This is a genomic window from Citrobacter sp. Marseille-Q5395 (assembly GCF_947057495.1).
Classification (GTDB): Bacteria; Pseudomonadota; Gammaproteobacteria; order Enterobacterales; family Enterobacteriaceae; genus Citrobacter; species Citrobacter murliniae.
In genome coordinates, this window is the sequence record NZ_CAMSEL010000011.1 from 57,672 (window position 1) to 115,342 (window position 57,671).

General features: G+C 52.7%; 57 protein-coding genes (2 of these 57 cut by a window edge). 16 read left to right on the top strand and 41 right to left on the bottom strand.

Going from position 1 to position 57,671, the window contains the following annotated elements:
- From OH663_RS14110 to OH663_RS14120, 3 genes are all read right to left on the bottom strand, one after another.
- Positions 1-741 carry the 5' portion of a nucleoside permease gene (locus tag OH663_RS14110; protein ID WP_200010273.1) on the bottom strand. The gene continues 516 nt to the left of window position 1, outside the view, so 741 of the gene's 1,257 nt are visible here — the first part of the coding sequence; its start codon is at positions 739-741; its stop codon lies beyond the left edge, outside the window.
- A gap of 60 nt (positions 742-801) precedes the next feature.
- Positions 802-1,635, bottom strand: coding sequence for a xanthosine phosphorylase (xapA, locus tag OH663_RS14115; RefSeq protein WP_045445882.1), 834 nt, complete (start codon positions 1,633-1,635; stop codon positions 802-804).
- Between the two features lie 219 nt (positions 1,636-1,854).
- Positions 1,855-2,781 carry a LysR family transcriptional regulator gene (locus OH663_RS14120; RefSeq protein WP_045445885.1) on the bottom strand — a complete coding sequence of 309 codons (927 nt, stop codon included), beginning with the start codon at positions 2,779-2,781 and terminating at the stop codon, positions 1,855-1,857.
- Between the two features lie 89 nt (positions 2,782-2,870).
- On the opposite strand from OH663_RS14120, the gene OH663_RS14125 reads away from it, so the two are divergent.
- Positions 2,871-3,869, top strand: a complete 999-nt coding sequence (locus tag OH663_RS14125; RefSeq protein ID WP_045445888.1) for a bile acid:sodium symporter family protein — start codon at positions 2,871-2,873, stop codon at positions 3,867-3,869.
- On the opposite strand, the gene OH663_RS14130 is transcribed toward OH663_RS14125, so the two are convergent.
- The 3 genes from OH663_RS14130 to zipA form a co-directional block, all read right to left on the bottom strand.
- Positions 3,866-4,084 carry a DUF3820 family protein gene (locus tag OH663_RS14130; RefSeq protein ID WP_045445890.1) on the bottom strand — a complete coding sequence of 73 codons (219 nt, stop codon included), beginning with the start codon at positions 4,082-4,084 and terminating at the stop codon, positions 3,866-3,868. The genes OH663_RS14125 and OH663_RS14130 overlap by 4 nt on opposite strands.
- 1 nt (position 4,085) lies before the next feature.
- A complete protein-coding gene (ligA, locus tag OH663_RS14135) occupies positions 4,086-6,101 on the bottom strand; it encodes an NAD-dependent DNA ligase LigA (protein ID WP_048220859.1) in 2,016 nt (671 codons plus the stop codon).
- Positions 6,102-6,172: 71 nt separating this feature from the next.
- On the bottom strand, positions 6,173-7,159 hold the full coding sequence (gene zipA, locus OH663_RS14140) for a cell division protein ZipA (RefSeq protein ID WP_045445895.1): 987 nt from the start codon (positions 7,157-7,159) through the stop codon (positions 6,173-6,175).
- A 231-nt stretch (positions 7,160-7,390) separates the two neighbouring features.
- Here zipA and cysZ point away from each other — a divergent pair, with 231 nt between their 5' ends.
- The 5 genes from cysZ to crr all read left to right on the top strand — a co-directional run bounded on the left by cysZ (position 7,391) and on the right by crr (position 12,251).
- Positions 7,391-8,152: a sulfate transporter CysZ gene (gene cysZ / locus OH663_RS14145; protein WP_045445898.1), complete on the top strand. Its 762-nt coding sequence runs from the start codon at positions 7,391-7,393 to the stop codon at positions 8,150-8,152.
- Between the two features lie 163 nt (positions 8,153-8,315).
- Positions 8,316-9,287: a cysteine synthase A gene (cysK, locus tag OH663_RS14150; protein WP_045445901.1), complete on the top strand. Its 972-nt coding sequence runs from the start codon at positions 8,316-8,318 to the stop codon at positions 9,285-9,287.
- Positions 9,288-9,670: 383 nt separating this feature from the next.
- Positions 9,671-9,928 carry a phosphocarrier protein Hpr gene (ptsH, locus tag OH663_RS14155; protein ID WP_002913505.1) on the top strand — a complete coding sequence of 86 codons (258 nt, stop codon included), beginning with the start codon at positions 9,671-9,673 and terminating at the stop codon, positions 9,926-9,928.
- A gap of 45 nt (positions 9,929-9,973) precedes the next feature.
- Positions 9,974-11,701: a phosphoenolpyruvate-protein phosphotransferase PtsI gene (ptsI, locus tag OH663_RS14160; RefSeq protein ID WP_045445911.1), complete on the top strand. Its 1,728-nt coding sequence runs from the start codon at positions 9,974-9,976 to the stop codon at positions 11,699-11,701.
- Between the two features lie 40 nt (positions 11,702-11,741).
- Complete coding sequence (gene crr / locus OH663_RS14165; RefSeq protein ID WP_000522253.1) at positions 11,742-12,251, top strand: PTS glucose transporter subunit IIA; 510 nt, start codon at positions 11,742-11,744, stop codon at positions 12,249-12,251.
- A 61-nt stretch (positions 12,252-12,312) separates the two neighbouring features.
- On the opposite strand, the gene OH663_RS14170 is transcribed toward crr, so the two are convergent.
- The gene (locus OH663_RS14170; RefSeq protein ID WP_048220856.1) at positions 12,313-12,552 is read right to left on the bottom strand and encodes a hypothetical protein; all 240 of its coding nucleotides are present in this window, start codon (positions 12,550-12,552) and stop codon (positions 12,313-12,315) included.
- Positions 12,549-13,415 carry a pyridoxine/pyridoxal/pyridoxamine kinase gene (gene pdxK, locus OH663_RS14175; RefSeq protein ID WP_200010275.1) on the bottom strand — a complete coding sequence of 289 codons (867 nt, stop codon included), beginning with the start codon at positions 13,413-13,415 and terminating at the stop codon, positions 12,549-12,551. The genes OH663_RS14170 and pdxK overlap by 4 nt, the downstream gene beginning before the upstream one ends.
- Positions 13,416-13,497: 82 nt before the next feature.
- On the opposite strand from pdxK, the gene ptsJ reads away from it, so the two are divergent.
- A complete protein-coding gene (ptsJ, locus tag OH663_RS14180) occupies positions 13,498-14,790 on the top strand; it encodes a MocR-like B6 salvage transcription factor PtsJ (protein WP_045445924.1) in 1,293 nt (430 codons plus the stop codon).
- Positions 14,791-14,803: 13 nt separating this feature from the next.
- Positions 14,804-15,520 carry a type 1 glutamine amidotransferase gene (locus OH663_RS14185; RefSeq protein ID WP_200010277.1) on the top strand — a complete coding sequence of 239 codons (717 nt, stop codon included), beginning with the start codon at positions 14,804-14,806 and terminating at the stop codon, positions 15,518-15,520.
- 71 nt (positions 15,521-15,591) lie between these two features.
- Here the strand turns inward: OH663_RS14185 and cysM are convergent, their stop codons facing one another.
- The 10 genes from cysM to OH663_RS14235 form a co-directional block, all read right to left on the bottom strand.
- Complete coding sequence (gene cysM / locus OH663_RS14190) at positions 15,592-16,503, bottom strand: cysteine synthase CysM (protein WP_200010279.1); 912 nt, start codon at positions 16,501-16,503, stop codon at positions 15,592-15,594.
- Between the two features lie 119 nt (positions 16,504-16,622).
- Positions 16,623-17,720 (bottom strand): sulfate/thiosulfate ABC transporter ATP-binding protein CysA, encoded by a 1,098-nt coding sequence (gene cysA, locus OH663_RS14195; RefSeq protein ID WP_045445930.1) that lies wholly within the window; start codon positions 17,718-17,720, stop codon positions 16,623-16,625.
- Positions 17,710-18,585, bottom strand: a complete 876-nt coding sequence (gene cysW / locus OH663_RS14200) for a sulfate/thiosulfate ABC transporter permease CysW (protein WP_200010281.1) — start codon at positions 18,583-18,585, stop codon at positions 17,710-17,712. Before cysW ends, cysA begins: the two co-directional genes overlap by 11 nt.
- A complete protein-coding gene (gene cysT, locus OH663_RS14205; protein WP_045445935.1) occupies positions 18,585-19,418 on the bottom strand; it encodes a sulfate/thiosulfate ABC transporter permease CysT in 834 nt (277 codons plus the stop codon). The genes cysW and cysT overlap by 1 nt, the downstream gene beginning before the upstream one ends.
- Entirely contained in the window at positions 19,419-20,435 is a 1,017-nt protein-coding gene (cysP, locus tag OH663_RS14210; protein ID WP_200010283.1) for a thiosulfate/sulfate ABC transporter substrate-binding protein CysP, read from the bottom strand.
- A 157-nt stretch (positions 20,436-20,592) separates the two neighbouring features.
- Positions 20,593-21,384, bottom strand: coding sequence for an SDR family oxidoreductase UcpA (ucpA, locus tag OH663_RS14215; RefSeq protein ID WP_200010285.1), 792 nt, complete (start codon positions 21,382-21,384; stop codon positions 20,593-20,595).
- Between the two features lie 225 nt (positions 21,385-21,609).
- Complete coding sequence (gene yfeX, locus OH663_RS14220; protein WP_045445941.1) at positions 21,610-22,509, bottom strand: porphyrinogen peroxidase; 900 nt, start codon at positions 22,507-22,509, stop codon at positions 21,610-21,612.
- A 93-nt stretch (positions 22,510-22,602) separates the two neighbouring features.
- Positions 22,603-23,178, bottom strand: coding sequence for an RpoE-regulated lipoprotein (locus tag OH663_RS14225; RefSeq protein ID WP_045445945.1), 576 nt, complete (start codon positions 23,176-23,178; stop codon positions 22,603-22,605).
- 59 nt (positions 23,179-23,237) lie between these two features.
- On the bottom strand, positions 23,238-23,687 hold the full coding sequence (locus OH663_RS14230; protein WP_045445948.1) for a DUF2919 domain-containing protein: 450 nt from the start codon (positions 23,685-23,687) through the stop codon (positions 23,238-23,240).
- The gene (locus OH663_RS14235; protein WP_045445951.1) at positions 23,674-24,099 is read right to left on the bottom strand and encodes a GNAT family acetyltransferase; all 426 of its coding nucleotides are present in this window, start codon (positions 24,097-24,099) and stop codon (positions 23,674-23,676) included. The genes OH663_RS14230 and OH663_RS14235 overlap by 14 nt, the downstream gene beginning before the upstream one ends.
- A gap of 211 nt (positions 24,100-24,310) precedes the next feature.
- On the opposite strand from OH663_RS14235, the gene amiA reads away from it, so the two are divergent.
- Positions 24,311-25,180 carry an N-acetylmuramoyl-L-alanine amidase AmiA gene (amiA, locus tag OH663_RS14240; protein ID WP_045445954.1) on the top strand — a complete coding sequence of 290 codons (870 nt, stop codon included), beginning with the start codon at positions 24,311-24,313 and terminating at the stop codon, positions 25,178-25,180.
- 2 nt (positions 25,181-25,182) lie between these two features.
- Positions 25,183-26,082, top strand: a complete 900-nt coding sequence (hemF, locus tag OH663_RS14245; RefSeq protein ID WP_045445957.1) for an oxygen-dependent coproporphyrinogen oxidase — start codon at positions 25,183-25,185, stop codon at positions 26,080-26,082.
- A 102-nt stretch (positions 26,083-26,184) separates the two neighbouring features.
- Here the strand turns inward: hemF and eutR are convergent, their stop codons facing one another.
- From eutR to maeB, 18 genes are all read right to left on the bottom strand, one after another.
- On the bottom strand, positions 26,185-27,237 hold the full coding sequence (eutR, locus tag OH663_RS14250) for an HTH-type transcriptional regulator EutR (RefSeq protein ID WP_045445960.1): 1,053 nt from the start codon (positions 27,235-27,237) through the stop codon (positions 26,185-26,187).
- A gap of 48 nt (positions 27,238-27,285) precedes the next feature.
- The gene (eutK, locus tag OH663_RS14255; RefSeq protein ID WP_045445965.1) at positions 27,286-27,816 is read right to left on the bottom strand and encodes an ethanolamine utilization microcompartment protein EutK; all 531 of its coding nucleotides are present in this window, start codon (positions 27,814-27,816) and stop codon (positions 27,286-27,288) included.
- Positions 27,817-27,827: 11 nt separating this feature from the next.
- Positions 27,828-28,487 (bottom strand): ethanolamine utilization microcompartment protein EutL, encoded by a 660-nt coding sequence (gene eutL, locus OH663_RS14260; RefSeq protein WP_045445968.1) that lies wholly within the window; start codon positions 28,485-28,487, stop codon positions 27,828-27,830.
- Positions 28,488-28,496: 9 nt separating this feature from the next.
- Positions 28,497-29,393 carry an ethanolamine ammonia-lyase subunit EutC gene (gene eutC, locus OH663_RS14265; RefSeq protein WP_045445972.1) on the bottom strand — a complete coding sequence of 299 codons (897 nt, stop codon included), beginning with the start codon at positions 29,391-29,393 and terminating at the stop codon, positions 28,497-28,499.
- Between the two features lie 20 nt (positions 29,394-29,413).
- Positions 29,414-30,775 carry an ethanolamine ammonia-lyase subunit alpha gene (gene eutB / locus OH663_RS14270; RefSeq protein WP_045445975.1) on the bottom strand — a complete coding sequence of 454 codons (1,362 nt, stop codon included), beginning with the start codon at positions 30,773-30,775 and terminating at the stop codon, positions 29,414-29,416.
- 11 nt (positions 30,776-30,786) lie between these two features.
- The gene (eutA, locus tag OH663_RS14275) at positions 30,787-32,190 is read right to left on the bottom strand and encodes an ethanolamine ammonia-lyase reactivating factor EutA (RefSeq protein ID WP_045445978.1); all 1,404 of its coding nucleotides are present in this window, start codon (positions 32,188-32,190) and stop codon (positions 30,787-30,789) included.
- Entirely contained in the window at positions 32,187-33,431 is a 1,245-nt protein-coding gene (gene eutH / locus OH663_RS14280) for an ethanolamine utilization protein EutH (RefSeq protein ID WP_045445981.1), read from the bottom strand. Before eutH ends, eutA begins: the two co-directional genes overlap by 4 nt.
- A 27-nt stretch (positions 33,432-33,458) precedes the next feature.
- Positions 33,459-34,646, bottom strand: coding sequence for an ethanolamine utilization ethanol dehydrogenase EutG (gene eutG, locus OH663_RS14285; protein WP_200010287.1), 1,188 nt, complete (start codon positions 34,644-34,646; stop codon positions 33,459-33,461).
- Positions 34,636-35,475, bottom strand: a complete 840-nt coding sequence (gene eutJ, locus OH663_RS14290) for an ethanolamine utilization protein EutJ (RefSeq protein WP_045445987.1) — start codon at positions 35,473-35,475, stop codon at positions 34,636-34,638. The genes eutG and eutJ overlap by 11 nt, the downstream gene beginning before the upstream one ends.
- A 23-nt stretch (positions 35,476-35,498) precedes the next feature.
- Complete coding sequence (locus OH663_RS14295; protein ID WP_045445990.1) at positions 35,499-36,902, bottom strand: aldehyde dehydrogenase family protein; 1,404 nt, start codon at positions 36,900-36,902, stop codon at positions 35,499-35,501.
- Between the two features lie 11 nt (positions 36,903-36,913).
- Positions 36,914-37,201, bottom strand: coding sequence for an ethanolamine utilization microcompartment protein EutN (eutN, locus tag OH663_RS14300; RefSeq protein ID WP_016153954.1), 288 nt, complete (start codon positions 37,199-37,201; stop codon positions 36,914-36,916).
- A 120-nt stretch (positions 37,202-37,321) separates the two neighbouring features.
- A complete protein-coding gene (gene eutM, locus OH663_RS14305) occupies positions 37,322-37,615 on the bottom strand; it encodes an ethanolamine utilization microcompartment protein EutM (RefSeq protein ID WP_003835054.1) in 294 nt (97 codons plus the stop codon).
- 38 nt (positions 37,616-37,653) lie between these two features.
- On the bottom strand, positions 37,654-38,670 hold the full coding sequence (pta, locus tag OH663_RS14310) for a phosphate acetyltransferase (RefSeq protein WP_045445998.1): 1,017 nt from the start codon (positions 38,668-38,670) through the stop codon (positions 37,654-37,656).
- Positions 38,667-39,470 (bottom strand): ethanolamine utilization cob(I)yrinic acid a,c-diamide adenosyltransferase EutT, encoded by an 804-nt coding sequence (gene eutT, locus OH663_RS14315; RefSeq protein WP_045446002.1) that lies wholly within the window; start codon positions 39,468-39,470, stop codon positions 38,667-38,669. The genes pta and eutT overlap by 4 nt, the downstream gene beginning before the upstream one ends.
- A gap of 9 nt (positions 39,471-39,479) precedes the next feature.
- Positions 39,480-40,181, bottom strand: a complete 702-nt coding sequence (gene eutQ, locus OH663_RS14320; RefSeq protein WP_045446004.1) for an ethanolamine utilization acetate kinase EutQ — start codon at positions 40,179-40,181, stop codon at positions 39,480-39,482.
- A complete protein-coding gene (gene eutP / locus OH663_RS14325; protein ID WP_045446006.1) occupies positions 40,159-40,638 on the bottom strand; it encodes an ethanolamine utilization acetate kinase EutP in 480 nt (159 codons plus the stop codon). Before eutP ends, eutQ begins: the two co-directional genes overlap by 23 nt.
- Positions 40,639-40,650: 12 nt before the next feature.
- Positions 40,651-40,986, bottom strand: a complete 336-nt coding sequence (gene eutS, locus OH663_RS14330; protein ID WP_003037995.1) for an ethanolamine utilization microcompartment protein EutS — start codon at positions 40,984-40,986, stop codon at positions 40,651-40,653.
- 284 nt (positions 40,987-41,270) lie between these two features.
- Positions 41,271-43,550 carry an NADP-dependent oxaloacetate-decarboxylating malate dehydrogenase gene (maeB, locus tag OH663_RS14335; protein ID WP_048220847.1) on the bottom strand — a complete coding sequence of 760 codons (2,280 nt, stop codon included), beginning with the start codon at positions 43,548-43,550 and terminating at the stop codon, positions 41,271-41,273.
- A 404-nt stretch (positions 43,551-43,954) separates the two neighbouring features.
- Between maeB and tkt the strand changes: the two genes are divergently transcribed.
- On the top strand, positions 43,955-45,949 hold the full coding sequence (gene tkt, locus OH663_RS14340) for a transketolase (protein WP_200010289.1): 1,995 nt from the start codon (positions 43,955-43,957) through the stop codon (positions 45,947-45,949).
- Here tkt and OH663_RS14345 read toward each other — a convergent pair.
- From OH663_RS14345 to aegA, 3 genes are all read right to left on the bottom strand, one after another.
- Positions 45,939-46,982, bottom strand: coding sequence for a DUF1176 domain-containing protein (locus tag OH663_RS14345; RefSeq protein ID WP_045446013.1), 1,044 nt, complete (start codon positions 46,980-46,982; stop codon positions 45,939-45,941). The two genes, tkt and OH663_RS14345, sit on opposite strands and share 11 nt — an antisense overlap.
- 124 nt (positions 46,983-47,106) lie before the next feature.
- Positions 47,107-47,682 (bottom strand): GDP-mannose pyrophosphatase NudK, encoded by a 576-nt coding sequence (gene nudK / locus OH663_RS14350; protein ID WP_045446016.1) that lies wholly within the window; start codon positions 47,680-47,682, stop codon positions 47,107-47,109.
- Between the two features lie 201 nt (positions 47,683-47,883).
- On the bottom strand, positions 47,884-49,854 hold the full coding sequence (gene aegA / locus OH663_RS14355; RefSeq protein ID WP_045446019.1) for a formate-dependent uric acid utilization protein AegA: 1,971 nt from the start codon (positions 49,852-49,854) through the stop codon (positions 47,884-47,886).
- 263 nt (positions 49,855-50,117) lie between these two features.
- Here aegA and narQ point away from each other — a divergent pair, with 263 nt between their 5' ends.
- Together narQ and acrD are read left to right on the top strand one after the other, a co-directional pair.
- Positions 50,118-51,794 (top strand): nitrate/nitrite two-component system sensor histidine kinase NarQ, encoded by a 1,677-nt coding sequence (gene narQ, locus OH663_RS14360; protein ID WP_045446024.1) that lies wholly within the window; start codon positions 50,118-50,120, stop codon positions 51,792-51,794.
- Between the two features lie 205 nt (positions 51,795-51,999).
- A complete protein-coding gene (acrD, locus tag OH663_RS14365) occupies positions 52,000-55,113 on the top strand; it encodes a multidrug efflux RND transporter permease AcrD (protein WP_045446027.1) in 3,114 nt (1,037 codons plus the stop codon).
- 67 nt (positions 55,114-55,180) lie between these two features.
- Here the strand turns inward: acrD and ypfM are convergent, their stop codons facing one another.
- On the bottom strand, positions 55,181-55,240 hold the full coding sequence (ypfM, locus tag OH663_RS14370) for a protein YpfM (RefSeq protein WP_001386977.1): 60 nt from the start codon (positions 55,238-55,240) through the stop codon (positions 55,181-55,183).
- A gap of 387 nt (positions 55,241-55,627) precedes the next feature.
- Between ypfM and OH663_RS14375 the strand changes: the two genes are divergently transcribed.
- Genes OH663_RS14375 through OH663_RS14385 form a run of 3 tightly spaced genes read left to right on the top strand, consistent with a single transcriptional unit; the run spans position 55,628 to position 57,343 of the window.
- Entirely contained in the window at positions 55,628-55,984 is a 357-nt protein-coding gene (locus tag OH663_RS14375; protein WP_200010295.1) for an ArsC family reductase, read from the top strand.
- Positions 55,985-55,987: 3 nt separating this feature from the next.
- Positions 55,988-57,115, top strand: coding sequence for a succinyl-diaminopimelate desuccinylase (dapE, locus tag OH663_RS14380; RefSeq protein WP_200010296.1), 1,128 nt, complete (start codon positions 55,988-55,990; stop codon positions 57,113-57,115).
- A gap of 27 nt (positions 57,116-57,142) precedes the next feature.
- Positions 57,143-57,343 (top strand): YpfN family protein, encoded by a 201-nt coding sequence (locus OH663_RS14385; protein WP_003835080.1) that lies wholly within the window; start codon positions 57,143-57,145, stop codon positions 57,341-57,343.
- 79 nt (positions 57,344-57,422) lie between these two features.
- Here the strand turns inward: OH663_RS14385 and ypfH are convergent, their stop codons facing one another.
- Positions 57,423-57,671, bottom strand: partial view of an esterase gene (gene ypfH / locus OH663_RS14390; RefSeq protein WP_200010297.1) — the 3' portion only. The gene runs 450 nt beyond the window's last position; 249 of the gene's 699 nt are visible here — the last part of the coding sequence; its start codon lies beyond the right edge, outside the window — the gene reads right to left on this strand; the stop codon is at positions 57,423-57,425.

A 57,671-nucleotide genomic window follows, 5' to 3' on the forward strand; every position in this document is an offset into this window, starting at 1 on the left:
GCTGTCAGCAAACTCGGGGCTACGAGCAAAATCATGAAGGAATGGATTGCCAAAAACATTAGTGATTTGCAGCACAGCGCCAAGCATCATCGCAAACAAAAAGAAAATCGCCATTCGCGGATTTTTAAACAGGACGAAAGCATCCAGCCCCAATTTACTGGCGAGCGTCGTGGCGGTTTTCTTCTCTGCAACAGGAATTTTCGGTAACGTAAAAGCGTACATTGCCAGCAACAACGATGCACCAGCCGCGATATACAGTTGCGCACTACTGAGTTCCAGGCCCATCAAACTTACTGTCCACATGGCAACAATAAAACCAATAGTGCCAAATACGCGAATCGGCGGGAAAGCGGTTACTGGATCCTGACCTGACTGTGCAAGGCAGGAGTATGAAACGCTGTTCGATAACGCAATCGTCGGCATATAAGCCATCGCGTTAGCTAACATAACCCAGAACATGGTCTCAGGGTCAGTCACGGTTGTCGCGTATAACAACACACCTGCGCAAACCAGATGGCAAAGCATGTAGGCACGTTCTGCACGAAGCCATTTATCAGCGATAATCCCCATAATGCCTGGCATAATAATCGCAGCCAACCCTTTCGAACTGTAGACCATACCGACATTAGCCCCAGTGAAATCCAGGGTGTTAATCATGTAAGAACCCAGGGTCACCAGCCAGCTTCCCCAGATGAAGTATTGCAAAAACGACATGAGCTTTAAGCGAGATGCGATACCCATATTTCCGTTCCTTGCCACTCAAAGTAAGACCCCGCAAGCGGGGTCATTTTTATTATTTATTCAGGCCAGTTTGCGTAAGAAACCGCAGATCAGATTGATGAAGTTCTGCCGGGATAGCTCAGCGGCAGCCAGTGTCTGCGCGTGAGATAATTTCACATCCCCCAGTCCTTCAGCCAGATTCGTAATGGCTGCAACCGCAACCACTTTCAGGCCACAGTGACGCGCAGTGATAACTTCGGGCACGACTGACATCCCGACGACATGACCTCCAATGATTTGCATCATGCGAATTTCTGCTGCTGTTTCAAAGTTTGGTCCCGGATAGGAAACAAATACGCCTTCACTAAGCGGGAAACCCTCTTCTGTCGCGACGGTTTGCAGGATTGCACGATAGTCTGCGTCATATGCATTCGCCAGCGAGAAGAAGCGCTCTCCAAAACGCTCATCGTTAAGCCCAACCATTGGCGTACCCGGCATAGTATTGATGTGATCGCTAAGCGCAACCAGACTACCTGGTCCTACTTCGGGACGCAGAGAACCTGCGGCATTAGTGCAAAACAACAGTTCGCAACCAAGCAGTTTCAGAGTGCGAATGGCATCGGTCATCACCGTCATGCCGCGACCTTCGTAGAAGTGCCCGCGCCCTTTCATACACGCAACGGGAATCCCCGCCAGATTCCCCAGCACCAGCTCACCAGCATGGCCATGTACGGTACTAACCGGGAATCCCGGCAGCTTCTCGTAAGAGATCGCCACCGCGTCCTCAATTTGATCTGCCAGCGCGCCAAGGCCAGAACCGAGGATAAAAGCCACGCGCGGCGTGAAATCAGGTTTGTAACCACGAATGATATCGGCGCTATACCAGGGATTCTGTGAAAAAAGTGAGGCGTTCATGGGATATCCTTAAAACTGAGTAATCGAAAATATCGTAGGGTGCTGTGATGTTATAGCGAGACTACGCAATCGATTACCAATACACTTTTCCCCGACTATCGATAGCAAATCTGTATTGATAACGTGGGCTAAATCGGTGCGAACTCACATTATTTCCCCGCCAGAAATGGCAGACAGCGCTCAAGCACGAGCAACAGCAGCCCTTTTATAAGGTGAGGTTTATATCTGATAGAGCGGATCGCGGACTCGACCCGCGGTTAGTTCACTGGCCTGTGTACGTACCACGTCCCACAAAGCCTGAGCGGCGGTCGATAACGACCGATTTTTGCGTCGAGCCAGCATCAACTGTCGTTCAACCACGGGTGTCAAACGTTTGACCTGCAGATGACTCCCCTGCGGCAAGGGTAACGCCAGCGCGGGCAACACACTAATACCAATCCCCGCTTCGACCATCGGAAAGAGCGTCGCCGGATGGCCAATCTCCTGCACAATATTGGCATCTATGGAAAAATGGGCCAGCGCTGCATCAATCAATGGCCGGCTACCGGACGCATAATCCTGTAATACAAGCTTCGCGCCCTGTAACGCCTGCCAGGGCACATAATCCTGCGCTGCAAATGGATGTTCGCGATGACACAAGAGAAAGAAGGGCTCGGAGAGGATCGACTCACACTGAAGATCGCTCGCCGCACCAGGATCGATAACGATCCCAAAATCAACATCGCCCTGCCGAATGCTTTCCATCACCCATTGCTGTGGGCGATCGTGCAGAACAAACTGGATATCAGGGTAGCGCCGGTGGCTTTCAGCAATGCACTGTGGAATTAAATGCGCAGAGATGGTCTGGCTGGCGGCAACCCGAACTTTACCACTCAACTGCTGCCCCATACGTCCGGCTTCGCGCAGCGTGCTGTGCAGCTCATCCAGGATGCGCTCCAGTCGTGCCGCCAGCTGTTGCCCGGCTTCCGTCAACACAACCTCTCGTGTTGTGCGATCCAATAGCCTGACACCTGTCTGCCCTTCCAGCTCTTTAACGCTGTGGCTGACCGCCGACTGACTTAAGCCAATAATTTCCCCCGCCCGACTGAAGCTTTTAGCCTGAGCGACGGTGACAAAGATGCGTAGCTGACGTAGTGAGTAATTCATTTATTCAATTCATATATGGATGCAATAAATCAATTTTATTTCTCAAACAGAAAAACGCAAAATGTTGATACCGAATCCCAGGAGCTTTTATGAAACTTTTTCGTATCCTTGATCCGTTCACCCTGACGCTTATTACGGTCGTTTTACTGGCATCCTTTTTTCCAGCCGAAGGCGGTTTTGTGCCCTTCTTTGAAGGTCTAACCACCGCCGCTATTGCCCTGCTGTTTTTTATGCACGGAGCAAAGCTTTCGCGTGAAGCCATTATTGCGGGCGGTAGCCACTGGCGTTTACATCTGTGGGTAATGTGCAGCACCTTTGTGGTCTTCCCTGTGCTGGGTGTCTTGTTCGCCTGGTGGGCACCGGTCAACGTTGATCCGATGCTATACACAGGCTTCCTGTATCTGTGCATTTTGCCGGCCACAGTGCAGTCGGCTATCGCCTTTACATCGCTGGCAGGCGGTAACGTAGCTGCCGCAGTTTGCTCCGCCTCGGCCTCCAGTCTGTTGGGTATTTTCCTCTCTCCGTTACTGGTAGGCCTGGTAATGAATATGCATGGTGCAGAAGGCAGCCTGGAGCAAGTTGGTAAGATCATGCTGCAATTGCTGTTACCTTTCGTACTGGGACATCTCTCGCGTCCATGGATTGGTGCCTGGGTGTCACGCCATAAAAAATGGATCGCTAAAACCGACCAGTCCTCCATTCTGCTGGTGGTTTACTCTGCATTCAGCGAAGCGGTCGTTAACGGTATCTGGCACAAAGTTGGAGTCGGCTCACTGCTGTTTATCGTTGTGGTCAGCATCGTATTGCTGGCAATTGTGATTGGCATCAACGTCTTTGTTGCGCGTAAATGCGGCTTCAACAAAGCCGATGAAATCACCATTGTTTTCTGCGGATCGAAAAAGAGCCTGGCGAACGGGATCCCGATGGCGAATATCCTGTTCCCGACGTCAGTGATAGGAATGATGGTGCTGCCGTTGATGATCTTCCATCAAATTCAGCTCATGGTGTGTGCCGTGCTGGCGCGTCGCTATAAACGACAAACTGACGAATTACAGGCGCAGCGGGAAAGCCGCGCAGCAAAGGCTTAAAGCGGACGTTTCAGGGGCTGCACCAACTGCGTCAGCCCCTCAGTTTTAATCAGCAGCGTGATTTGCATCAGTTCACCCAGTTTGCCCGGTGGAAACTCATCCTTACGGGCAAACCACAACAGATACTCTTCCGGCACATCAATCAATCGCCGCCCTTTGTATTTACCAAAGGGCATCACGGTATTGGCGATGTCAATCAGCTGCTCTTTTTCCATTTCAGGCACCCAGTAAACGAATCATTTCGGCTTCATCAATCACGGCAATGCCCAGTTCCTGGGCCTTCGCCAGCTTCGATCCTGCCGCTTCGCCAGCAATCACCAGGTCGGTTTTCTTCGATACGCTTCCCGCAACTTTCGCACCGAGTTCGCTCAGTCTGGCTTTAGCATCATCACGAGACATCTGGCTCAGACTTCCGGTCAGCACCACCGTCTTACCGGCGAAGGGACTGTCTATCTCCTCTGCATTGATAACAACAGGAGCGGGCCAGTGAATGCCTTGTGCCAGCAGTTGGCCAATGACCTCGCGGTTACTCTCTTCCGCAAAGAAGTTAAACACGTGCGTGGCCACCACGATGCCAACATCCGGTACTTTTTGCAGTTCGTCAATGGACGCTGCTTCCAGCGCATCCAGGGTACCGAAATAAGCAGCCAGTCCCGCAGCAGTCGCTTCACCAACCTCACGAATACCAAGCGCATAGAGGAAACGGGCAAACGTCGTTTCTTTCGCTTTCTCCAGTGCATTCACCACATTTTGCGCCGACTTTGGCCCCATACGATCCAGTCCGGTCAGCTTACCAGCAGTTAACTGGAACAGATCAGCTGGCGTATGGACATACTCTTTCTCAACCAGTTGGTCGATAATTTTATCGCCCATGCCGTCAACATCCAGCGCCCGGCGCGAAACAAAATGTTTGAGAGATTCTTTACGCTGTGCACCACAAATTAAACCACCGGTGCAGCGGGTAACAGCCTCACCTTCAACACGCTCAACGTCAGATCCACATACCGGGCATTGGGTAGGGAATTCTATTTCACGCGTCTCTTCCGGGCGCTCGGAAAGTACCACGTTCACGACCTGCGGGATCACATCACCTGCACGGCGAATCACTACTTTGTCACCGATGCGCAAACCAAGACGCTCGATTTCATCGGCATTATGTAGTGTGGCGTTACTGACCAGCACGCCGGCGACCTGTACTGGCTCAAGACGGGCAACGGGCGTAATCGCACCGGTACGTCCAACCTGGAATTCGACATCGCGCACAAAGGTCATCTGTTCCTGCGCAGGGAATTTAAACGCCACAGCCCAGCGCGGTGCGCGGGCAACGAAGCCCAGTTGCTCCTGCAGCGCCATTGAGTTGACCTTAATGACCACACCGTCAATGTCAAAACCAAGCGACGGACGGTCCTCCTCCACCTTGTGGTAGAACGCCAGAACAGCTTCTGGTGAATCGCATAGCGTCACTCTGTCGCTGACCGGAAGCCCCCATGCTTTAAATTGCAACAAGCGGCCCAGATGGGTATCAGGCAGTTCGCCTCCTTCAAGCACGCCGACGCCATAACAGAAGAAAGTAAGTGGTCGCTTCGCCGTAATACGTGGATCAAGCTGGCGCAACGAACCCGCCGCCGCATTACGCGGGTTAGCAAACACTTTATTGCCAGTACGACGCGCTTCTTCATTGATTTTTTCAAACCCGGCCTGTGGCAGGAACACCTCACCACGCACTTCCAGACGGGCTGGAATATTTTCGCCACGCAATTTTAGCGGGATAGCGCGAATGGTGCGCACATTAGAGGTAATATCTTCGCCAGTCGTACCATCACCGCGTGTCGCAGCACTCACCAGCACACCATTTTCATACAAGATACTTACCGCCAGACCGTCCAGCTTCAGCTCGCAGCACCAGGTCAGTTTGTCGGTACTCTTCAGCCTGTCCTGCACGCGTTTATTGAAGGCCAGAAAACTCTCTTCATCAAAGACGTTATCCAGCGACAGCATTGGGACTTCATGGCGTATCTGGCTAAACGCCGCCAGCGGGGCTGCTCCTACGCGTTGAGTTGGCGAGTCGGGCGTAACCAGCTCCGGATGCTGCGCTTCCAGTTCACGCAGTTCACGCATCAAGCGGTCATATTCCGCATCGGGAATTTCCGGCGCGTCCATCACATGGTAAAGATACTCATGATGGCGAAGCGTGGTTCGCAGTTCTGTCAGTTGTTGTTCGATTGATTCCATATCGCACCATCAATGATAAAAAACCCCCGACAGGCGGGGGTTCAGAAAGGAGATGTCACGCCAGAAGAAGATCAGGCGTGTGATTCTTTAACTTCGCGGATGCGGTCCTGATACTCGCGCAGTTTCTGCGGCGTCATCATTCGACGCTGATCATCAAGCACCACACCGCCGACTTCATCAGCAATGTGCTGTGCGGACTGCAACATCAGCTTAAAGTTTTGCAGCTCGTCCCCATAAGAAGGCACCTGCATAAAGATGGTGACGCCAGGGGTGGTAAAATCGCCGGTCATCTCAGGATCAAACGTTCCGGGGTTCACCATATTCGCAAGGCTGAACAGCGACGGACCGCTGCCGTCCGGGCTCAGATGACGATGGAAAATATTCATATCGCCAAACTTGAAGCCGGCCTGCTGAATGCTGTTGAGCAGCACTTCACCATTAAGCTCGCTGCCATGATGAGCCGCGACGTTCATAATGATGACCGCTTCTTTACGCTGCGGTTTTTCAGCAACAGGCTCTTTTTCAACAACGGGTTCAGGCTGCGGTTGATGCTCCACGGCTGGCTCCACAGGCTGGAAGGTCTGCGGTGCAGGTTGCGGGGCTTGCTGCACGGGTTGCTGAACCTGCGGGGCCACTGGCTGAGGCTGAACCGGCTGGTGTTGTACAGGCTGTTGCTGTTGTACAGGCTGCGGCGGATGCTGAACATGCGGCGGCGGCACCGGCGCTTCAGCGGGCTGCTGCGCGGGTTGACGCGGCTGAGCAGACGCATAAGGCGGCTGGTACTGGTGTTGCGGCGACTGAGGAGGAACCCCATGTTCCTGAGCGTTGCCGGGAGCATGATTCACACGATGAACGCGAACTTCGCCCACACCTTCGTCTTCCTCGACGTTATCGTCGAACGAATCCTCATCGTCACGTTTAGACTTCATGCGTTTAAGTGGGCGATCGCGGAATATAGAAGACCGCTCTTTACGGCTAGTCCAGAAACCATGTACCAGTAAAGCGATTATGGCGATCGCGCCAACAATGATTAATATCAGACGCAAATCCTGCATCATTATATTCTCTGTTGTTCTAACACCTTGCCACCACGGCAAACATTTACTTACTAAGAGTATTTGTCGATTACGCCAAGTGCAAGTGCGCTCTCAACTTTCACAGCATAAAGATGAACAAAATCGTGCTTTTTGCTGTTTTTTCGAACATTTCCGAACTGGTCTACGCTCAACAACCGAGTAAGATAGGTAAAGTTTACCCAGGGTTTATATAATACGGAGTACGTCCTGACTATGGTTTCATCATCTGCAGTTATATCACGCAGCGGTTTTTATTACTTTTCTCAGGGATGGAAACTCATCACCCAACCGGGGATCCGTCGTTTTGTTCTCCTGCCTTTGCTGGTGAATATTCTGCTGATGGGGGGAGCATTCTGGTGGTTATTTACGCAACTGGATAGCTGGATCCCCGCACTGATGAGCCATGTCCCGCAGTGGCTACAGTGGCTCAGTTATTTACTCTGGCCTATTGTGACCATTTCCGTACTGTTGGTATTTGGCTACTTTTTCTCCACGATTGCTAACTGGATCGCCGCCCCCTTTAATGGATTGCTGGCAGAACAACTGGAAGCGCGCCTGACCGGCGCAACCCCGCCAGACACCGGGGTGCTCGGCATAATGAAAGATGTGCCGCGCATTATGAAACGCGAATGGCAAAAGCTGGCATGGTATCTTCCGCGCGCCGTTGTGCTTCTGCTTCTCTATTTCATTCCCGGGATTGGTCAGACTGTCGCGCCGGTGCTGTGGTTTTTGTTCAGCGCGTGGATGCTGGCTATTCAGTACTGCGACTATCCTTTTGATAACCACAAAGTTCCTTTCAAAGAGATGCGCACCGCCCTGCGCACGCGCAAAGTCACTAATATGCAGTTTGGCGCGCTGACCAGTCTGTTCACACTGATCCCGGTACTGAATCTGGTGATCATGCCAGTCGCGGTTTGTGGAGCCACGGCGATGTGGGTAGATTGCTATCGTGATAAACACGCGTTATGGAAATAATGCAAATATGTGTAAAACACGAGTGGCTTAGATCCACTCTTATTCCATACTGGAACGCATTATTTCTCATCAGCATATAGATATGCGAATTCCTTACTTCCCCATACTTTTTCAACAGGTATGCTGAAGCGGTATCCCAATTTCATACAGTTAAGGACAGGCCATGAGTAAGATTTTTGAAGACAACTCGCTGACTATCGGTCATACGCCGCTGGTTCGACTGAACCGTATCGGTAACGGACGCATTCTGGCGAAGGTGGAATCACGTAACCCAAGCTTTAGTGTCAAATGCCGTATCGGTGCCAATATGATTTGGGATGCCGAAAAACGTGGGGTACTGAAACCGGGCGTTGAGCTGGTCGAACCAACCAGTGGTAATACCGGGATTGCGCTGGCCTATGTCGCCGCCGCTCGCGGTTACAAACTGACTCTGACGATGCCGGAAACCATGAGCATTGAGCGTCGTAAGTTGCTGAAAGCACTGGGTGCGAACCTGGTACTGACCGAAGGCGCAAAAGGTATGAAAGGCGCCATTCAGAAAGCGGAAGAAATTGTCGCCAGCGATCCGGAAAAATTCCTGTTGCTTCAGCAGTTCAGCAACCCGGCAAACCCGGAAATCCATGAAAAAACCACCGGCCCGGAAATCTGGGAAGACACCGATGGTCAGGTTGATGTGTTTATCTCTGGCGTGGGTACCGGCGGTACATTGACCGGGGTAACACGCTACATTAAAGGGACCAAGGGCAAAACGGACCTCATCACCGTTGCTGTTGAACCTACAGATTCTCCAGTTATCGCCCAGGCACTGGCAGGTGAAGAACTTAAACCTGGTCCGCACAAAATTCAGGGTATTGGCGCAGGCTTCATTCCGGGTAACCTTGACCTGAAGCTAATCGATAAAGTCGTGGCGATCACTAATGAAGAAGCCATCTCTACAGCGCGCCGCCTGATGGAAGAAGAAGGTATTCTGGCAGGTATCTCTTCGGGTGCTGCGGTTGCTGCTGCACTTAAGCTCCAGGAAGATGAAGCCTTTACCAATAAGAATATAGTGGTTATTCTACCGTCATCGGGTGAGCGTTATCTGAGCACTGCACTGTTTGCCGATCTCTTTACTGAGAAAGAACTGCAACAGTAATGCCAGCATGTTAAAAACGCGTAAAAAAGCACCCTTTTGGGTGCTTTTTTGTGGCCTGCTTCAAAGTTTCAACCCACCTGGCATTGATTCAGCCTGCCGGAACTGGTATTTAACCAAACTAATTATTTTGATGCGCGAAATTAATCGTTACAGGAAAAGCGCTAGCTGAATCGATTTTATGATTTGGTTCAACTCTTCCTTTCGCGGCATAATGTTTAATGACGAACGAAACGTCAGCGGCAAGAAGTTGCCAGCAACGGATTGCACCGAACTCCTTTTGTGTCGCGTCCTGTTTACGCCGACGCTAACAATACAGGCTAAAGTTGAACCGCCAGGCTAGACTTTAGTTCCACAACACTAAACCTATAAGTTGGGGAAATATAATGTTCCAGCAAGAAGTTACCATTACCGCTCCGAACGGTCTGCATACTCGCCCTGCTGCTCAGTTTGTTAAAGAAGCAAAAGGCTTTACTTCTGAAATTACTGTGACTTCCAACGGCAAAAGCGCCAGCGCAAAAAGCCTGTTTAAACTGCAGACTCTGGGCCTGACTCAGGGCACCGTTGTTACCCTTTCCGCAGAAGGCGAAGACGAGCAGAAAGCAGTTGAGCATCTGGTTAAACTGATGGCTGAACTCGAGTAAGTTCAACGAGTTCTTTTCAATATCAGTCACAAGTAAGGTAGGGTTATGATTTCAGGCATTTTAGCATCCCCGGGTATCGCTTTTGGCAAGGCACTGCTGCTGAAAGAAGACGAGATCGTCATTGACCGGAAAAAAATTTCTGCCGACAAGGTTGATCAGGAAGTTGAACGTTTTCTGAGCGGTCGTGCCAAGGCATCTGCGCAACTGGAAGCGATCAAAACTAAAGCTGGTGAAACGTTCGGTGAAGAAAAAGAAGCCATCTTTGAAGGGCATATCATGCTGCTCGAAGATGAGGAGCTGGAGCAGGAAATCATAGCCCTGATTAAAGATAAGCACATGACGGCTGACGCAGCTGCGCATGAAATTATCGAAGGTCAGGCCACAGCCCTGGAAGAGCTGGATGATGAATACCTGAAAGAACGTGCGGCTGACGTACGTGATATCGGTAAACGCCTGCTGCGTAACATCCTGGGTCTGGCAATTATCGACCTGAGCGCCATTCAGGAAGAAGTTATCCTGGTTGCCGCCGATCTGACTCCGTCAGAAACCGCACAGCTGAACCTGAACAAGGTGCTGGGTTTCATTACTGACGCAGGTGGCCGTACTTCCCACACCTCAATTATGGCGCGTTCCCTCGAACTGCCTGCCATCGTGGGTACCGGTAGTGTTACCTCTCAGGTTAAAAACGACGACTATCTGATTCTGGATGCCGTAAACAACCAGGTTTACGTCAATCCAACTAACGACGTTATCGAGCAACTGCGTGCCGTTCAGGAGCAGGTGGCGACCGAAAAAGCGGAACTCGCTAAGCTGAAAGATCTGCCAGCTATCACGCTGGATGGACATCAGGTGGAAGTTTGCGCCAATATCGGTACCGTTCGTGACGTTGAAGGCGCTGAGCGTAATGGCGCTGAAGGTGTTGGTCTGTATCGTACCGAATTCCTGTTCATGGACCGTGACTCGCTGCCGACTGAAGAAGAACAGTTTGCCGCGTATAAAGCCGTTGCAGAAGCATGTGGCTCTCAGGCTGTCATCGTACGTACCATGGACATTGGCGGTGATAAAGAACTGCCGTACATGAACTTCCCGAAAGAAGAGAACCCATTCCTGGGCTGGCGTGCCGTGCGTATCGCTATGGATCGTAAAGAGATCCTGCGTGACCAGGTTCGCGCTATCCTGCGTGCTTCTGCTTTCGGTAAACTGCGCATCATGTTCCCGATGATCATCTCTGTTGAAGAAGTGCGTGCACTGCGCAAAGAGATTGAAATCTATAAACAGGAACTGCGCGACGAAGGTAAAGCATTTGACGAAAGCATCGAGATTGGCGTAATGGTGGAAACACCAGCTGCGGCAACGATTGCGCGTCATTTAGCCAAAGAAGTTGATTTCTTTAGTATCGGCACCAATGATTTAACGCAGTACACCCTGGCAGTTGACCGTGGTAATGATATGATTTCACACCTTTACCAACCGATGTCGCCATCTGTTCTGACGCTGATCAAGCAAGTTATTGATGCTTCTCATGCTGAAGGCAAATGGACCGGCATGTGTGGTGAGCTTGCAGGCGACGAACGTGCTACACTTCTGTTGCTGGGGATGGGTCTGGACGAATTCTCTATGAGCGCCATTTCTATCCCGCGCATTAAGAAGATTATCCGTAACACGAACTTCGAAGATGCGAAGGTGTTAGCAGAGCAGGCTCTTGCTCAACCGACAACGGACGAGTTAATGGCTTTAGTTAACAAGTTCATTGAAGAAAAAACAATCTGCTAATCCACGAGATGCGGCCCAATTTACTGCTTAGGAGAAGATCATGGGTTTGTTCGATAAACTGAAATCTCTGGTTTCTGATGATAAGAAAGACACCGGAACTATTGAGATTGTTGCTCCGCTCTCTGGCGAGATCGTCAACATCGAAGACGTGCCGGATGTAGTTTTTGCTGAAAAAATCGTTGGTGATGGCATCGCTATCAAACCAACCGGTAATAAAATGGTTGCCCCGGTAGACGGCACCATCGGCAAAATCTTTGAAACCAACCATGCGTTCTCTATCGAATCTGATAGCGGCATTGAGCTGTTCGTTCACTTCGGTATCGATACCGTTGAACTGAAAGGCGAAGGCTTCAAGCGTATCGCTGAAGAAGGTCAACGCGTTAAAGTGGGCGACCCGGTTATTGAATTCGATCTGCCTCTGCTGGAAGAGAAAGCCAAGTCTACCCTGACTCCGGTTGTTATCTCCAACATGGACGAAATCAAAGAACTGATCAAACTGTCCGGTAGCGTAACCGTGGGTGAAACCCCGGTTATCCGCATCAAGAAGTAATTCTTACGGCAGTGAAGAATGGCGCCTGATGGCGCCATTTTTTTATACACTTCATCCGGCATTACAATACAGAGGTCACCGGTCGGTAACACGCCTCGCGCATCAGGATTTTCATCCCTTCCGGACCACTTTCCAGCATGCGTCTTTCTGAATCTGACACCAGCAATTCGCAATCATACCCACCAGCAATACCGAACATTGCACGAGCCACACAAATATTTTCCAGTGCTTCCGTACCGCTGGTATCAAAATGTCCAATCATACGTCCATGCTGGCGAACCACCAGCCGATAACTCTTCATCGCGCCTCCCCTGCTGGTGGCAGAATTAATTCGTCACAACCGCACCGTTGCGTCCATGTCATCACTTCCAGTACGCGCTGTGCGGCATCGTGTGTCGCAGCGGTGAGGGGTTTCCCTAAAACAATACCGCTCACAAGTTCAGCGCAAAACAAATCGCCAGTTCCCTTTAGGTCCGTCTTTACTCTGGGGTGGGTTAACACTTCCACCATATCAGCCGTTACCACCGCAACATTGATAACCTCCGGGGTTTCGCCCGGTGCGCTGGTGATCACAACCCATTTTAGCGTCTCGGTGAGCAAAGATTTTGCCGCAGTTATCGCTTCATCCAGCGTACGACACGGTTTTCCACTCAACATTTGCAGCTCAAACACATTTGGCGTCAGTCCTTGCGCCAGCGGCATCAAGTGTTTGCGGTAAGCATCCGGGATTTCGGCCTTCACATACATTCCGCTATCCGTATCACCGATCACCGGGTCGACTAAAATACACAGGTCCGGGTGCGTGACGCGAACAATTTCCAGCCACTGTGCCAGCAAGGCGATTTGTTCCGCGCTCCCCATATATCCCGTGGTCACCGCCTTTAGCTCACGCAAAGCATCACGCTCATTTAAGGCCCTGAGATAACCACTAAACCAGTCTGCAGGGATTATCCCACCGTAAAAGGTCTCATAATGTGGAGTATTACTGAACAACACCGTGGGGATCGCCGTCACCCGTAACCCCTGTGCTTTGATGGCTGGCACGGCGATACTGTTACCGACACTGCCATACACCACCTGTGACTGGACGGCGACGATATCGGTCTGTAACGCCCGATGCGTGTCGTCGAAGAGCACTGACTGTATTTCACTCTCCTGCTCCATAAACCTCTCCTCTCGCTGGACAGCGGGCTTTCACCTCACTATTATCGTCATATGCTAAAATTCATTTTGTCATAGGTCAATAATGATCGACGGAAAAACCGCTAACGAAATTTTTGACAGTATTCGTCAACATGTCGCTACAGGCACATTTATGCCTGGCGAAACGCTGCCGCCGGTAAGGGAGCTGGCCGCGGCATTAAACGTCAATCGCAATACTGTCGCAGCGGCATATAAACGGCTGGTCACCTCCGGGCTGGCAATCAGCCAGGGGCGAAATGGTACCGTCATCAAGGGATTATCATCGCCCGTCGCGCTGGAGGGCAGTAATCCGGATACCCCTCTGACCGACCTTTCCGGCGGCAATCCTGCAGCGCATCTCCTGCCCGACCTGAGCCGTTATTTCGCGAAGATAAATAAGACTCCGCGATTGTATGGTGATGCTGCAGTATCGCCGGGTTTGAAGACGTGGGCGACACAATGGATGCAGGATGCCATACCCTGTACGGGCGAAATTGATATCACCAGTGGCGCAATTGATGCTATCGAACGACTACTGTGCGCCCATTTACTGCCGGGCGATAGCGTCGCAGTAGAAGATCCTTGTTTTTTGAGTAGCATCAATATGTTGCGTTATGCTGGTTTTTCCGCCAGCCCAGTCAATGTGGATAGCGAAGGCATGCAACCTGAGATGCTGGAACTGGCGCTACAAAAAGGGGCCCGGGCGGTTATCCTTACCCCACGCGCGCACAATCCGACGGGGTGTAGTCTGAGCGCAGTTCGCGCTACCGAATTGCAGAATATTCTGGCTCGTTACCCGCAAACACTGGTGATTATTGACGATCACTTTGCCCTGCTTTCCGCTTCCCGCTGGCATCCAGTCATTGCGGAACAGACACATCACTGGGCGGTCGTCAGATCCATGTCTAAAACATTAGGTCCTGACCTGCGACTTGCCATCGTGGCCAGCGATCCGGCTACCTCAGCGAAACTCCGTCTACGGCTTAACTCCGGTAGCCAGTGGGTCAGCCATCTGCTACAGGATTTAGCCTGCGCCTGCCTGAGTGACAATGAGTACCAGCGCACGCTGACACTGACTCAGCAGTTTTACGCCTCTCAGCAACAAAAGCTCGTCCTGGCCCTCAAACAACATGGTATTGAGCTTCATGCTGGTGATGGCCTGAACTTCTGGCTACCGCTGGAAACTCACAGCCAGCCACTCGCCTTTGCGCTAGCTAAGTTTGGCTGGCTGGTACGTGAAGGTGAAGTTTTTGGTGTCAATGCGCCTTCACATGGTCTGCGAATTACGTTGTCAATGCTGAAAGACAGCGACATCAACAAGCTGGCGGCTGATATTCATCAGACGCTGAAGCGCTAACAGGAGAGAAAACGTGCGAGTTCATTTTGTTATTCATGAGTCATTTGAATCTGCTGGCGCTTACCTGCCATGGGCCGAAGAGCGTGGTTATACCATCACCTGGTCGTGCGTTTACGCTGGAGAGTCAATACCAGCCAGTGCTGATAGCTTCGATATGCTGGTCGTGTTTGGTGGCCCGCAGTCTCCACGAACCACGCTCGCAGAATGCCCGTACTTTGACTCTCTGGCCGAACAGCATCTGATTAACCAGGCGATTTCTGCACGTAAGATTGTAGTGGGGATCTGTCTGGGATCACAACTGATTGGCGAGGCGTTGGGCGCAAAAGTGTGTCAGAGCCCGGAAAAAGAGATTGGGCATTACCCCATTACGCTGACTGAGGCTGGCAAACAGCATCCGTTAATTGCCCACTTTGGATCGCCGCTGATTGTCGGCCACTGGCACAACGATATGCCAGGGTTAACCGACCAGGCAACAGTTCTTGCCACAAGCGTTGGCTGCCCGCGACAAATCGTGCAGTACGGTAACTTTGTCTACGGTTTCCAGTGCCATATGGAATTTACCGCCGAAGCGATTGAGGGACTGATTCAACACTCAGAGCAAGAACTTGCTGAGGCAAAAGGAAAACGCTTTATCCGTTCAGTTGCCGAAATGCGCGAGTGGGATTACCAACAGATGAATGAGAAACTCTGGCAGTTCCTCGATCTGCTGGTAGAGAAACACCGCGGATAATATACAGAGAGGCCGGATAGCGCTACGCTTATCCGGCCTACAAGCTCATTGGCATCCCTACAACAACACCCTTAAATCCCTGCCCCCTGATTAAAGTGTTCTTCGCCAAAGACTCCGGTTGAAAGATAGCGGTCGCCACGATCGCAGATGATTGCTACCACCACCGCACCCGGTGTGGCATGCGCCACGCGTAACGCCCCTGCCACAGCCCCGCCAGAGCTTACTCCGCAGAAAATACCTTCGCGAATCGCCAGTTCTCGCATCGTGTTTTCGGCGTCGTCCTGATGAATATCTAAGACCTCATCAACCAACGAAGCGTTAAAAATTCCTGGCATATATTCCGCAGGCCAGCGTCGAATACCGGGAATGCTGCTCCCTTCCTCCGGCTGCAGACCAACAATTGTCACCGGCTTTTCCTGCTCACGCAGAAAACGTGACACGCCGGTAATGGTGCCGGTGGTCCCCATGCTGGAGACAAAATGCGTAATGCGACCTGACGTCTGCTGCCAAATTTCCGGCCCGGTCGTGGTGTAATGCGCATACGGGTTATCGGGATTATTAAACTGATCGAGCAGTTTTCCTTCACCGCGTTCGGCCATTTCCAGCGCCAAGTCACGCGCCCCTTCCATCCCCTGTTCTTTGCTGACCAGAATAAGCTCAGCACCGTAGGCACGCATCGCCGCACGCCGCTCCTGGCTCATGTTGTCAGGCATCAGAAGCTTCATGCGATAACCTTTCAGTGCGGCAATCATCGCCAACGCAATTCCGGTATTACCACTGGTTGCCTCAATCAGCACATCACCGGGTTTGATTTCCCCACGTTTTTCCGCTTCGACAATCATTGATAGCGCAGCGCGGTCTTTCACCGAACCTGCCGGGTTATTCCCTTCCAGCTTAACCCAAATTTCACTGCCGTTATCCGGCGCAAGGCGTTGCAGTTTGACCAGAGGCGTATTGCCAATCGTTTGTTCTAATGTATTCACGTTTTCTGCTCATAAAAAAGCCGGGTGGCGCTACGCTTACCCGGCCTACAAGTGACGACTAGAGACTGTAGACCCGGCAAGCAGTACGCCACCGGGTGATAAACATATAAATTAAGCTATCAGGCTGATTCTGCCAGAGCAAGCTCCGCTTCGCGTGTTTCAATGCGTTGCTCGCCGTTATACAGACGCGCATTTTGCAACCCAACAAACAGGCGTTCACCACGAACAGGGGAATCATCACCTTGCATCACAACCGTCAGCGGCTCGTTATACCACCCCAGCGGCTGCACAACTAATTGGGTGTAGTGGCCTTTCGGACTGGCCTCCAGCACCTGCACCGGTAGAGGAGAATCCAGGCTGGTACGGCGACTGACATCCACTTCCCACGGACGCAAGAACAGATCAACCGCTCCCTGATACGCAGGCGTATATCCCAGCGGCCAGCGGTGAGCTCCAACGTGGAACTGCCCGCCGCGAATAGTACCCTGCAGACGGTTAACCTCACCCATGAACTCCAGTACAAAGCGGGTTGCTGGTTCGCGCCATACCTGGTCCGGCGCATCTGCCTGCTCAATATGTCCCTGGCTCATCACTACCACGCGATCAGCAACTTCCGTCGCTTCTTCCTGATCGTGAGTGACAAATACACTGGTGAATTTCAACTCTTCGTGAAGCTGGCGCAACCAGCGACGCAGCTCTTTACGTACCTGAGCATCGAGCGCACCAAACGGTTCATCAAGCAGCAGGATCTGCGGTTCTACCGCCAACGCACGTGCCAGCGCTACACGCTGCTTCTGCCCGCCGGAAAGCTGCGCCGGGAAACGGTCCGCCAGATGGGCAAGTTGCACCATCTCCAGCAGCTTAGTCACTTTCGCTTTGATAGTCGCCGCATTCGGACGCTCACGGCGTGGCAATACCGTCAGACCAAAGGCGATATTGTCGAATACGGTCATATGGCGGAACAGGGCATAATGCTGAAATACGAAACCGACTTTACGGTCGCGGGCGTGCAGACGACTCACATCCGTACCATGAAAACGAATATGTCCGCTGGACTGATGCTCCAGCCCGGCAATAATGCGTAGCAATGTGGTTTTACCCGAGCCGGATGGCCCCAGCAGTGCGACCATTTGACCCGAAGGAATATCCAGCGAGATATCGTTCAGCACCTGGGTGCGACCAAAAGACTTCTTAATATTGGCAATCTCAATGCTCATGATTTTCCTCCTGCTGCGCGCGTTTTTCCTGGTTCTCCAGACGCCATTGCAACATGCTCTTCAAAAACAGGGTAACAATCGCCATAAGCGTCAATAACGCGGCGGCGGTAAAGGAGCCGACGGTGTTGTAGTCCTGCTCCAGTAATTCAATCTGTAACGGCAGCGACAGGGTTTCACCACGAATCGAACCGGAAACTACCGATACTGCTCCGAATTCCCCAATTGCACGGGCGTTGGTCAACACCACGCCGTACAACAGCGCCCAGCGAATATTCGGCAGAGTAACGCGACGGAACATCTGCCAGCCCGATGCGCCCAGCAGAATCGCCGCCTCATCTTCATGACTGCCCTGGCTCAGCATGACCGGAACCAGCTCGCGAACTACAAATGGACAGGTAACGAAAACCGTGACCAGCACCATTCCCGGCCAGGCAAACATAATTTGCAGATTATGTTCATCCAGCCAGCCACCCAATGGGCCGTTAGAACCGTAAAACAGCAGATACACCAGACCAGCCACAACAGGCGACACGGCAAACGGGATATCCAGTAACGTCAGCAGCAACTGGCGTCCAGGAAAGTTAAAACGGGTCACCAGCCAGGCCAGTAGCACGCCAAAGACCAGATTCACCGGCACGGCAATCAGGGCAATCAGCACCGTCAGCCAGATGGCGTGCAGCATGTCCGGATCGGTCAGATTCTGTAATACCGGCATTAATCCCTTGCTGAACGCCTGAACGAAGATATAAATCATCGGTACCAGCAAAATAAATGCTGATACCAGCATGCCCGTGCCGATTAGAAACCATTTACCCCAGTTGATGCGGGATGCGCCATAGCGTTTCAATTGAGTAATTTCTGCCATCAGTGACCTACCACGCGTCGACCAAAACGACTTTGCAGGGTGTTAATCGAAAACAGCAGCAACAATGAAGCCCCGAGAATAACCGACGCAATCGCGCTGGCAGCGGGATAGTCAAACTCCTGCAAGCGGACAAAAATCATCAGTGAGGTCACTTCTGTTTTCCACGCGATGTTCCCGGCAATAAAGATAACTGCGCCAAACTCACCCAGGCTGCGAGTGAAAGAGAGTGCCACGCCCGCTATCAGCGCGGGAGATAACTCCGGCAGCACCACTTTACGAAAGCTCTGTAACCGTGTAGCACCGAGTGTTTCAGCGGCTTCTTCATACTCTGGCCCTAACTCTTCCAGCACCGGTTGAACGGTACGCACCACGAACGGAATGCTGGTAAACGCCATAGCTACTGCAATTCCCAGCCAGGTGTAAGTCACTTTAATATCGAACTTCGCCAGCCACTCGCCGTAGAAACCGTTGACCGAAAACAACGACGCCAGCGTCAGGCCCGCCACCGCCGTTGGCAGGGCAAAAGGCAAATCCATTAACGCATCCAGCAACGTGCGGCCTGGAAAGCGATAGCGGGTTAAGATCCACGCCATCAACAGACCAAATACACCGTTAAAAATCGAGGCCACAAACGCTGAAATCAGCGTCACTTTATAGGCCGCCACAACCTGCGGATTAGTAATCACATCCCAGTATTGTGCCCAGCTCATTTGCGCCAGTTGCATCACCAGCGCACTGAGCGGCAGCAGCAATATCAGGCATACAAACAGCAAGCTGGTGCCCAGGCTTAAGGTAAAGCCAGGCAGCACGCGTCGGGAAGAAACAGCAAACATTTACTTACGCCCCGCCGACAACAGTTTGTCCAGCTCACCACCACTGACAAAGTGCGTTTTCATCACCTCAGGCCAGGAGCCAAAGTGGTCTTCCACGCGGAACAGTTCGGTCTGCGGGAATTTATCCTTCAGCTTGTCCATGACCTCAGGATTGTTCACACGATAGTAATAGTCGGTGATGATAGTCTGTGCTTCAGGGCTGTAGAGCCAGTTCAGATAGGCCTTAGCCGCTTTTTCTGTGCCATTGGCTTGCACGTTTTTGTCTACCCACGCCACCGGGAATTCAGCGAGAATATTGGTTTTCGGAATAACAACTTCAAATCCCTGCGCTTCATACTGCTTGCGGATGTTATTCACTTCTGATTCAAAGCTTATCAGCACATCGCCCAGGCCACGTTCAGCAAAAGTGGTGGTGGCGCCACGACCGCCGGTATCAAATACCTCAACGTTTTTCAGGAATTGCGTCATAAACTGCTCGGTTTTGGCTTTGTCGCCACCGTCAGCTTTATCTGCCGCACCCCACGCTGCAAGGTAGGTGTAACGGGCATTACCGGACGTTTTCGGATTCGGGAAAATCAGTTTTACGTCGGAACGAACCAGGTCATTCCAGTCGTGGATATTCTTCGGATTTCCCTTACGTACCAGGAAGCCCATGGTAGAATAGAATGGCGAGCTGTTATTCGGCAGACGGCTTTGCCAGTCGGCCGGGATCAGCTTGCCTTTATCGTGCAGGATCTGCACATCGGTGACCTGGTTATAGGTCACCACGTCAGCTTTCAACCCCTGTAAAATCGCCAACGCTTGTTTTGATGACCCGGCATGGGATTGTTTAATGGTCAGCTTATCCCCGCCGTTATCCTTCGCCCATTGCTGCTCAAACGGTGGATTAAGGGCGGCAAACAGCTCGCGGGAAACATCGTAAGAACTGTTCAGTAGTTCCGTTGCCTGCGCCTGACCTATCAGTAGCAGAGACGCGACCAGCGTCAGAGAGCTTTTTTTCAGGAAATTAACGGCCATTGCGCACCCTTATAAATTTAATGACTTTCTTATGGCCATCATATTTATAACCAGTGCTAAAGGAGTAACGGTTTTATATACCGTTTGATGATTTGAAAGTTGAAAAGAGAATAAGGGGTACCTCCCCTCCATATCGCAGAGAGGAGGATGGCATCGGTCAGACGCCTACGCTGACGCTTTCAGGCAAAGTGCTACCGCCATCAATCACGTTTTGCGTGCCGGTCAGGTAACTGGACTCATCGGACGCCAGGAATGCCGCCAGTTCGCCAACCTCAAGCGGACACGCCAGACGACGCATCGGGATCGCTTTCGCCATTTCAGTTAATACAGACTCTGGATCCTCCGGGTTAGACTGACGTGCAATATTTTCTGCCATCGGCGTACGTACATAGCCCGGACAAATAGCATTCACGCGAATACCAGACTGCGCGTATTCCACCGCCAGGGATTTGGTTAAGCCGATAATTGCTGCTTTCGACAGCGCATAAGCCGTTTCGCCCGGATCGGCAACCATATCACCGGTCACAGATGACATCATCACGATACGTCCGTCTTTACGAGCAATCATCTCCGGCAGAACGGCTTTCGTCACGTTCCAGACGCCTTTAATATTGATATCAATATGGAAGTCGCGATCTTCATCGCTCATATCAAGGAAGCTGCCGAGGCGACATACGCCCGCATTGTTGACCAGAATATCGATTTTTCCCTCAATCTTCTTCGCACGTGCTACCGCCGCCGTGACAGAAGCAAAATCTCTGACGTCTGCATGAACTGCCGTGCAACGGTGACCGCGTCCACTCAGCTCATCTGCCAGTTTTTCAATCTCATCGGAGATATCCAGCAAGATTAGGTTCGCGCCATGGCGGGCAAACGTTCTGGCAATACCTTCGCCAATGCCCTGAGATGCGCCCGTAATCAATGCTGTTTTGCCCGTGAGTTTTCCCATTTCAATATTCTCCTTTTGAATATGAAGCATCCGCTTCATTCACGCAGAAGATACAGCAATAACAAATTAGTGCTGAGGAATAGCTCACTAAATCAGGTTAATGTCAGGTAAAAAAAATCCCCGACGACGCGGGGATTAGCTTATTTCTCTGGATTTTGTCGGAAAGCGGCTTCGTCTCAACGAGCCTGCACGATTGCTATCTGTAGTCCAGGCGCCCGGCAATAATCACAGGGCGAGCAGACGATCCAGCGACGGAGCAAAGTAATAGCCGCCGGTCACCGGTTTGGTAAAGCGCAGCATGGCGTCACGTTTACCATCAGTATCGCCAAACATACTCAGCAGTTGCTGCTCAATATTATGCAGACGCGCACAGTAAGCGCAGAAATAGAGACCGTGTGTGCCGCTGGCGGTACCGTACGGCAGGCTCTGGCGAACAATTTTCAGCCCCTTGCCATCTTCTTTCAAATCCACACGGCTCAGGTGAGAAGTCACCGGGCGATCATCACCGTCAATCTCTTCATTGGCTTCTTTGGTGCGACCAATCATCATTTCCTGATCATGAATGCTCATGCGGTTAAGCTGCTTCAGGTTATGTTCCCAACGCTGTACAAATACATAGCTGCCACCGGCATCAACGCCATCTTTGATGACCGCGACTTCACGGCGCGTTTCTTCTCCGGCCGGGTTTTCCGTACCATCCACAAAGCCGCTAAGATCGCGCTCTTCAACCCAACGGAAACCGTGGATCTCTTCTTTCACTTCTATGCAGTCGCCAAAGGCTTCCATCGCTGCCTGCGCAACGGAGAAATTCACGTCATGACGCAACGAGAGGATATGGATCAGCACGTCATACTGGGTCGCCGGTGCCAGACCTTTACCGTAAGGGATAAAGTCTTTCAGTTCTTCAGCGCCCACGCCGCCGCTCAGTGTGCGCCAGGTGTTGTTGCCGAAAGCAACGACCGCGCCAAGGTGCGCATCCGGGAATTTCGCTTCAAAGGTCGCCAGTTTATCCGCAAAGGTTTTACTGGCCGCACGCAAAGCCTCAACGTCGCCCTTAACATTGGCTTCAATCCAAATCGCCGCACGGCAATGTTCTGGCAAAATGCCACTCTGAACCTGAGACATTGTTCCTCCTGAAAAAAAGATGCCACGACATCGTGGCATTGATAGGCGTTATTCTACCTGTTTTTTTAGTCCGTCGATTTGTTCAGACGCAAATTAACGCCGCCAGATAATTTTGCTCACTTTCCAGTCTTTCAGCGTATCGTCAGACGGCATTATGCCTTCAGGTCCGCTCCACTCGCCGGAAAAAATATAGCTAATATGTTGACTTCCTTCAGCTTTACACTCAACACCCGCACTATCATCTCCGGTAGCTTTCTGGCAATTACCGAAAGCTTTAGTGTAAAGGTCGCTAAACGGTGTACCGATTTCTGCACCGGATGCTGATGAAATATCGCTGTCCAGCACATCAATGCGGCTGATCGTTCCCTGATCACCGTTGATAATCATCGCAACGCTGCTATCTTTCATCACCTCATAAAAACGTACAACATTGCCATTATTGGTTTTCATCCCGCTACGCAGGCGATAGTCCCCATCCAGCGCATCGGCAATCGATTTTTCATTCAGCGGTGTGGCGGCGGTGAGTTTTCCCACACCCTGCTCAGTGACCTCCGTCGAAGAACCAAACCAGTTCCACGGATTTGCAGCAGACCAGTTCACCGACGACAGCGTTGAACAACCAGTCAGTACCAGCGGCATCGCGCATAAAATCAAACGCAGTGATTTCATTTCACCTCCTCCCTTATTTATCAACGTTGCTTGGAGTTCACTTTCGAAAAAAAGTGCCGTTATTCTTTTTCAACATAAAAACAGGCACGCAGACGTTGATTAGTTAATAGCCATACCAGCGCGACGATATCAGCCACCAGCAGCGCCAGCCCGGCACCGTTGACAGGATCTCCTTCCAGCCACAGAACAGGCTGCCAGCATAGCAGCACCAGTTGGGCCAAAATCAGCAATGCGCGCAGCCAGCGCCATAACGAAGGAAACGCAAAACGTCGCCCGCTGAGCAAAAACGCCAGCACTGCCGGAACGCCGGGAAGCAATCCCAGCCAGAAAGAGTCATGATCGGGATAAAACAGATTCAGTAATGTGTTGCCCTGCTCGCGGGAAGATCCCGCAATCACAAACAGCACCCAGGTGCGCGCCTGAAGCAGCAGCACACACCAGAACAAAAAAGGCAGGCGTAAGCGACCATGACCATCATAATCGGCAGGATGGAACTCAGTACTCTTCATCTTCGATCAGACGTTTGCCCAGATTGAGTACATCAGCATGTTCATATCCCAGACGTTCATACATACCCAGCACAACGTCATTATCATCACGCACCATGATTTGAATCTTCGGGCAACCGCGGGCTATGAGTTTTTTCTCCAGACGGTTGAGCAGTGCATTGGCAATGCCGCGCCCCCGAAACTCAGGATGCACGCCAAGGTAATAGGCAGAACCACGATGACCGTCGTAACCTCCCATCACCGTGCCAACCACTTCGCCGTTCACTTCCGCGACCAGAAACAAGCTGACGTCGTGATTTACTTTACGCTCGATGTCCATTTCCGGATCGTTCCATGGACGCAACAAGTCACAGCGCTCCCAGAGGGTGATCACCTCTTCGAAATCTTCCTGGCGAAATACGCGTATTTCCATGGTATTGGTTACCTTTTCAGGACGTTAAAAAGCGATTATGGCGCGAACAGCTGATTTAGCCAATATCTGACGCGAAGCAGCGGAAAAAATGGCATAATACTGAACTGTCACGTATTGAAATGAAAAGTAAAACAATTCTTATCCCGATCCGTCGCAACGGACTACGCGATACGATATAACGTCTGGAACCTTTTTTTACAACTCAGGCCGTATGAGCACTTTTAAACCACTAAAAACTCTCACATCGCGCCGCCAGGTGCTGAAAGCCGGGCTGGCCGCCCTGACGCTGTCAGGCATGTCGCAAGCCATCGCTAAAGAAGAAGCGCTAAAAACCAGCAATGGTCACAGCAAACCGAAAGCTAAAAAAGCAGGTGCTAAGCGTGTTGTGGTACTCGATCCGGGACACGGCGGTATTGATACCGGAGCGATTGGACGCAACGGTTCGAAGGAAAAACACGTCGTGCTGGCGATTGCCAAAAACGTACGATCCATCCTGCGCAGTCAGGGGATTGATGCGCGGCTGACCCGTTCCGGCGATACATTTATACCGCTGTACGATCGCGTCGAGATTGCGCACAAACACGGTGCCGATCTGTTTATGTCCATTCACGCCGACGGCTTTACCAATCCCAGTGCCGCTGGTGCATCGGTCTTTGCCCTGTCAAACCGCGGCGCCAGTAGCGCCATGGCAAAGTACCTTTCCGATCGTGAAAACCGCGCCGATGAAGTTGCCGGGAAAAAAGCCACTGATAAAGACCATTTGCTGCAGCAGGTACTGTTCGATCTGGTACAGACCGACACGATAAAAAACAGTCTGACCCTCGGTTCGCATATTCTTAAGAAGATCAAGCCAGTACACCGTCTGCACAGTCGCAGTACGGAACAGGCCGCCTTCGTGGTGCTAAAATCCCCTTCTATTCCTTCGGTGCTGGTCGAGACTTCGTTCATTACCAACCCGGAAGAAGAACGGCTGCTGGGGACAACGGCATTTCGTCAGAAAATCGCCACCGCTATCGCCAATGGCGTCATCAGCTATTTCCACTGGTTTGATAACCAGAAAGCACATTCGAAGAAGCGTTAATCATGAAGCCCGATACGCAGCGCGTAAAACAGTTCCTGCTCAGCCTGCAGGATGATATTTGCCAGCAGCTATCCGCCGTGGACGGTGCTGATTTTGTTGAAGATAGCTGGCAGCGTGAAGCGGGCGGAGGCGGACGCAGTCGGGTATTGCGCAACGGCGGTATTTTTGAACAAGCGGGAGTGAATTTTTCCCACGTTCACGGTGATGCGATGCCTGCTTCAGCTACCGCACATCGACCAGAGCTTGCCGGACGCAGCTTTGAGGCGATGGGGGTGTCGCTGGTTGTGCATCCGCTTAATCCTTACATTCCTACCAGCCATGCCAATGTGCGGTTTTTTATTGCTGAAAAACCAGGGGCAGACCCGGTCTGGTGGTTTGGCGGTGGTTTTGATTTAACGCCCTACTACGGCTACGAAGAAGATGCCGTTCACTGGCATCGCACGGCCTTTGATCTGTGTCAGCCGTTCGGTGATGACGTCTATCCGCGGTATAAAAAGTGGTGTGACGACTACTTCTTCCTGAAGCATCGTAACGAGCAGCGTGGTATTGGCGGACTGTTCTTCGACGATCTCAATACGCCCAACTTCGACCACTGTTTCGACTTTATGCAGGCGGTTGGCAAAGGCTATACCGACGCGTATCTGCCTATTGTGGCGCGTCGTAAGGCGATGAGTTGGGGCGAGCGTGAACGTAACTTCCAGCTTTATCGTCGCGGTCGCTACGTGGAGTTCAATCTGGTGTGGGATCGCGGCACGCTGTTTGGTTTGCAGACCGGTGGGCGCACCGAATCCATCTTGATGTCAATGCCACCGCTGGTGCGTTGGGAGTACGACTGGCAGCCGGAAGCGAACAGCCCGGAAGCTGCCCTTAGCGAGTTTATCCAGGTCCGCGACTGGGTGTAGTTGCCTGATGGCGCTACGCTTGTCAGACCTACAAAACGGCAAAACCCTTAGGCCGGATAAGGCGCGTTAGCGTCGCATCCGGCACGTCACAGGCTCATACCATCACGCCCACTGGCGCATGCGCTGATGCAGCGTCAGTGACGGCTTCTCCGCAAACAACTGCTGGTAATCAGTAGCGAACTGCCCTAAGTGCCAGAATCCCCACTGCATTGCAGCATCTTTTACCGTCGAGCTCTGCGACCACGGGCTGATAAGCTCCCGACGCACGGCATTCAGACGAATGCGCTTCAACCATGCATTCGGCCCGATACCAAGAATCGCGTGAAACGCGTTTTGCAACGTACGGCGGCTCACATGCAACTGATTACACAAATCGAGCACAGTCAGCGGCTCCGACATGTTTTCCAGCACATATTCGCGCGCGCGCGACAGCAGACGACGATAACTCTGATGGCTGATACTCTCGGCGGTTATTATCGGCTGAGCTTCCTCCAGCATCGTGCCCATCGCCAACAGCAGGTTATCGCCTAACACTTTGCGCACCGCGGTCTGGCGAAGATCCTCTGGATTCTCGCTGAACGTTGCCAGCGCCTGCTGCACAAATCCCCACAGTGCCGCTTTATGCTGCTCTTTTACTTCCAGCGCTGACTGGTTACGCAGCATATGCAGCACCCGTTCCGGGTTATGCAGGAAGTTAGCCTGACGAGCAATGGCCTCTTCAGATATAACCACACCAAGAATGGTGTAATCGTCTGGCGTACTCAGTTCAAACTCAGTCCCTCCCGGGCGAGTTGCAATCTCAGCACTGCCAAGGCATTGGGTGCCAATAAATCCCTGCTCACCACGCGTAGCCGGAATGCCAAACCAGAATGAATTCGGCCAGACCAGGCATGACTGGCGCAGCGCCAGACCGGTGTATTCACGGAACACCTGAATGTCATCGAGCAGGATTTCCGTGAACTCGCCATGAAATTTACCCGGATGGAGCTGATCGTATATCTGCTGCCAGGCGGTAATAGTCAGGGCGTGCTCATAGACATCTGTTGTTCGCCGCTGGTGAACGTTATCCACCTCTACTATCGGCGTAAGTTTAACGTCTTCGGGTAATGCTTCATGATAAAGATGGTGCAGGTTTGCAGTACGTTTCTTTTTCATGATCTTTTAAGCCGGAAGCTTCATTGAAGCCCCCGGCCCTCCGACAGGTTAATTTTTTAAGCGATAGCGACTACTGCGTTTACGCAACGCTCCGTCAGAAAAGAGCTGTTCCAGCGCATTTCTGGCTTTTTCAAGTGACCAGCCAAAGTGCGCAGCCACTTCCCCTGCCGTCATTCCCTGACGGACCGATGTTAACAGTGCCAGTAATTCATCAGAGGATTCAGTCGCCACAGGAGTTTCCTGTATCTGCTCTGATTTCACTTCAGATTTCACTTCAGGCTTCTGTTCTGGTTTCTTCGGTGCGCGCTTAAAACCGCCAATCAGCCACTGGGTGTCATCGTCCGGCCGCCCTATCTCCTTGCGGCTAATAACACGGCCTGTACGCTGTGCTGCGGCACTGCCGGCATCCAGCGCCGCACGACACGCCGCCAGATCGCCTTCCACCACCAGCGTCAGCCTGCCAGGATCGAGCACTTCGTGGCTTAGCAGACGCACGTTCGCGGCTTTTAGCATGGCATCTGCCGCGTCCACGGCAGCGACCATGCCATCCACTTCCAGTAATCCCAGTGCATTGATCATCACAACCTCTCTTACGCGCGCTGTACCGGATTACGAGCAATATCCAGAACGGCATCAGCAAAGGCGTTACAGGCAGCTTTACAGGCAGCCTGGCTACCGGTCAAAAACGCCGCCGAGTAGTTGGTTTCTGACGGCGGCGGAACGTAGGTCACCAGTTGTACATCGGCAGATTTCAGCGCAGCATCAATACCAAATGTCGCTTCCAGCGGCGGCGCCACCAGATAGGCCATCGGATCGCCAAGCGCGCATCCTGCCGTGGCTGAAAGATACGAACCGGTACGCGAGACCACATGCGCCAGGAACGCGGTGTTTTCTGCATCATTCGCCCACTGGAACGCTGCGCCACTTTCAATGTTAGCGACCATCGCATCCAGACCCGCGCGAACTTCCGCCGGGTTAGGGCCACCCAGCATGATCATCACTTCACCGGCAGTCGGTGACGGTCCATGCGCGGCTCCCGCATACAGCGATCGGCCATATACCACTTCAACCATCGCCTGTTTTGTCGCTTCGTCAGCGGCAATATACGCCACGTCATCAGAGTCTGCCGTGATGAGTCCGAGGCTACGTATATGTGGCGGTAATTTAAGTTCACGTGCAAACTCCGCGTTAACGGAGGCAATCACGCGCATCGCGGTGACTGAAGGTCTAATCAAATCTAATGCTGGCATGCTGCCTCCTTAACGGGTCATATTGATGCCGGACGCTTTTTGCTCCAGCATGCGCTTGGCCAAATCCACAATTACCGCAGCCGCTTCAACCGGTGGCGTGCCGCCCTGGTGAATGTTCGAAATACAGGTTCTGTCGGCCTCAACGGTGGTCGCCACACGTGGCGAATAGACGGCGTAGCAGGAAAGACTCTCCGACTGGCCTAAGCCCGGACGTTCACCCACCAGCAGAATCACCGCCTTCGCCCCCAGAAGTTCGCCAATCTGATCTTCAATTTTCACGCGGCCATAGCGTACAAAGAACGGCGTACCCACCTTCAGTCCGGCCTGTTTTAAACCAGACAACAACGGCGGCAGGATCTCTTCATAGTTCGCAGTAATAGCATCTGTAGACAGGCCATCAGAAACGATCACCTGCACATCCGGGTTGGCCACGCACTGTGATTTCAGTGCTTCTATCGCTTCCGCACTCAGACGACGACCCAGGTCCGGGCGAGTCAGGTACAGATTTTTGTCACTGATTTCTGAACGGACTTCCAGCAGCCCTTGTGCTTTCACCCACTCTTCCGGTACCTCTTTCAGCACGGTGTCTTTCGAACGAGAGTGGTCAGCCAGGAAGCGCAGCAGCGCCTGAGTGCGTGGACGTGGACCGGCACGACCGGTGCATACGCGCGCTGCAGTACTACGACGCAACTCTGTCAACACTTCAGCACGGTGCGGATTTTCAACGCCAATCCACGCTTTGGCTTCCGGTGAACCCAGGTCCATCGCACAGCTTTCCCCCGTCGGTGCGGCGCACTGTGTGGTGCTGCATTTCGCTTCCGGTGACGGCGCTTGAGCCTGCGGCTGTGACTCGCCCATTGACGCCATTACGCTGCGTACAATTTCTTCAATCTGTTTTTGATCCATCGTGTGTCATCCCCGCGTCATCAGAAGAACAGTGACGGATCGCCCGCCCGTTTGGTCAGGCGACCGTTTGCCATAATGCCCATGTTTTCCAGCCAACGTTCAAACTCCGGCGACGGACGCAAGTTCAGCAACTGGCGCACGGTCGCGGTGTCGTGGAACGCGGTGGTCTGATAGTTGAGCATGATATCGTCACCGAGCGGCATGCCCATGATGTAGTTGCAGCCAGCGGTGGCGAGCAAAATCATCAGGTTTTCATTGAGGTTCTGGTCAGCGTCAGCATGGTTGGTGTAACAGCAGTCACAACCCATTGAGATGCCGCTCAGTTTGCCCATGAAGTGGTCTTCCAGACCGGCGCGAATAATCTGACGGTCGTTGTAGAGATACTCCGGCCCGATAAAGCCCACCACGGTGTTCACCAGGAACGGATCGTAGTGACGCGCCAGACCGTAGTTACGCGCTTCCATCGTCACCTGATCGGCACCGAAGTTAGCGCCTGCGGAAAGCGCAGAACCTTGCCCGGTTTCAAAGTACAGGCAGTTTTCACCGGCAATACGGTTGAACTCAGCACCCACTGCGCGTGCCTCATCCAGCATCGCCAACTCGACACCAAACTCTTTCAGCCCTTTTTCGCTACCGCAGATGCTCTGGAAAATCAGTCCGCCCGGCGCGCCGCGACGAATCGCTTCGATCTGGGTAGTGACGTGCGCGAGCACGCAGCCCTGTGTAGGAATATTGAATTTGTCGATCACGCCATACACGGTATCGAGCACGCGGCTTAAGTTCTCCACGTCATCTGTCACCGGGTTAACACCGATAACGGCATCGCCCGCACCGAAGGAAAGCCCTTCGTAGATTTGTGCGGCAATACTCTGCACGTCGTCGCGGGTATCGTTCGGCTGCAAACGGCAACTGAAGGTGCCCGGCAGACCGATAGTCGTGTTAGCCTTTTTGATCACCGGCATTTTTTTGCCGCCGTAGATCAGGTCCGCGTTGGAACAAATTTTTGCAACGCCTGCGACCACTTCGGACGTTAACCCTTTGCGCATAAACGCAATGTCATCGACAGAGGTTTCATCACTCAACACGTACTCGCGCAGCTCACTGATGCTCCAGTTTTTGATGCGGTTATAGGCCGTTTCGTTGACGTCATCCTGAATCAGACGCGTGACGCAGTCCTCTTCATAGGAAATCACCGGGTTGTTGCGGATATCCGCTACCGTCATTTCCGACAACACCTGTTTAGCAGCCACGCGCTCCTGCGAGCTTGTCGCGGCCACACCAGCCAGCACATCCCCCGAACGCAGTTCGTTGGCTTTTGCCAGCACCTCTTTTACATCCTTAAACTGATAAACATTGCCGAACAATGTGGTCTTTAGTTTCATAAGTCGTTCCCTCAGGAAGGAAATGCGAGTGATTTCACCGTCACCGGCACAACCGATCCGCCAAAAAGAGGCGTACCAATGTCGATATAGTCACCCGCCCGAACAATCACCTCATCGATGACCGCCAGCGGGTGTTGCTGTAACTGTGGGCGTAACAGCATGCCCAGTGCTTTACCAAAATCCTGCTCGGCTACCACCAGCAGGGGATGCGGATTCGGATAACGTGCGACAAAGGCCAGTAGCGCGTCGATGACCGTTAACAGCGCGGCGTAGCGCACTGGCAGCGACCCGGGCAGCGCAAGGACATAGGCGTCAGTTTTCGGGTCGAGATCGAGCTGCATCAGCGCCTGCTGCCAGGCCGCGACCAGATCAGCTTCATCAACCGGGATAGCCACCGGCAGGTTGCGCAGCGGAAGCGCAACGCCTTCCAGCCAGATGGTGCTGCCTGAAAGCGATAGCGTATGTGCTCCTGCGCCAATGACCGTGGCACGTACTGTTTGCGCCGGGAACTGCACGTTCATCTCACGCAGACGCGGATGTTCATGTAGCGCCGTTGCCAACAGCGGTCCTATGTCAGAAAAACAGAATGGATCGGCAGGCTGGTTGCGGTAGCACTCACCCACCCCACCCGAAAGCGTAATCACCTCTGGCTTAATGCCCACAGGCAATAAACCGGTTTGCATCAACGCCTGAGCCAGCGGCGAAAGTTTGCCGTCAATAACCTCGACGATAAGCGTAGCCATCCGTCGCGCCACCTGAATCAGTTGCGCCGCATTAAGCGAACGGGCATCTGTACCTGCGCCAAAAACATCATCGACAATCATCTGCCCTGGCTGGTGCGCATGAACTACACGCCCCTGGCTATCGGTCTCCAGCAGTCGCCCACCAACATTCAGGCAGGCTGAACCGCTAACCTTTCCGGCGTCGAACAGAACATAGTTAGACGTACCACCGCCGATATCGATATTCAGTACGCTGCACAGTCGCTGCTCAGACAGGGTTTGCGCACCCGCGCCGTGACCGGCAATGACCGATTCAAGATGTGGACCTGCGCTGGCAACCACGAAGTCACCCAGCGACTGGGAGAGCGCCATCACCGCCGGACGGGCATTGCGGGTTTTCGCACTTTCCCCGGTAATAATGATTGCGCCAGAATCAACGCTCTGTGGCTCAATACCTGCTGCCTGATACTGAGCCAGAATCAGCGCCTTAAGTTCGGCCTCTTTTAACCCGCCTTGCTTATCAACGGGGGTAAAGAAGACCGGGCTTTGCCAGCTAATTTCACGTTTGATGAATTCGTAACGCGGCACCTGCGACACTGCCGCACGGTTAACCAGCTCAAGGCGGGAGAAGATTACCTGAGTGGTGGTGGTGCCGATATCGATACCGACGCTCAATAGCTGGCGAGTATTCACGATTGCGCCTCCGCTTTCGTTTCTGTTTCGGCTTCCACTTCTGCCGGAACGTTTTCGTCTTTTGGTACCAGCAGCATAGCCACACCAATTGCCGTTACACCGCCGATCAGCTTGCCGACAATCATTGGGAAGATCATGGCGTTCATGTTTGCGGCAGCGAAACCTAAGTGGTCACCCAGAGCGAAGGCAGCAGAGACGGCGAACGCACAGTTAATCACTTTGCCGCGGGTATCCATGTGCTTCATCATACCGAACATCGGAATATTGTTCGCCAACGTTGCGACCATGCCACCAGCTGCCATATTGTTGATTTTCAGGAGATTACCAACTCGCATCAGCGGTTTTTCAAACCAACGGGTCAGTAACAGAACCATTGGATAAGCGCCGAGCAGTACGCAGGAGATAGAACCGATAACTTCGATGGCGCGCATCACTTCACCAGGGTTATCGCCAGGCGCCATGAAGATAGGATCGAGACCCGGGATCAGATCCCAGCCGAGCAGGAATTTGATAACCGCAGCGGCCAACCCGATTGTGATCAATGCCACCAGGAACTTAGCGAAGATCTGGAAGCCGTTGATCATTTTTTCCGGGATGAATTTCAGCCCCAGCGCCACCAGTACGGCAACGATCAGCACCGGGATCATGTTCATCAGGATCAGCGCGAAGGTAAATTCCACCGGCTGTCCGTTGATTTCAACGCCGGAATACATCGCTACCAAACCACCCGCGATACAGCCAATTGGGATCGTGACAATACCAGCCAGTACGCCCAGTGCCAGATAACGACGGTCAGAGGGTTCAATAATCCCCAGTGCTACCGGGATGGAGAAGACCAGCGTCGGCCCCATCATCGCACCCAGAATCAAGCCAGAGTACAACCATGCCGCAACATCACCGCCCGCCAGTTCTTTCGCCAGGAAGAAGCCGCCCATATCACACGCCAGCAGCGTTCCGGCAAACATCGACGGGTTCGCGCCCAACATTTCATACAGCGGAATAATCACCGGCCCGAGCACTTTTGCTAATACCGGCGCCAGCGCAGTCATACCGACCATTGCCAGACCGAGCGCGCCCATCGCCATAAAACCTTCTTCAAACTGACCACCCGATCCCTCGATGCTTTTACCAAACTTACCGAGGTAGCGCGCTGAACCACCGAACTGCGACAGGATCCTGTCCACGGCGGCAATCAGCATAAAGAACATCATGATGTACATGATGATTTCGTTAATTCCCATACCCTTCACTCCCTGTCATTTGTGTATTTATTGTGCCGCCGCATACAACGCGATAATTTCTGCCTGCGTGGCGGTTCGTGGATTGCTGCGAATACAAATATCGTCCATCGCAGCTTGCGCCCATGTGCTGTATTGCTCAGGCTTCGCCCCCACGTCAGCGAGTCGTTTTGTCTGGCCCACTTCGGTAATCAGCTCGATGACAGCGTTGATTGCGTCACGATCGTCTGATTTCTTGTTGGTTAATGCCCTGCCGATATGGCTAAAGCGTTCACGGCAAACCATGCGGTTAAACCCCATTACTGTCGGTAGCAGCATGGCGTTAGCCTGTCCGTGCGGAATGTGCAGCGCCGCGCCCGGCTGGTGAGCCATCGCATGACACAAGCCCAGCCCCGCGCTGGAGAAAGCCATCCCCGCCATACAGGAAGCCAGCAGCATGCTTTCCCGCGCAGCCAGGTCGTGACCGTAGCCCACCGCTTTCGGTAACGATTTGCCAATCATCGCAATCGCGCCAATCGCCAGGCTGTCGGTAAATGGCGTTGCGTTCAGGGCGCTATAAGCCTCAACGGCGTGGGTCAACGCATCGATTCCGGTCATCGCCGTAACATGCGCAGGCACCCCTTCCGTCAATGCGGCATCAAGAATGGCCACATCCGGCATCAGCGTGGCGTGAGCCAGCACTTTTTTCAGTCCAGTCGCGGCGTCAATAATCACCGTAACGTTGGTAGTTTCCGAACCTGTTCCGGCGGTGGTTGGTACGGCAATCAGCGGCAGACGCGGGCGTAACGTGCTGTGTTCCGTCATATCGGCCAACGTCTGCGTCGGATTAGTCACCAGCAATGCCACCGCTTTGGCGGCATCCAGTACAGAACCGCCACCAAAGGCCACAACGCCATCACACTTTGATTCACGCAGTTGCGCTACCGCCGCGCAAACGTCCGTGATACACGGCTCACCAACCGGGCACGGCCACAACGTCATCGCCACGCCTTTCATCGCCAGGCTACGTTCAAGTCCGGCGGTCATTCCGGCCTGATGCAGGAAGCTATCGACCATCACGAACATATGCGTCAGTCCGCGCATTTGCGCTTCCTGTCCACAGGTGCTGAGCGCCCCAAGTCCACATAACGTGACTGGTGGAACGCTAAATGTTTTTACGCGTTGCAGATTCAGGGTATCGAATGCCTGAAAGAGCGCCGTTTGCAATTCAGCTTGCATAGATTCCCTCCGCTTTTTCTCTCCCACTGTTCGCGATTGCCAGCGGGGTCATAAACAGACTGTGCTGTGGTAAATGCACCTGCAGTTCCGGGAAACGCTTACGGAACAGCTCATCGACACCCGGTTGCATACAGGAACCACCGGCCAGCCATAAATCTGTTACTCCATGCCCTGCAATATGATGAGCGACGATTTCCGCCATCTTTTCGTAGACCGGCTTGACCACCGGCCAGATTTCTTTTCCATTGCTGCGCTTGTACTGCTCGGCTTCTTCAAGCTGAATACGACGATTCCCCGCAAGGGTCAGAGAAATGTGGTGCCCGCCGGTAGCTTCATCGGCGGAATAGGTCACTAAACCCCGCTTCACAATAGCAATACCGGTCGTGCCCCCGCCGATATCCACTACGCCTGCGTTATCCAGTTTCAGCAGATCTGCCACAGCGGTTGGTTCGTCCAGCACATGGCTCACTTCAAGTCCTGCTGATTCCAGCACATTGATGGAAATACGCGGGTCCGTTCCCGGCGGGAACGAGGTTGCCGCATGGGTAAAGCGGCAACCCAGCTGTTGCTCAAGCGTATCGAGATGGCGACGGACAATGGTCACCGCACCGAAGAAATCCCAGACGATGCCGTCACGCACGACATCGGCCCAGTCCAGGCAGACCGCAACCGGCTGTCCGTCACTGTCGACAACCATCGACACCACATCACACGTCCCCAAATCAACACCCAGCCACAGCGGTGAGTCGCTGGCTGTGGGCGTCTGGTTACATAGCGTTGCCGCTTTTTGCAGTCTGGGTGTGAGCCAAAGTTGTTCGTCGTGCGCCATCTCTTTATCTCCTTAGAGCGCTCTTAAACGATGCGGAACGCATCCACCAACACACAGCGACGCAGACGCACAAACGTGCGCGCACTGGTCACCCCTTCCCCGGTCGGCGTAGTAATGGTCATGGTGGTCCAGCCCTCACCGCCAAGTCCGAGACCCGCAATGCACGGTCCATTTTTGACGAAGATGCTGGTATCAATGGCGTTAGCCATACGGTTCATATTGTCGATATTGCGTGAGTGCATCGCCGCCGTATGGTGACAACCACCTTCAAGCGTTACCGCCAGTTCAATGGCCTCATCGACGTTGGCAACCCGCACCACCGGCAGCACCGGCATCATCAGTTCAGTTACGGCAAACGGATGGGTGGCGGAGGTTTCGACGAATAACAAGCGGGTCTGGTCTGGTACATTCAGACCAATTGACGCTGCGATTTTTCCCGCATCACGTCCAACCCAGTCACGGCTAACCGTGCCTTTGCCGCGCTCGTCGACATTTTTCAGCAGCACTGGTTGAAGTTGCTCAGCCTGGGCCGCAGTGAGTTTTACCGCATGCTGGCTTTCCATCAGACGCATCAGTTCGTCGGCAACGCTATCCACCACGATCAGCACTTTTTCGTCGGCGCAGATAATGTTGTTATCAAACGATGCACCTTTGACGATGGACTGCGCGGCGCGTACCAGATCGGCGGTTTCATCAACCACCACCGGCGGGTTACCCGCACCAGCCGCAATCAGGCGTTTATTGGTGTGTTTACGCGCAGCGTCAACCACCGCTTCGCCACCGGTAACGACCAGCAGGCCAATGCCTGGGTACTTGAACAGACGCTGAGCGGTTTCGATATCCGGATTGGCAACGGTAACCAGCAGGTTTGCCGGGCCACCAGCGGCAACAACCGCCTGGTTAAGCAGAGTTATAGCGCGCTGAGAAACGCCTTTTGCGGCCGGATGTGGCGCAAATACCACGCTGTTGCCTGCGGCAATCAGGCTGATGGCATTATTAATTACGGTTGCTGCCGGGTTGGTGGACGGTGTTACCGAAGCCACCACGCCCCACGGCGCGTTTTCAATCAGCGTTAAACCGTTATCGCCGGTCAATACCTGTGGAGAGAGGCATTCCACGCCCGGCGTGCCGCGTGCCTGCGCTACGTTTTTGGCAAATTTATCTTCAACGCGTCCCATGCCGGTTTCAGTGACGGCAAGTTCCGCTAATTCTCTGGCGTGTTTTTCGCCTGCTTCACGAATGGCGTGAATAGCTAACTGGCGCATAGCGACGCTTTTTAACCCCTGCTGGGCCAGTTTTGCTGCCGCCACTGCGTCATCCAGGGAGGCAAAGACGCCCATTTCTTGAACCGCGCTGACGGGCTGACTGCTGTCTTTCATTTTCAGCAGTACCGCTTTCACGACCTGTTCAATATCCTGTTGATTCATGATTTTCTGCCTTATTTATGGAAGATCACCTGACCACCGGCCACCACTTCATCGACAATGCCAATAACACACAGATCGACAGGCGATGATTCGTTGCGGTGCGCCTGACGGGCTGAGCTTCCGCTGACCAACAGCACCCACTCTCCGGTTCCCGCCCCGATGCTGTCGATAGCAACAGCACACTGCCCGTCGGGATTTCCGCAGGCGTCAATCATTTCCACCATCAGCAATTTGTCGTGCGCTAGCCCCTGATGGCGTACGGTACAAACAATTTGTCCTGTGACGATTGCCAGTTTCATACCCGCCTCCGTGGCATATTTCAGGTAAAACCTCCCCCTACCCTCCGCAGAAGGTAATGTGAAAAGGAGAGAGGGTGACGCCAGCTTTTATCAATCATGCAGTGGCGTCACATGGGCTACTTACATGTCGTTGCTGTCGCCTTTAAAGCTGATCGGGAACACTTCTTCCAGATCGCCATGCGGACGCGGGATAACATGTACAGAAACCAGTTCACCAATGCGCTGGGCAGCGGCAGCACCGGCATCCGTTGCGGCTTTACAGGCCGCCACATCGCCACGTACCATTGCGGTAACCAGGCCACCGCCAATCTGCTTCACGCCAACCAGTTTCACGCGTGCCGCTTTAACCATTGCGTCAGAAGCCTCAATCAGTGCAACCAGGCCCCGGGTTTCAATCATTCCTAATGCTTCCATTGTGCTTTCCTCTTAGTAGAAGGGGTCCAGAACGGGACCTAAACAACCAGTGTTTGTGAGGCGCGTTCACGACTCACGTCAGTCTGGCGCGGCACTGCTGCCACCAACGCCAGTTCGATAATTTCCTGTACGCTGCAGCCGCGGGAGAGATCATGGAGCGGTGCGGCAAGCCCCTGAATCAGAGGCCCTACTGCTCGATACCCTCCCAGACGCTGGGCGATTTTGTAACCAATATTGCCTGCCTCAAGCGATGGAAAAACCATCACATTGGCATTGCCCTGCAACGGGCTGGCCGGTGCTTTTTGCGCCGCAACATCCGGTACAAAAGCGGCATCAAACTGCAATTCACCATCAACGGTAAGCTCTGGTGCACGTTCACGAACAATGTCCGTAGCCTGCTGCACGTTAGCAACGTTGGGGTGACGGGCACTGCCATTACTCGAAAACGAGAGCATTGCGACGCGCGGCTCTTCGCCGGTAATCGCTTGCCAGGTCTGCGCGCTGGCGATGGCAATATCTGCCAACTGGGCTGCAGTGGGTTGCGGCACGACACTGCAATCAGCAAATCCTAATGACGGTCCGAGATACTGCGGCAGCATCAGGAAAATTGACGACAGCGTTTTACAACCCGGCTGTAATCCGATAATGCGTAACCCCGCACGCAGCACGTTCGCTGTTGACGAGAGGTTGCCCGCAATACAGACGTCGGCTTTACCCGCGCTAACCATTGCGGCAGCGAACATCAGCGGATCGTTGAGTTTCTCAAGCGCATCCGGCGGCGTTTTTTCACCAGCACGCGCCAGCCAGCGCAGCGCAAATTCTTCACGCATTTGCAGGTTGCTTTGCGGGTCGATTACCTGAATGCCATCCATTGCCACGCGGTGGCTGAGAGCAAACTGGCGCAACGCAAACGGACTGGCGACGAGAATGGGATGTGCCAGACCGTGCTGATGCAGGTAATTCGCAGCTTTCAGCACCCGAACATCCAGCGCATCCGGGAACACCACCCGCGCAGGTGAGCGCAAGGCGAGCTGGCGAGCACGTTCAATGATCATTGCTTCTCCCCCAGTCGCTGTTGGATTTGGCTGATACTCAGCGGATGCTTCGCCACGCTCAGGATCATCATCACGTAGACCGTGCTCGACAGGCGGTTCAACGCTTGCAGAATGTCCGGTCGCAGTACTTCAAAACTGCGGGTGATAAATACCTGGGCCGCCACTGTTTCTGTTTCACGGACTTTGGTTCGCAGCAAATTGAGCAGCGCAGCATCACGACCGTGGCTGGCTTCAGGCACCAGATGGTCGTGGTCGAGATAGCGCAGCGGCTGATGCGAAAGCCGGTGCAAATCTTCATCGCTTAAACCAACAATGGCTTGTGCTGCCAGCGGCTCATCCATGGCGTCTGCGCGCATAATGTTGCCCAGACGCGAGCGAATATCCGCCAGCCACGGCTGCCACTGTTCAGACAGTTCAATCTGTAACCACACCGCCAGACCGATGGTGCTGTCCAGCGCCGCGCGAAATCCCAGGCGCGGGTCACTTTTGGCGACCATCTTGTCCGCCGTCAGATGCGTCAGCGTGTCAGGTTTCTTCGCCACCGGTTGATGACACAGTTCACAACTCGCCAGTGAGTGCGTATCACTGCTGGTTAAACCATGCACCGGTTGCAGTTGCTGTTCTTCGCCATCAATAAACAGGCTTCCCTGCTCGTCGATAAACTTAATCCGCAGATGTCGGCCTTCCAGCAATTCCCGGGCAGATGGCGTCAGGCGAGCGTCAGCGGGGAGATGAATTTCTGCCCCTTCGCTGAGCGTATGATTCGCTCTGAGCCATGCTTCGGTAATGAAATCCTTCATACATCCGCCTTAGCAGGACTGCCAGTTCGCAGGCCATGCCACATACAGGAATTTCACCGTTGATGGCGTACCGAACTCAATGCTGGAGCCTTTCGGAATAAACATCACATCCCCGGCCCTGGCAATCATGGTTTCGCCTTCATGACGAACGTGCAGTTCGCCTTCCAGAATCATGTCGATTTCGTCGTAGTTCAGCGTCCATGGGAAAAAAGCGTTATCCCACTGCATGAAGCCAGCGGCCATGCTGCTTCCGTCCTTGTCGGTCACTAAGTCGGTTAAGCCGACGCAATGCGGCTGTGCGCCATCAAAACGACCAAACTTCACGCTGCTGCCATCAATGACTTTTACGCCGCCTTTGCCAGTAACCGAGGTAAAACTTGGCTGCATTCCGCCCTGCTCCAGCGACTGTTTTTCCTTCATGACTTTGTCCATCAACTGCGCGACCAGGCTTTCGGTAAACTGCCCTTCCGGCAGTTGCGCAATGATGGTCTCGCGAATGCGCTGGCTTTCCGTTTTGCCATCATCCACCGAAGCGGGTGCAGGCGAGGCTGCCGGAGCGGATTCGTCGCATTCAGTGATTGTGACTCCCAGCAGCTCCGCGACTTCGCGAGCCTCTGGGGTGATGATGCTGGCGCGCAGAACAACCGACATTTCCTGTTCGCCGCGTGCGTGGGCCGCACGAATATCATTAGCTGTGATGAGTTTTTTCACCTGCCCTTTCCTCCTTTTGGCTGAGCTCAGTCAGATAATCCACCAGGTGCTGCACGCTGCGCGGGTCATGGCTATTGAGTTCGAAAATCGGCTCCTGGAACCCTATCCCGCGAAGTAACTGTCGCGTTGCGGCGACGTCGGCATCCGGCATGTCCGTTTTACTGATAACGGCGATTTGTCGTTTACTGGCGCCGATATCCAACAGCCCGGCAGGTAAGCGACTTTCTTGATCATTTGCCGCGTGTATATAAATCAACGTATCAACATCCTGCAGCGTGGTAATTAAGGCGTGATACCAGCGCGGATGGCTAAAATATTCTCCCGGCGTATCGATATCGCCGTTTTCATTAAACTCAACGGCCTGCGTTTTCCTGGCGAGAGAATAATTTCCCTGTAGCGCATTGAAGAGCGTTGTTTTCCCCGCCCCAACCGTACCGACAAAAGCAATACGTTTCATTGCCGCCTCTGATTAACTTTTTGTCAGGTTGCACAAAGTGAAATTTAATAACCGGCCCAGACCACTCACTGTCTGCAATAATGCCTCTTCCACCGCGCCTACCGAGCCGTAGATCACCAGTGCGCCGCTAAATCTATCGAGAAAACCGATGTGTACATCTGCGGCCTTCATGGCTAAATCACCGGCAATCATTGCCGTCTCTCCTGGCGTTAAGGTCATAATGCCGATAGCGCCCGCTTCGGGAACGCCGATCTTTTTCGCCAGTTCTTCGCCTGGGTGCGCAATCAGATGCGCCAGCGTGACCTGTTTCCCCGGCACAAATTCCTGAATGATGCGTTCTTTTTCCATTGCTCACCGCCTCTGCTGAAACTGTCCTCATCGTAGCAATTTTTCGTCAGAGTAAATAACAAAATTCGGCAAGGTGGTTTAAAAGGTGAAGTAGATCACTAAGAGAAGAGAAATAAAAATACCCGTCACACTTCAAATTACAGGTTCGGTGGCTTTCTTACTCATACCAGCCACTTACTTTAGTAAGTTCATGGTATTCGCTGCATCGTCGCCTTTCTGGAATTCGAATTATTTAGAGTATGAAGGCGCGGGAGAAACCCGCGCCGAAAATAATTAAAGTGAAATTACAACGGTTGTGTTTGAGCTTCGACTACTGCCAGCGCCACCATATTAACGATACGACGAACAGAGGCGATTGGAGTTAAAACATGTACCGGTTTGGCTACACCCATCAGCACCGGTCCTACCGTCACGCCTTCAGAGCTGGAAACACGCAGTAAGTTGTAACTAATACGCGCGGCTTCCATATTCGGCATCACCAGAATATTAGCGGAGCCTTTCAGCGGGCTGTCCGGCATCCGGTCATTACGAATACTTTCCACCAGTGCAGCATCGCCGTGCATTTCACCGTCAATCATCAGATCGGGTGCGCGCGATTTAATAAGCTCGAGCGCTTCACGCATTTTGTTGGCCGACGGACAGTTTGACGAACCAAAGTTGGAGTGCGACAGCAGCGCCACTTTCGGTTCAATGCCAAACCGACGCACTGTTTCTGCCGCCATAACTGCAATTTCCGCCAGTTGCTCCGGCGTCGGGTCATCGTTGACGTACGTATCAGCGATAAAGGTGTTACCGCTTGGCAACAGCAGCGCGTTCATTGCACCTGCCGTATGAACACCATCACGGTGACCAAACACCGCTTTCACCACGCTGAAATGCTCGTGATAGTCGCCGATTGTTCCGCAAATCATCGCATCCGCTTCACCGCGTTGCACCATGATCGCGCCGATCACCGTGGTGTTGGCGATCACCGCACGTTGCGCCTGCTCCTGAGTAATTCCACGACGCTTCATGATCTGGTAATACTCACTCCAGTACTCTTTAAAGCGCGGATCGGATTCATTATTGACGATCTCAAAATCGACACCCGCTTTGATCTGCAGTCCTAACTTCTGGATACGCATTTCGATCACGCTCGGACGACCGATCAGGATCGGCTTCGCCAGACCTAAAGTGATCAGTTCTTGCGTTGCATGCAGAACACGAGCCTCTTCCCCTTCGGTCAGCACAACACGCTTCGGCGCTTTGCGTGCCAGAGAGAAAATCGGCTTCATAAACAGGTTGGTTTTGTAGACAAACTCGGTCAGCTTGTCGATATAAGCGTCAAAGTCGGCAATCGGGCGCGTTGCGACACCAGAATCCATCGCCGCCTTCGCCACCGCCGGTGCGATCTTGACGATCAAACGCGGGTCGAACGGTTTAGGAATAATGTATTCCGGGCCAAAGCTCAAATCCTGATCGCCATAGGCGGAAGCCACCACTTCGCTCTGCTCGGCATGCGCCAGTTCAGCAATGGCATGTACAGCGGCCAGCTTCATCTCTTCGTTGATGGCGGTAGCCCCGACGTCCAGCGCACCGCGGAAGATGAACGGGAAGCACAGTACGTTGTTGACCTGGTTCGGGTAGTCGGAGCGACCGGTGCAAATGATGGCGTCGGAACGCACCTCTTTTGCTAGTGGTGGCAGGATTTCCGGTTCCGGGTTTGCCAGCGCAAGGATCATTGGCGCACGCGCCATCTTCTTGACCATCTCCTGCGTCAGCACTTTCGGGCCGGAGCATCCGAGGAAAATGTCTGCGCCGTCGATCACATCATCAAGAGTACGCTTACCGTCATCCACCACCGCGTAAGCTGCTTTGGTTTCCGCCATATTCGGTTCGCGATCTTTATAAATCACACCTTTGGAGTCGCAGACCACGATGTTGTGCTTCTGCATACCCAGCGCAACCAACAGGTTCATACAGGCAATCGCCGCGGCACCTGCGCCAGACACCACCATGCGCACATCAGAGATATTCTTTTCCACCACCCGCAGGCCGTTCAGGATGGCTGCAGTGCTGATGATCGCCGTTCCGTGCTGATCGTCATGGAACACCGGAATATTCATGCGTTCACGCAGCTTTTGCTCAATGTAAAAACACTCTGGTGCTTTGATGTCTTCGAGGTTGATGCCGCCAAACGTCGGTTCAAGGGCTGCCACCACGTTGATAAATTTGTCCGGGTCGAGTTCATCGACTTCAATGTCGAACACGTCAATTCCGGCAAATTTCTTAAAGAGAACGCCTTTACCTTCCATCACTGGTTTGCCAGCCAGCGCACCAATATTGCCCAGCCCCAGTACCGCAGTACCGTTGGAGATAACCGCGACCAGGTTGCCGCGCGCGGTATATTTGTAGGCCGCTAGCGGATCCTTTTCAATCTCCAGACACGGAGCTGCAACACCTGGCGAGTAGGCCAGCGCAAGATCACGTTGGGTGGCAAGAGGTTTGGTCGGAGAAACCTGAATTTTACCTGGTACTGGAAATTGGTGGAAATCGAGGGCGCTTTGTTTTAACTGGTCATCCATCTTGTTGTTCCTTTCACGTATCGATCAAAAAAGTGGCGCAGGTAACCCTTCTATACCCTAAATAATTCAAGTTGCATGAAGGCGGCAAGGGAGTGAATCCCCAGGAGCATAGCGAACTATGTAACTGGGGTGAGCGAGCGTAGCCAACGCACATGCAACTTGAAGTATGACGGGTATATTGAGCCGCACATTATCGCCTCAGTCAGCGGCATAAACTTTGAAGGTCGCCAAACTCTCACTACTCAAAGAAAGAATTTGTTATCAATTTATAACAACCATGTTACCTGCTTAAACCAGCAATACCATGCTTGTCTGCTATGCTTTTTGCGTATTCGCCCGCAATTTTCCCAAAAGTGTGAATTAACACACGCATCTAACGCTTTACTTTTCAAGGAGTATTTCCTATGACCCGTAAAGAGCTTGCCAATGCCATTCGTGCGCTGAGTATGGATGCCGTCCAAAAAGCTAACTCTGGCCATCCCGGCGCGCCGATGGGTATGGCCGATATTGCCGAAGTACTGTGGAACGATTTTCTCCGACATAACCCAACCGATCCCACCTGGTACGATCGTGACCGATTTATCCTGTCGAATGGCCACGCCTCAATGCTGCTTTACAGCTTGCTGCATCTTTCCGGCTATGACCTGCCGTTAGAAGAGTTAAAAAACTTCCGACAACTGCACTCAAAGACACCAGGCCACCCGGAAATTGGCTATACGCCGGGCGTGGAAACGACCACCGGACCGTTGGGTCAGGGATTAGCAAACGCGGTCGGGATGGCGATAGCCGAGCGTACGCTGGCGGCACAGTTTAATCAGCCGGATCATGAGATTGTCAGCCACTTCACCTGGGTTTTTATGGGTGATGGTTGCCTGATGGAGGGGATTTCTCATGAGGCGTGTTCACTGGCGGGAACGTTGGGACTTGGCAAGCTGATTGGCTTTTACGATCACAACGGTATTTCTATTGATGGTGAAACCAAAGGTTGGTTTACCGATGATACTGCGAAGCGCTTCGAAGCATATCACTGGCATGTCATACACGAGATAGACGGTCACGATCCTGAGGCGGTGAAGAAAGCCATTCAGGAAGCACAAAGCGTAACCGATAAGCCGTCACTAATAATCTGTCGGACTATCATTGGCTTTGGCTCACCGAATAAGGCCGGAAAAGAAGAAGCACACGGCGCAGCACTGGGGGAAGAAGAAGTTGCGCTGACCCGTCAGAAGCTGGGCTGGCATCATCCTGCTTTTGAGATCCCTAAAGAGATTTACCGGGCCTGGGACGCGCGCGAAAAAGGTGAAAAAGCACAGCAGAGCTGGAACGAGAAATTCGCCGCCTATCAACAAGCCCACCCGGAACTGGCCGCAGAGTTTACCCGCCGGATGAGTGGCGGGCTGCCAAAAGAGTGGGAAAAAACCACTCAGAAATACATCGCGGAATTGCAGGCTAACCCGGCCAAAATCGCAACCCGGAAGGCGTCGCAAAATACCCTGAATACTTACGGCCCGATGTTGCCTGAACTGCTTGGCGGTTCAGCAGATCTGGCCCCCAGCAATTTGACCATCTGGAAAGGTTCGACATCCCTGAAAGACGATCCAGCCGGGAACTACATTCACTACGGCGTGCGCGAATTTGGTATGACCGCCATTGCCAACGGTATTGCCCACCACGGTGGTTTTGTCCCATATACCGCGACCTTCCTGATGTTCGTTGAATATGCCCGTAATGCGGCACGAATGGCTGCGCTGATGAAAGCGCGGCAAATCATGGTCTATACCCATGACTCCATTGGGCTGGGGGAAGATGGTCCCACCCATCAGGCCGTCGAGCAGCTTGCCAGCCTGCGCCTGACGCCTAATTTCAGCACCTGGCGTCCATGCGATCAGGTTGAGGCGGCAGTCGGCTGGAAACTGGCGGTAGAGCGCCATGATGGCCCAACGGCGCTAATCCTCTCCAGGCAGAATCTGGCACAGGTTGAACGTACCCCTGAACAGGTAAAAGAAATTGCCCGCGGTGGCTACATACTGAAAGACAGCGGCGGTAAACCGGATGTGATCCTGATTGCCACCGGTTCAGAAATGGAAATTACGCTACTGGCAGCAGAAAAACTGACGGGAGAAGGCCGTAACGTTCGTGTCGTCTCCCTTCCCTCAACAGATATTTTCGACGCCCAGGATGAGGCGTACCGGGAATCAGTCCTGCCTGCAAGCGTGAGCGCGCGCGTGGCGGTGGAAGCAGGAATTGCGGATTACTGGTACAAGTATGTCGGTCTGAAAGGTGCGATTGTCGGCATGAGCGGCTACGGAGAATCCGCGCCGGCGGACAAGTTATTCCCCTTCTTCGGCTTTACGGTCGATAACATTGTCGAAAAGGCGCACCGCGTACTTAACGTGTGATCCACAGCGTGGGCCAGGCATCTGGTCCATGCCAGTTATCACAGCTGGGCTCCTGCGCATAGCGCACCAGACGAAAACGCTGGCCGTCAAAACGCCAGCGCGTCTGGATCCCACAGTCCGACATTCCACGTCCCTTAGCGAGAGTGACCAGTTCGCGCGATTTTTCATCAAAAACAGCGTTCGTCAGCTCCATATCGTTACTTTCAGCGTCCGTCCTGAAAGGCAAATTCAGACGTACCGCGCGCGAACTCAGCGGCTTTGTACGCGAAACAATCCATGCCAGATCGATAGTGTTATATGCACCCGCTTCACAGCCGATCATCAGCAGAGCTTTGTCATCGGTTAATGCCGAAACCCGCACTTCACGGCGCATAGGGTCGAGCGAACAGCGGATACCGTTTATCCGCCAGTTCCCGTAATCCAGCAGTTCACTGCGCTCTTGTTGAGAAAGCGGTGTTGGTGTTGGGTTGACGACGGCTACCCCTTTCAGGGCCGGAGCCGGAGGTACGCTAAGCGGCGGCTCGTTACCCTTTTCGATCCAGGCAGTTTCACTTCCAACGCGTTTTTGCTGGGCGTCAATAAACAACAGCGCGGCTTTCAGCCCTGCCAGCGAAATGGTTTGCACGCCTTTTTGCAGAGTAATCGCCTGGGCGTTCTGAACTGTCTGTAAAAAGGCGCTAATGGTGGCAGGATCATCGGTCATGAGTTGCCAGGGGGAAATGCGCCAGTGTTCGCCAGTCAGCGGTAGCGGTTGGCCGTCCATCAGCAGGCGCGGCGCAATATCAGCTTCTTTGGCATCAGGGGTATCCAGACCGCCCAGCTCAATACGCAAAACCGCATCGGTATGCGCTCCGGCACTCCGACTGAGGGTCATCACCAGGCCATGATGTTCACCGGTGTTTCGCGCCACGCAAAAATTCTGGTTATTGCAGGTTACCTGCCAGTCGGAAAATACCTGCTGTGCAGGTGCCGCCCACAGAAAGTGGGCCGGTAGCAGACCAAGCAGAAAGATGAAAATAACGCGATAGCGCATGGACGGTACAACCCCGAAATCAAAACAGACAGCCTAATCGGTATCTTCCTTGCGCTACTGATGAGGCTCAATAAGAATCGTCGGATTGGACTGTTATTTTGTAAAGAAATATAAACCCCGTAACCTAATCCATCAGATGCGACGATTGCAGATAGTTAAGCAATAGCACCGTTTTGCCGTCACGGATCTCCCCGGTTGTGATCATCTCCAGCGCTCGGGTGAATGGTAGTTCCAGGACTTCGATATCCTCGTCTTCAACGCCCCCGCCCGCATTGGCACGCTGGTTGTCACTGTACTGCGCGATAAAAAAGTGGATCAATTCCGTCAAGCCGCCTGGCGACATGTAGAGCTCAAAGAGTTTACGCACCTCACCAACTTCATATCCGGTCTCTTCGATCGCTTCTTTGCGAATACAGGCTTCAGGTTCATCGTTATCCAGCAGCCCGGCGCAGGTTTCGATCAGTTGTCCGCTTTCGTTACCGTTCACCCAGGTGGCGACGCGAAACTGACGAATCAGCACGACGGTTTTTTTCTCCGGGTTATACAGCAGAATAGTGGCGCCATTACCGCGATCATAAACCTCGCGTTTGTGACGAATCACCTCGCCATTGCTGCGGGTCAGATCGTAAGTAATATTGCGCAGGATGAAGTAGTTATCAGAAAGGACTTTATCTTTGATGAGGGTAATTTGTTGCGACATACCGGCTCCACGGCGAGAAGTGAGAAATAATACTACGCCGTGAAACCGGGTTTGTCTTGACCCCAGGCTAGTGAGATTTGACTGATTTTATATCCGTCATACTTCAAGCGACGGGTTTGTTGGCTGTACTCAGAAACCCCGGTCACATAGCTCTCTATGCATCTGGGGATTTCTTCTTTTGCCGCCTTCCTGCAACTCGAATTATTTAGGGTATATGCCCAGCCAGTCGACGATCCCCTGCGCTGCATGTCGCCCTTCTGCCATTGCAGTGACCACCAGGTCCGCACCACGTACCGCATCACCACCAGCAAAGATCTTCGGATGAGTCGTTTGATAACGATAAGCGCTCTCGACATCAGCAGCAATCCGGCCCCAGTCATCAACCTTCACACCATGAGCCTCCAGCCACGGCATACCATGCGGATGGAAACCAAACGCCATAATGACTGCATCAGCGGGCATCACAAATTCACTTCCCGCGATCGGTACCGGGCGGCGACGTCCCTGCGCATCAGGCTCGCCGAGCTGTGTGCGTAAGAAACGTACGCCACTGACGCCCCCATCGGCATTCAGCATCAGCTCAACGGGCTGGACGTTAAATTCAAAGTTAGCCCCCTCTTCGCGTGCGTTTTTTACCTCTTTTTTCGAGCCAGGCATGTTGGCTTCATCACGACGATAAGCACAAGTCACCTGGCTTGCACCGTGGCGTAGCGCGGTACGTACGCAATCCATCGCCGTATCACCGCCTCCCAGCACCACAACGTTCAGCCCGGCGGTATCAATAAACGGCTCCTCCGGTAGTTCATCCAGCCCCATCACCTGCTTGGTATTAGCAATCAGAAACGGCAACGCATCATAAACGCCCGGCGCGTCTTCGTTCGGCAGATCCGCTTTCATAGAACGATAGGTCCCTACGCCCACAAACACGGCGTCATAATCGTCCAGTAGTGATGCCAGCGTTACGTCCTTACCCACTTCACAGTTAAGCTGGAAATTAATCCCCATAGCGCTGAAAATTTCACGACGACGCACCAGTAACGATTTATCCAGTTTGAAGGCCGGAATACCAAACGTCAGTAAGCCACCAATTTCAGGATGGCGATCGTACACGGTGACGCTGACGCCGTTGCGCACTAACACATCCGCACAAGCCAGACCGGCAGGCCCTGCGCCAATAATAGCGACACGCTTATCCACTTTTTGCACATCGCCTAAATCAGGCCGCCATCCTTTACTCAGCGCCCGGTCAGAGATGTAACGTTCAATATTCCCGATAGTGACCGCACCATGCTCGTTACGCACCGTACATGCCCCTTCACAGAGCCGATCCTGAGGACATACCCGCCCGGTAATTTCCGGCAGACAGTTGGTCTGGTGAGAAAGCTCCACTGCTGCATCAATATTTCCTGCTTTCACCAGCTCAATCCACTGGGGAATATGATTGTGCAGTGGACACGTCCATTCGCAGATGCTGTGTTCACCACACTTCAGGCAGCGGGAGGCTTCCCGCTCGGCCTGTGCCGTACGAAATGGCAAATAAATTTCATCAAAACTGGTTTTACGTGCCTCAATCGCCAGCTTATCTGGCTCGCCGCGCGGCGGAGTAGCCTGCATCTGCTCGCGTTTGGTGATCATGTGGGAGGTAAAATCGGTCGCCCTGGCATGCCAGGGCTGGCTCTCCAGACTGGCCGTGCGCAGTCGACGTGCTTTTGACAGACCGGTGAGCGAAGTTTGCGTCACCAACTGTAGCGCTTGCGCCGGACAGTTTTCCACGCAGGCCGGTCCCTCTTCACGTCCCTGACACAGATCGCATTTATGCGCTGTCGCTTTCACCTTTCCTTTCGCAACGGGAGTAAGTACGATCTGCATCGTGCCAAAGGGACAGGCAACGACGCAGGATTTACAGCCGATACACTTTTGCGAATTTACCTGAATGCTGTCATTGTCATGGCTGATTGCACCGTTTGGACAGCTTCTGGCGCAAGGTGCATCCTCACAGTGGTGGCAGGTCACCGCGCTGCGTTGATGCTGATGTTTAATGACCGTAATTCGGGGCTGAAAATGCCGTTGGCTCAGGACATGCTGCTCACCATTATGGGCCATGACACAGGCGACTTCGCAGGCATAGCATCCCAGGCACTGTTGGCTATTGACCATAATAAAACGATTCATGGCTTCCTTCTTTTTTGGTTGCAAAAACCTTATTCTTTATATGACTGTTGTTATTAACCGACCCTGAAGAGGGCGGCAATGTTCATTTGCCCAGGAAGCACAACTATTTATCCAGAACCTGTGGCAGATCAATTTATTTCATCGCATATGAAATTGCGTTTCAGTTACCATCCTGTTTCAGGCGATTTTATTAACATTTATCAAATACATTGAATCGTTTTAGCTGTATCAAAGCGCTACATGTATTGTGTGAGGATGCGCAAGTGACGGTAAAACGTCCGGTATCGGCCAGCCTGGCCAAGGCTTTTTTCTACATTGTGCTGCTGTCAATTCTCTCAACGGGCATTGCACTGCTCACACTGACCAGCAGCTTGCGAGATGCGGAAGCCATCAATATTGCCGGTTCATTACGCATGCAAAGCTATCGGCTGGGTTACGATCTACAAAGCAACAGCCCGCAACTCAGTTCACACCGTGAGTTGTTCCAGCAGGCGCTAAACTCTCCAGCATTACAAAATCTGAACGCCTGGTATGTGCCGCAAACGGTAAAAAGCCGCTATGGACATCTGCATGCAAACTGGCTGGAAATGAACTCCCGACTGATAAGTGGCGATTTGAAATGGTATCAAACCAATATCAACAACTATGTTGATCAAATTGACCTCTTCGTGTTGGCGTTACAGCATTATGCCGAGCGTAAAGTGAAACTGGTTTTTGGGATTTCACTGGCGGGCGGGATCGGAATATTTACTCTGGTGTTCTTTACCCTACGGCGTATTCGCCAGCAGGTAGTTCGTCCACTCAATAAGCTGGTGATGGCCAGCCAGCACATTGAACACGGTCAGTTTGATATCCCGTCGCTGGACACTGATTTGCCTAACGAACTGGGATTGCTGGCTAAGACCTTTAGCCAGATGTCGAGTGAGTTGCATAAGCTGTATCGTTCGCTGGAAGCCTCTGTGGCTGAGAAAACGCACGATCTCCACGAAGCAAACCGCCGCCTGGAAGTGTTGTACCAGTGTTCTCAGGCGCTGAATACCAGCCAAATCGATGTACACTGCTTCCGGCATATTTTACAAATTGTCCGCGAACACGACGCTGCGTATTTCCTGGAACTCACCGTCGGTGATAACTGGCGTATCAGCGAGGGGACGGAAAGCCATGACCTGCCAATGCAGATCCTGCCGGTCATGATGCAGGATACCGTTTACGGTGAACTTCACTGGCAAAGCCCCAATGTGCATGCCTCCACACCGCTGTTGAACAGCGTTTCGACCATGCTGGGGCGCGGGCTGTACTTTAATCAGGCGCAGAAACATTTTCAGCAGTTATTGTTAATGGAAGAGCGAGCGACCATCGCACGCGAACTCCACGACTCGCTGGCGCAGGTACTCTCCTATTTACGCATTCAGCTCACGCTGCTGAAACGCTCGATCCCGGAAGATAACGCCCCGGCGCAGAGTATCATGGCGGACTTTTCTCAGGCGTTGAACGATGCTTACCGCCAACTGCGCGAGCTGCTCACGACCTTCCGTCTGACCTTGCAGCAGGCCGATCTGCCCTCCGCCCTGCATGAAATGCTGGAAACCCTGCAAAATCAGACTTCGGCTAAACTGACACTCGATTGCCGATTACCAACGCTGGCGCTGGATGCGCAAATGCAGGTGCATCTGTTGCAGATCGTGCGTGAAGCTGTGCTTAACGCCATTAAACATGCCAGTGCGACCGAAATTGCCGTCAGTTGCGTGACTGCACCGGATGATAACCACACTGTTTATATCCGGGATAACGGCATCGGAATTGGTGAGCCTCATGAGCCTACAGGACACTACGGTTTGAATATTATGCGTGAGCGGGCAGAAAGACTTGGCGGCACGTTGACCTTCTCCCAGCCCTCCGGAGGCGGAACGCTGGTGAGCATCAGCTTTCGATCGGCATAAAGGGAAAGACAACTCATGTAAACAACGATAAAACGCCGGATAGTCCAGGTGCAGGCCAGACGGCGTTGGCACAAAAGGTACGCTGTAAACGCGCATGATAATTTACATTATCTTCTTTTTTTCTCCACGTTTGGCCCGTACCTTGCCGCTACAGTGAAGCAAGTCATACCCATTATTATATGCAGAAACACGAGGTCCCCTTTTAATGGCGAATTTTTTTATCGATCGCCCCATTTTTGCCTGGGTGTTAGCTATCCTGTTGTGCCTGACAGGAACCCTGGCTATTTTTTCGCTGCCCGTTGAGCAATATCCCGATCTCGCTCCGCCAAACGTGCGCGTGACTGCGAATTATCCTGGTGCATCAGCACAAACTCTGGAAAACACCGTGACCCAGGTTATCGAGCAGAACATGACCGGCCTCGATAATCTGATGTATATGTCATCACAAAGCAGCGGGACGGGTCAGGCGACGGTAATGCTTAGCTTTGTAGCAGGAACCGATCCTGATGAAGCCGTGCAACAGGTACAAAACCAGCTGCAATCGGCAATGCGTAAGTTGCCGCAGGCGGTACAGGATCAGGGGGTAACCGTGCGTAAAACCGGGGATACCAATATTCTGACCATCGCTTTTGTCTCTACTGACGGCTCAATGGACAAGCAGGACATTGCAGACTACGTCGCCAGTAATATTCAGGATCCGCTCAGCCGAATTAACGGCGTGGGAGATATTGATGCCTACGGGTCACAATACTCCATGCGTATCTGGCTCGACCCGGCCAAACTTAACAGCTTCCAGATGACCGCCAAAGATGTGACCGATGCTATTGAGTCACAGAATGCTCAAATTGCCGTTGGCCAACTTGGTGGTACACCTTCAGTGGACAAGCAGGCGCTGAATGCGACGATTAATGCTCAGTCATTGCTACAAACGCCACAACAATTCCGTGATATTACGCTGCGCGTCAATCAGAACGGTTCAGAGGTTAAACTGAGTGATGTGGCAACGGTCGAAATGGGGGCCGAGAAGTATGACTACCTCAGCCGGTTTAACGGAAATCCCGCATCTGGTCTTGGCGTTAAACTCGCCTCTGGCGCCAATGAAATGGCAACGGCCGATCTGGTTATCAATCGCCTCAATGAGCTGTCTCAGTACTTCCCTCATGGTCTGGAATACAAGGTGGCATATGAAACCACCTCTTTTGTAAAAGCTTCGATTATTGACGTGGTGAAAACGCTGCTGGAAGCCATTGCGCTGGTATTCCTGGTGATGTACCTGTTTTTGCAAAACTTCCGTGCGACGCTTATTCCCACGATTGCTGTCCCCGTCGTCTTAATGGGCACCTTCTCTGTGCTCTATGCCTTTGGCTACAGTGTTAACACATTAACGATGTTTGCAATGGTGCTGGCAATTGGCCTGCTGGTTGATGACGCCATTGTGGTAGTGGAAAACGTCGAGCGAATCATGAGCGAGGAAGGTCTCTCGCCGCGTGAAGCAACACGAAAATCGATGGGGCAGATTCAGGGGGCGTTGGTTGGTATCGCCATGGTGTTGTCGGCAGTGTTTATCCCGATGGCCTTCTTCGGCGGCACGACCGGGGCAATTTACCGTCAGTTCTCGATTACGATTGTCTCAGCGATGGTGCTCTCGGTACTGGTGGCGATGATCCTGACTCCTGCTCTGTGCGCCACGCTACTCAAGCCGCTGCATAAGGGCGAACACCACGGACAAACCGGATTCTTCGGCTGGTTTAACCGCATGTTTAACCACAACGCCGAACGCTACGAGAAAGGTGTCGCCAGAATCTTACATCGCAGCCTGCGCTGGATACTGATCTACGTGTTGCTGCTCGGCGGAATGGTGTTCCTGTTCCTGCGGCTGCCAACCTCTTTCCTGCCGCTGGAAGACAGGGGTATGTTCACCACTTCAGTACAGTTGCCCAGCGGCTCCACCCAGCAGCAGACGTTAAAAGTGGTGGAAGAAGTGGAGAAGTATTACTTCACCCATGAAAAAGACAACATTATGTCAGTCTTCTCCACGGTCGGTTCCGGCCCTGGCGGAAATGGACAAAACGTAGCGCGAATGTTCGTCCGCTTAAAAGACTGGGATGAGCGTGGTACCACTACCGGAACCTCATTTGCCATTATCGAGCGCGCCACCAAAGCCTTTAACCAGATTAAAGAGGCCCGTGTCTTCGCCAGTAGCCCTCCGGCTATTAGCGGCCTCGGTAGCTCTGCCGGTTTCGATATGGAATTACAGGATCATGCCGGTGCGGGTCATGATGCGTTAATGGCGGCGCGTGACAAGCTGATTGAGCTTGCAGCTAAAGACACCTCCCTGACCCGCGTACGCCATAATGGTCTGGACGACAGCCCGCAGTTGCAAATTGATATCGACCAGCGTAAAGCCCAGGCGCTGGGGGTTTCGATTGATGATATCAACGATACATTGCAGACGGCCTGGGGCTCCAGTTACGTCAATGACTTTATGGACAGGGGGCGCGTGAAGAAGGTTTATGTACAGGCGGCAGCAAAATATCGCATGCTTCCTGATGACATCAATCTCTGGTACGTGCGCAATAATAGCGGCGGCATGGTGCCCTTCTCAGCATTTGCCACCTCGCGCTGGGAGACAGGTTCGCCGCGCCTGGAACGCTATAACGGTTACTCTGCCGTCGAGATCGTAGGGGAAGCCGCGCCCGGCGTCAGTACCGGTACAGCAATGGACGTAATGGAATCCCTGGTCCATCAGTTGCCGACTGGATTCGGCCTCGAATGGACGGCAATGTCATATCAGGAACGACTTTCTGGCTCCCAGGCCCCTGCTCTGTATGCCATTTCACTGCTGGTGGTATTCCTGTGCCTCGCCGCGCTGTATGAAAGCTGGTCTGTTCCATTCTCCGTCATGCTGGTCGTACCGTTGGGGGTGATTGGCGCCCTGCTGGCAACCTGGGCGCGGGGTCTGGAAAACGATGTGTATTTCCAGGTCGGGTTATTAACAGTTATCGGGCTTTCGGCCAAAAACGCGATCTTGATTGTTGAATTCGCCAATGAGATGAATGAAAAAGGGCACGATTTGCTCGACGCCACGCTGCATGCGTGCCGCCAGCGCCTGCGTCCGATTTTGATGACCTCTCTGGCATTTATATTCGGGGTGTTACCGATGACCATCAGCAGCGGTGCAGGCTCCGGCGGTCAACATGCGGTTGGTACCGGCGTGATGGGCGGAATGATTTCAGCCACAATTCTGGCTATTTACTTCGTCCCACTGTTCTTTGTACTGGTGCGCAGGCGCTTCCCTCTGAAGCCAAAACCGGAATAACACACAAAAAAGGCGACTTACAATAAGTCGCCTTTTTTTATCCTTTTCAGGATTGTCTGCCAGAAATTTATTTACGAAGCATCACTTCGATAAAGTCTTTCCAGTTCCCCAGTTCACGTTCAATCATAACAACCTCTCTTATTATTATGGATATTCTACAAAATCATTCTCTTTCAAAGAAGATAATTTAATCGATAGTTGTGATTACATTCTCCAGTGCTGGGGGTCATGTCATCACTATGCGCCATACCCATAAATTTTATGTGACTTACTGCAATATTTTGAAATATTCATACATCATCTACTACTCTGGCAATTCTGATGGAAAAACAGTCTGATGCAAAGAGGTAAAATCTGAATTCCAGTTCAGTGAGAGTTTCGGAACTTTCAGGAATCATTATTCACTGTTGTTCAACAATGTTATATTTTTCTATAACGATTGAATGACAATATGTATTATCAGGGATCACAAAGCACAAGAATAAATATTCAAATTACGTTAATAAGGATTCAAATGATCACCCTCTACGGCATTAAGAATTGCGATACCATTAAAAAAGCCAGGCGCTGGCTGGAAGCTCACGGGATCGACTATCGTTTCCATGATTATCGCGTCGATGGCCTCGACAACGCGCTATTACAATCCTTTATCAGCGAGTTAGGTTGGGAGTCACTGCTCAATACGCGTGGGACCACATGGCGTAGACTCGATGAAGCAACGCGTAATCAAATTACCGATGCGGATGCCGCCGCCTCGTTGATGATTGAAATGCCAGCAATTATCAAACGCCCATTGCTCTGCGCGCCGGGTAAGCCTATGCTGCTGGGTTTCAGTGAATCCAGTTATATGCAGTTTTTTAATGAGGTGTAGTCTATGTCGTGCCCGGTTATTGAGCTGACACAGCAGCTTATTCGCCGTCCTTCCCTGAGCCCGGATGATGCCGGGTGCCAGGCGTTAATGATTGAACGCCTGCGCGCGGTAGGTTTTACCGTTGAGCGTATGGATTTTGGTGACACACAGAATTTTTGGGCATGGCGCGGACAAGGTGAGACGTTGGCATTTGCCGGTCACACCGACGTAGTGCCCGCTGGCGATGTTGATCGCTGGATTAATCCGCCATTTGAACCGACGATCCGCGACGGTCTGCTGTTCGGGCGTGGCGCTGCCGATATGAAAGGCTCGCTGGCGGCGATGGTTGTCGCAGCCGAGCGCTTCGTCGCCCAACACCCTAACCACAAAGGCCGTCTGGCGTTTTTAATCACCTCAGACGAAGAAGCCAGCGCTAAAAATGGCACCGTTAAGGTGGTCGAAGCGCTGATGGCGCGCAACGAGCGGCTGGACTATTGTCTGGTCGGCGAGCCGTCCAGTACGGAAATCGTCGGTGACGTGGTTAAAAATGGGCGTCGGGGTTCACTGACCTGCAACCTGACCATTCACGGCGTGCAGGGTCACGTAGCCTACCCGCATCTGGCCGATAACCCGGTTCACCGCGCAGCGCCAATGCTGAATGAACTGGTGGCGATCGAGTGGGATCAGGGCAATGAATTCTTCCCGGCAACGAGCATGCAAATTGCCAATATTCAGGCAGGAACCGGCAGCAACAATGTTATCCCTGGTGAACTGTTTATCCAGTTCAACTTCCGTTTCAGCACTGAGTTAAATGACGAGATGATCAAATCCCGGGTGCTGGAATTGCTGGATAAGCACCAGTTGCGTTACACCGTTGACTGGTGGCTCTCCGGCCAGCCATTCCTGACCGAGCGTGGCAAACTGGTGGATGCAGTGGTGAACGCCATTGAGCACTATAATGAAATTAAACCGCAGTTACTGACTACAGGCGGAACGTCCGACGGGCGTTTTATTGCCCGCATGGGGGCGCAGGTGGTTGAACTTGGTCCGGTCAATGCCACCATTCATAAAATAAATGAATGCGTTAATGCCGCCGACCTGCAACTGCTTGCCCGAATGTATCAACGTATCATGGAGCAACTCGTCGCCTGATGAGTGGCCCTGTAAGAGGAAATGAGCATGGACTGGCTGGCTAAATATTGGTGGATTTTAGTGCTGGTGTTTCTGGTAGGCGTATTGCTGAATGTAATTAAAGATCTCAAGCGCGTCGACCACAAAAAATTTCTCGCGAATAAACCGGAGCTTCCCCCGCATCGTGACTTTAACGATAAATGGGACGACGACGACGATTGGCCGAACAAAGACCAACCGAAAAAATAACCCGTAGGCCGAATTATACGCGTAGCGTTGCCATCCGGCACCCGCGCCTGATGGCGCTACGCTTATCTGGCCTACAGGGTTACATCATCTCAATGACATCATCATCGTTTGGTTTTCCCCCACTTAACGCTTCATCGAAATAGTGCTTCGGCACAGTAAAGCGCAAATGGTCGAGAGCAAACTGCATGCTGCGATCGTCAATGGCGTGACCCAGGTTTTCAACGATATCCAGCGTCACATCACCGCCCGCGCGAATTAACGCGTCCTGAGCTGCAACGGCGTGAGATAACTCAATCACCCGGTCTTCACCACCGTGAATCAAATGTAC

Bases quoted from the DNA above. Each gene is read 5' to 3' on its own strand.
- xapA (WP_045445882.1), bottom strand. From the start codon at position 1,635: ATGAACGCCTCACTTTTTTCACAGAATCCCTGGTATAGCGCCGATATC.
- OH663_RS14120 (WP_045445885.1), bottom strand. From the start codon at position 2,781: ATGAATTACTCACTACGTCAGCTACGCATCTTTGTCACCGTCGCTCAG.
- OH663_RS14125 (WP_045445888.1), top strand. From the start codon at position 2,871: ATGAAACTTTTTCGTATCCTTGATCCGTTCACCCTGACGCTTATTACG.
- OH663_RS14130 (WP_045445890.1), bottom strand. From the start codon at position 4,084: ATGGAAAAAGAGCAGCTGATTGACATCGCCAATACCGTGATGCCCTTT.
- ligA (WP_048220859.1), bottom strand. From the start codon at position 6,101: ATGGAATCAATCGAACAACAACTGACAGAACTGCGAACCACGCTTCGC.
- zipA (WP_045445895.1), bottom strand. From the start codon at position 7,159: ATGATGCAGGATTTGCGTCTGATATTAATCATTGTTGGCGCGATCGCC.
- cysZ (WP_045445898.1), top strand. From the start codon at position 7,391: ATGGTTTCATCATCTGCAGTTATATCACGCAGCGGTTTTTATTACTTT.
- cysK (WP_045445901.1), top strand. From the start codon at position 8,316: ATGAGTAAGATTTTTGAAGACAACTCGCTGACTATCGGTCATACGCCG.
- ptsH (WP_002913505.1), top strand. From the start codon at position 9,671: ATGTTCCAGCAAGAAGTTACCATTACCGCTCCGAACGGTCTGCATACT.
- ptsI (WP_045445911.1), top strand. From the start codon at position 9,974: ATGATTTCAGGCATTTTAGCATCCCCGGGTATCGCTTTTGGCAAGGCA.
- crr (WP_000522253.1), top strand. From the start codon at position 11,742: ATGGGTTTGTTCGATAAACTGAAATCTCTGGTTTCTGATGATAAGAAA.
- OH663_RS14170 (WP_048220856.1), bottom strand. From the start codon at position 12,552: ATGAAGAGTTATCGGCTGGTGGTTCGCCAGCATGGACGTATGATTGGA.
- pdxK (WP_200010275.1), bottom strand. From the start codon at position 13,415: ATGGAGCAGGAGAGTGAAATACAGTCAGTGCTCTTCGACGACACGCAT.
- ptsJ (WP_045445924.1), top strand. From the start codon at position 13,498: ATGATCGACGGAAAAACCGCTAACGAAATTTTTGACAGTATTCGTCAA.
- cysA (WP_045445930.1), bottom strand. From the start codon at position 17,720: ATGAGCATTGAGATTGCCAATATTAAGAAGTCTTTTGGTCGCACCCAG.
- cysW (WP_200010281.1), bottom strand. From the start codon at position 18,585: ATGGCAGAAATTACTCAATTGAAACGCTATGGCGCATCCCGCATCAAC.
- cysT (WP_045445935.1), bottom strand. From the start codon at position 19,418: ATGTTTGCTGTTTCTTCCCGACGCGTGCTGCCTGGCTTTACCTTAAGC.
- cysP (WP_200010283.1), bottom strand. From the start codon at position 20,435: ATGGCCGTTAATTTCCTGAAAAAAAGCTCTCTGACGCTGGTCGCGTCT.
- ucpA (WP_200010285.1), bottom strand. From the start codon at position 21,384: ATGGGAAAACTCACGGGCAAAACAGCATTGATTACGGGCGCATCTCAG.
- yfeX (WP_045445941.1), bottom strand. From the start codon at position 22,509: ATGTCTCAGGTTCAGAGTGGCATTTTGCCAGAACATTGCCGTGCGGCG.
- OH663_RS14225 (WP_045445945.1), bottom strand. From the start codon at position 23,178: ATGAAATCACTGCGTTTGATTTTATGCGCGATGCCGCTGGTACTGACT.
- OH663_RS14230 (WP_045445948.1), bottom strand. From the start codon at position 23,687: ATGAAGAGTACTGAGTTCCATCCTGCCGATTATGATGGTCATGGTCGC.
- OH663_RS14235 (WP_045445951.1), bottom strand. From the start codon at position 24,099: ATGGAAATACGCGTATTTCGCCAGGAAGATTTCGAAGAGGTGATCACC.
- amiA (WP_045445954.1), top strand. From the start codon at position 24,311: ATGAGCACTTTTAAACCACTAAAAACTCTCACATCGCGCCGCCAGGTG.
- hemF (WP_045445957.1), top strand. From the start codon at position 25,183: ATGAAGCCCGATACGCAGCGCGTAAAACAGTTCCTGCTCAGCCTGCAG.
- eutR (WP_045445960.1), bottom strand. From the start codon at position 27,237: ATGAAAAAGAAACGTACTGCAAACCTGCACCATCTTTATCATGAAGCA.
- eutK (WP_045445965.1), bottom strand. From the start codon at position 27,816: ATGATCAATGCACTGGGATTACTGGAAGTGGATGGCATGGTCGCTGCC.
- eutL (WP_045445968.1), bottom strand. From the start codon at position 28,487: ATGCCAGCATTAGATTTGATTAGACCTTCAGTCACCGCGATGCGCGTG.
- eutC (WP_045445972.1), bottom strand. From the start codon at position 29,393: ATGGATCAAAAACAGATTGAAGAAATTGTACGCAGCGTAATGGCGTCA.
- eutB (WP_045445975.1), bottom strand. From the start codon at position 30,775: ATGAAACTAAAGACCACATTGTTCGGCAATGTTTATCAGTTTAAGGAT.
- eutH (WP_045445981.1), bottom strand. From the start codon at position 33,431: ATGGGAATTAACGAAATCATCATGTACATCATGATGTTCTTTATGCTG.
- eutG (WP_200010287.1), bottom strand. From the start codon at position 34,646: ATGCAAGCTGAATTGCAAACGGCGCTCTTTCAGGCATTCGATACCCTG.
- eutJ (WP_045445987.1), bottom strand. From the start codon at position 35,475: ATGGCGCACGACGAACAACTTTGGCTCACACCCAGACTGCAAAAAGCG.
- OH663_RS14295 (WP_045445990.1), bottom strand. From the start codon at position 36,902: ATGAATCAACAGGATATTGAACAGGTCGTGAAAGCGGTACTGCTGAAA.
- eutN (WP_016153954.1), bottom strand. From the start codon at position 37,201: ATGAAACTGGCAATCGTCACAGGACAAATTGTTTGTACCGTACGCCAT.
- eutM (WP_003835054.1), bottom strand. From the start codon at position 37,615: ATGGAAGCATTAGGAATGATTGAAACCCGGGGCCTGGTTGCACTGATT.
- pta (WP_045445998.1), bottom strand. From the start codon at position 38,670: ATGATCATTGAACGTGCTCGCCAGCTCGCCTTGCGCTCACCTGCGCGG.
- eutT (WP_045446002.1), bottom strand. From the start codon at position 39,470: ATGAAGGATTTCATTACCGAAGCATGGCTCAGAGCGAATCATACGCTC.
- eutP (WP_045446006.1), bottom strand. From the start codon at position 40,638: ATGAAACGTATTGCTTTTGTCGGTACGGTTGGGGCGGGGAAAACAACG.
- eutS (WP_003037995.1), bottom strand. From the start codon at position 40,986: ATGGAAAAAGAACGCATCATTCAGGAATTTGTGCCGGGGAAACAGGTC.
- maeB (WP_048220847.1), bottom strand. From the start codon at position 43,550: ATGGATGACCAGTTAAAACAAAGCGCCCTCGATTTCCACCAATTTCCA.
- tkt (WP_200010289.1), top strand. From the start codon at position 43,955: ATGACCCGTAAAGAGCTTGCCAATGCCATTCGTGCGCTGAGTATGGAT.
- OH663_RS14345 (WP_045446013.1), bottom strand. From the start codon at position 46,982: ATGCGCTATCGCGTTATTTTCATCTTTCTGCTTGGTCTGCTACCGGCC.
- nudK (WP_045446016.1), bottom strand. From the start codon at position 47,682: ATGTCGCAACAAATTACCCTCATCAAAGATAAAGTCCTTTCTGATAAC.
- aegA (WP_045446019.1), bottom strand. From the start codon at position 49,854: ATGAATCGTTTTATTATGGTCAATAGCCAACAGTGCCTGGGATGCTAT.
- acrD (WP_045446027.1), top strand. From the start codon at position 52,000: ATGGCGAATTTTTTTATCGATCGCCCCATTTTTGCCTGGGTGTTAGCT.
- OH663_RS14375 (WP_200010295.1), top strand. From the start codon at position 55,628: ATGATCACCCTCTACGGCATTAAGAATTGCGATACCATTAAAAAAGCC.
- dapE (WP_200010296.1), top strand. From the start codon at position 55,988: ATGTCGTGCCCGGTTATTGAGCTGACACAGCAGCTTATTCGCCGTCCT.
- OH663_RS14385 (WP_003835080.1), top strand. From the start codon at position 57,143: ATGGACTGGCTGGCTAAATATTGGTGGATTTTAGTGCTGGTGTTTCTG.